The sequence below is a fragment of the Acetobacter estunensis genome (genome assembly GCF_019083805.1).
In the GTDB taxonomy this organism is placed as follows: domain Bacteria; phylum Pseudomonadota; class Alphaproteobacteria; order Acetobacterales; family Acetobacteraceae; genus Acetobacter; species Acetobacter estunensis_A.
Genome location: NZ_JAHRDV010000011.1, coordinates 57672 through 98894, shown reverse-complemented (window position 1 = coordinate 98894; position 41223 = coordinate 57672). Strand labels below are relative to the sequence as shown.

Here is a 41223-nt window from a genome sequence, read left to right as displayed (position 1 = left end):
CGAACGAGCGCTACTGGGCGTCGGTTTATACCGGTGCGCCAAGTGGCACATCCGGCGCGGCTTCGACCCTGTATGCAGGTCTGCCCCGTGTCTACCATTTCACTTTGTCGGCTGAGTTCTGAGGCGTGAAAGGCTGGCAGCGCCTATGCCAGCCTATCGTTTTTCATGGAAAGCGAATGCCTGAAAAGGATCAGTCAGAGCCGGGCTGATTGCGGATTGCATACAGGGCGACAGCTTCCGTGCACAGGGCTGGCAACAGCAGGGCGGCGATAGGTGTTCCAATGAGAACGCCTGCGCCCCCATGAAGGCTCAGGCACGACCATAACAATGTCGGTTGCCGTCGTCCCGCTCCACTGGCCACGATGAAGAGCAGCAGTCCGGCTGCGATAAGCAGGGCGGGCAGATAATCGTGTAGGAGTGCCCAGGAGGGATCGGTCTGTGTGGGTGAGCGTCCCACCTCCGACACGGCATTACCGATGTCATTGCCGGTTGTCAGCCAGAGAGCCAGACCGAAAAGCAGGCGAAAGGGAAGAAAGAGAGCTTCAAGCGTGCTGCGAAAAAGCAACAAAAAGCCCGAGATCAGTCCCGGGATGAGGAGCGTGGCCATCATGCAGGCGCATGAGAAGGCCACGATGATCCGCTGAATCAGCGCACGACTCAGATCATGCCGAAGCGTGGTCGCTGGTGGAATGGATCAGTCCTTCCACCATTTGATGGGTTGCTGACCGTTTTCATCGGTGGGCATGTCATCATGGATGCCAGCGCTTTCGCTCCGGGCGGAACTTTTGCGGATCTGCTTGCGCAGCGCACGAATTTCCTCGGCAGCCTGCTGGACCGTGGCGCGTTCCCGAGCGAGTTCAGCCGTACGGTCGGCCAGTTCTTGATCGCGAACCGCCAGCGTCTGCTTGAGTTCTGCCATCAGAACTTCGGCATGTCCCAGACGGGTGGTCAGGGAGCGTTGCGCGACCTCAAGATCGTGGATCTGGCGTTCAGCATCGCTACGGGCACGCCGTTCATTTTCCAGCGCTTTGTTCAGTCGGGCTTCGTCCGCACCCGTGGAGGCTGCGACCGGGCGCGTGGAGGTGCGGGCCAGTTGGTGGTGTTCCACCGGCACATCGCCGTCGCGCACGAAGCGGCGTTTACGCGCAGCGCCTGTATTATCCGTGTTGGAGGACAGCCGCAGGGTGGCGGCAGGTTTGGCGGCTCCTTTTCGCGAACCCATGCGATTGAGGGCGCGGAGCGCTGCCTCTTCTGCGCCTGCATCCGACATGTCGTCGTTATGTGTTTGGGGAAGCCGGTTGGATGTTTTCAGCAATCCGCTATCCACTGTGATGTTTCTTTCAAGTATTCACTCAAAGTCCTGCTCCCGGAGAGACGCAGGATCGAGGGTCCATATCGGACAGTGCGGAAACCCGCTTTTTTCGATTCGGAAGGGGGACGGACGATAGGCGGCTCGGCCCGCGGATTTTGTCCGCACGAGACGTGTCAGACAACTCCGGCACCCCGGTCGTGCTGTGCCAATACCACGACCGGTAAGGGAGTTCAAGCAAGGCTTGACAATTTCTTTTTACAACGGGTTGCGAGTCGGATCGGATTTCTTCGTCTGCTTTATCCTTGATGAAACAATCCACGTCCCGGTTGCCACACGACATCTTCCTGCCCGTTCGCGTTGAGATGACGTGCCAGCACGAAAAAATAGTCGGACAGGCGGTTCAGCAGGGGTACGAGCGCCGGGTTTATCGGAGTGTCCGCAGACAGCGCCACGACAGCGCGCTCGGCCTGTCGCACGGAGGTGCGGGCCATATGGGCCCAAGCTGCAGGAAGGGAACCGCCGGGCAGAACGAAGCTGGTGAGGGGCGACTGAAGCGCTCTCAGGCGTTCGATTTCGACTTCCAGTGTGACGATGACAGTCGGCTCGATCCGTTTCGCGTGAGCGCTGCCTTCGGGCATGCACAGATCGCCGCCCATATCGAAGAGAAGGTTCTGAATGTCCGCCAGACGCTCCGCCAAGGCGGCATCGACGGCCTGCACATGGCAGCGCAGAACGCCAAGAGTGGCGTTCGTCTCGTCCAGCGCGCCGATGGCTTCCACATGAGAGGCGTTCTTGGGCAGACGAGTGCCATCGCCCAGTGACGTCTGGCCCTTGTCGCCCCCTCGTGTGACGACACGATCTATTCTGACGGACATGACGTAAGGGGCTCCAGTTTCGGTCGATGCAGGTTCGTTTCGAAAAGGGGACAGTCCGAGACCTGTTCTGTCAAGCGCCCATCGTCCATCATGTCGTATTCTCAGTGATGACGGGACTGGCGGGCACCGGCATAGCCTGCCGGATGACCGGGATGACGTGTGAGCGCCCGGGCGGCTGTCAGGTGCTGCTGGGCCATCTGTTCCAGTTCCTGAGCGTAGGCTTTTAGTCCTGCATCCGATGTGGTTGCGGCTTCGGTAGCGGCGAAGGTTACGGCGTTTTCGTGTGCTTTGATGGTGGCCGCGAGATAGGCCTGATCGAAGCGGGCGCGCTTCATGCCGCCGAGCGATGTGATGGTCTGCTGGTTGTCCGCATCCGGTGCGGTGGGAAGCGTGACGCCATGAGTCGATGCAATGGTGGCGAGCTTGTCCTGTGCGCCGCTATGCGCGGCAATCAGGCGCTGGGCATAGTTCTTCACCGTGCTTTTCGCGGCTTTGGTGGGCGCAAGTTTCGCCAGTGCGATTTCAGTCAGATTGAGCTGCGCCGCCTGCTGAACGAAGTCCGCATCGGATGCGGCCAGTGGTGCGGGAGCGGCTGGCGGAGGGGGAGGCGGCGGAGGTGTTGTGGGGGCGCAGGCCGCGAGAAGGGCGAGTATCGTGAGGGCGCTGAGGCGATGGGACGGTTTCATGATGGGACTCCTGCTGGAAAAGGTGGGTAGGTGCCATTGCGTAACAACATTCGGCTTTCTTGTCGGTTCCGTGACGGGCGGCTAGACCACGAAGCCTGTTCTCCATGGGGATCGACGCCCATGACCGGGTCATTTGGGGAACGAGGAGAGGATGTAATGGAGCTTGCACGATTCTGGCGCGTGGGCGGTGCCTGGGCAGCGGCGACCGGCGTGGCGATGGGGGCCGTGGCCGCGCATCTGCCGTCCGAGCGCTTCGGTCTGCCCGAGGGCCGCATGATCGTGCAGGAAGCCGTGCAGATGCAGATGTGGCATGCGCTGGCGCTTCTCGCACTGGGAGTGTCGGTGCGCCGTCCCTCCCGGCTGACGGCGCTGGCCGGCTGCGGCCTGTGGTGCGGCATGGTGATTTTCTGTCTGGCTCTCTATGTCACAGCTTTCTCCGGCCATCATCTTGGGTCCGTGGCTCCTACCGGTGGCTTGATGCTGATCGCTTCGTGGGCATTACTTGGCGTGGCGTTTCTACGTCATGACTGAATCGGTAATTCGCAGTGTCTACGTGGCACCTTCCGGATTTGAAGACGTGTTGGGCGCGGAACTGGAACGGCTGGGCACACCACCGGAAAGATGGTGGGGGCGGCTGGCCTTGTGCGCGCGCCCTCCGGTAGCGAGCGTCTGGGCGCTGGATGTGTGGACGGCGCCGGAGGTTCAGGTCATTGCTTCCATCGGGGAGGCCGTGCGCCTGCTGAAAAGTCGCCAGCGGAACTGGTCGGATGTGCCGGTGGAGTTTTTCCGACGGTCCTCGCTCATCAAGGACAAGCTGCCCCCCGTGAAGGCGGCTCCATTGGTCTTTCCACAGAGGCCGCCCACCAGTCCTTTGGGTGGGTGGACATTGCTGGCTCCGGACCGCCTGCTGTTTTCCCAAACCAAAGCCAGTCCTTTTCCGATGGGCGAACCACGTTTCGTGGAAGATCGGGAAGGCCCGCCGTCTCGGGCGTATCTCAAACTCTGGGAGGCCTGCACGCGCATCGGGCGCTGGCCGGTTACGGGGGAGCGCTGTCTGGATATGGGGGCGACGCCGGGTGGCTGGACGTGGGCGATTGCCCAACTGGGCGCGCAGGTGACGGCGGTGGATCGTGCGGTTCTTGCGCCGCAGGTGGCTGCGATGCCGGGCGTCACGTTTCGGCAGGAGAGCGCCTTTGGTCTCGATCCTGCGAAAGAAGACCGTGTGGACTGGTTGTTTTCAGATGTGATCGCTTATCCGGATCGGCTTCTCGCTCTGGCGCGGCGCTGGATCGAGACCGGAAAGACAGCGCGCATTGTCATGAGCGTGAAGTTTCAGGGTGAGACGGATTTTACGATCATGGATGCGTTCGCCGCGATACCGGGTGGACGGTTGGCGCATCTGTTTCACAACAAGCACGAAGTGACGTTCTTCTGGAGCGAAGACGGAACATTCGCCTGACCGCATCTGAGTGTTGCACTCATGGATTGTGACAGGAAGAAGACGACATCACCGGGTTTCCCGCTCCAAGGAGGAATCGTGATGCGTCTGAAAAATCTTTCCCTTGCCGTCCTATGTGCCATCTCCACGGCGCTGCCGTGCTCTTTCGGTCTCGCCCATACGGTGACGGCAACACCACAGGTGGGAGAAGCGCCTGTGCGCCCCGTTGTGGTTCCCTATCCGGCAGCCGAACTGGCGCCCGCCGCCGTAGCCGCGGCGCTGACACGCGCAAAGACGAGCGGCAAGCCAGTGCTGCTGGATTTTGGTGGAAACTGGGCGCCGGATTGCTGGGCGCTTTCGGGCGTGCTGGCCACGCCGGCGGTGGCGGCGTGGGTGGCGCAGAATTATGAGGTGGCGGTTGTGAACGTGTCGCGGTTCATGACCAACATGAGCATCGCGGCAGGATATGGTGTGACGGTTTCGGTCGCCCCTACAGTTCTGATCATCTCACCTTCCGGCAAGCTGTTGAACGGGGACAGCGTGGTGGCTTTGGCTCATGCCCGGCAGATGACGCCGCAGGCCGTGGTCGATCAGTTGGCCACATGGGCAAAACTGGACTGAGTTTTTAAAACAGACTGTGAAAAGAAAAACGGGCCGGGGAGATGTGCTCCCCGGCCCGTTGCCGTGTCGCCTCAGGCGGCCTGAAGCTGAGCCTCGGCAAACTCATAGTTGGCGAGCTTGTCGAGGTAGTTGGTGATGTAGTCCGGGCGACGGTTGCGGAAGTCGAGATAGTAAGCGTGCTCCCACACGTCGAGGCCCAGCAGCGCCTTGCCCTGACCTTCGGCCAGCGGGTTGGAGCCGTTGCCGGTCTTGGTCACGGCCAGCTTGCCATTCGGCGCCAGCACGAGCCATGCCCAGCCGGAACCGAACTGCGAGACGGCGGCCTTCTTGAACTCTTCCTTGAACTTTTCGACGCTGCCCAGATCTTCCTTGATCTTGGCTTCCAGCGCCGGCGGGATCGCGCCGCCGTTGGGGGAGAGATTTTCCCAGAACAGGATATGGTTCCAATGCTGGCCGGCGTTGTTGAACACCGGAGCCTGTGTCGCATCACCTTTTACCGCGAGAATGATCTCGTCGAGCGACTTGCCCTGAAGTTCCGGCTTCGCCTCGACGAAGTTGTTCAGCGCCGTGACATAGGCCTGATGATGCTTGTCGTGATGGAGTTCCAGAGTCTCCTGGCACATGCCACGCGAAGCGAGGGCATTGTAGGAGAAGGGAAGGGCTGGCAATTCGAAAGCCATGATGCTGGTCTCCTTGGATTGCAATCACGAATGGGTGGCGTATGGACGCCGCTCCCAAGTGCTATGTGCCGCCCACCAGACCGTCAAGGGACGGTTGAGTGATCGGAGGCACAGGCACGACATGAAGGGTCCAACGCGATGAACGAACAAAAGGATGCCTCCGGGGGGACGGAGCTGTCCTGTGCAGCGATTGCACGTCTGCGTGATCGGGACCGCTTTTTCTGCGCGATGTTCCTTCCACCCGAAATACGCGAGGTGGCTTTCGTGCTGATTGCGCTGAATGTGGAACTGTCGAAAGCGCTCGTGCTGCCGGTTTCGGGGTCTGTCACCGGCCCGATGGCCGGGCTGATCCGGCTTCAATGGTGGCGCGATGTGGTGCAGGAGCCGGCTCAGGGGCGGGCAGCCCGAATGCCTGTGGCCATGGAACTGGCCGAACTTCTGGAGGGAAGGCGGATCGCGCCGGAGTCCGTGCTGCGTTTGATCGATGCGCGGGAAGCGGAACTGTGCGGTCTGCCTGACTGGGTGACATGGCGTACGGCGATGCTCGATGGAGCCGGCATAATGCAACGCATGGTGGGGGAATTGCTTGGCATTGTGGATGACGCCCTATTGGCCATGATTGTTCATGCGGGTGCCGCATTCGGAACGGGCGCATTGCTGCGTCATCTGCCGGACGTACTGACTGCGGGGCGTATGCCTCTTCCGCAAGAGGCGCTGGAACAGGCGGGCTTGCCACGGGAGGCGGACGGTGCGGCCTTGCTAAAGGGGGGGAGACTGGCTCCCGTTGTGGCGCGTCTGCGTCAGGAGGGGCGGACGCTTCTGCCCTCGCGCGCGGAATGTCGCAAGGCGCGGCTGGCCACGCTCCCGGCAGTTCTGGCCGATCGCGATCTCAGGCGTGGGCCGGTCCCGTCTGGCATGTCACGCGGGCTTGGGGACCGGCTGATGGTGATGAGGCGCGCTTTTTTCAGATAAATCAGCCCCGGCTCCGGGCCTCATGGTGCATGTCGAGCCACGGATGACATGTCTTGATATAGGTCACGACGTTGGCTTTATGTGTGTGCGTCTCCGTGACGCTGTTGGTCATGGACCCTCCATGTACGCGGTATTCCGCCACAGGCTCGGAGACATGCACGCCTTTGAGACCCAGTTCCGCCAGCGTGCACCACAGATCGTAATCCTCCCATCCCATGGCGTCGCGCTTCACGTAATAACCGCCGGCAGCGGACCACGCCCATTTTGCGACCAGCGCCATGGCGTCGATGTAGTTGCCGTTGCGAAGCTGGAGCGGACGGCTGGGGATATCGCCCATCAGATCGTGCGCCGCTCCGAACTGACGCAGAGTGGGATAGGCGTAGGCGGTTAAGGGATCGCAGGCGGCAAGGAGTTTCTCGCAGGCATCGGTGCGGAGGCGGTTATCGGCATCCAGCGAGAGGAAATACGGTGTCTCGCTGGCGGAAACGCCGATATTGCGCGCACCGCCGAGACCCACATTGGCAAGAGGCGCGAGCACGAGAAGCCGGTTGAAGCGGGCTGCGTTCTGCTGGGCCCAGTGGGTGATGAGGGCCACGGAGTCGTCGGTTGAGGCGTCATCGACGACAATCAGGTCGAGTTTTTGCACGCTTTGGCTGCGTACCGATTCGAGCGCGTCGAGAACGACATCGTGATAATTGTGAGATGTGATGATGACGCTCACATCCGCCGCTTTCAGCGCGTCATGTGCGAAGAGCGTCTCATACTCCGGAACTTCCGGCACGCCACGGCCCTGATAGCGACCGCGGGCAATGAGCGTCTCGCTCGCTCTGGCTGTCGCGGCCTCATTGCCGAATGACATGATGATGCTTTCGAACAGAAGAGCTTGCCGCTGAGGACCGAAAGTCCACAGCACCTGATTAAGAGCATTGCGGGCAAGGCTGCGGCGCAAGGACGGATCGGTGACAAGACGGGTCAGGGCGTCTTCCCATTGTGTGGGAGTCTCGGCAAGGAAGCCGGTCACGCCATCGGTGACACAGTCACGATAGGGTGCTGTCGGGGAAACCACGGACGGCACCCCAGCGAGGGCGGCTTCGAGATATTTGATTTCGCTCTTGGCCTCACAAAACACGTTGTCGAGTTCCAAGGGAGCGATGGAAATATCGAAGCGCGCGAATTCTTCGGGCAGACGTTCGAGGGGCACCATATCGCGCCATTCGATCTGATCGGCCACGGGAAGAAGGGCTGGAAATTCGTCCATCAGCAGAACCGGCCGCTTGTTGCCAGTTTCGTGGAAAAGCACGAGACGTACCTCGGGGTGCTTTTGCATCAGGCGCGCCAGAACCTCGGCTACGAGCGCAAAGTCGCGCTGATGGGTGCGGGTGCCGGACGCATAGCCGATGCGAATGAGGCCGTCGCCGGGAACGGAGGCGAGGATGCGCGCGGCCATGCGGCTGCGGCGCAGGCAGGCTGCGTCATAAATATTGGGTAATGTGAACGACTGCCGAGCGATGCGGCGCATTTCGGTCGCCATGAAATCGGTGGTGGCGAAACAGGCGTCGGCCCGCTCCATCGTTGCGCGCATGTTTTGGAAAGTGATGTGGACGATGGATTCGGTCGCGCAGTCCACTGTCCTGATGCCGTCGATGATCGCGATACTGGCGAGTGCCGGGATGAAAACCAGATCATCCGTATCGAAGATGACGGTTGCTCCCTTTTCCTTGCTCAGCCGGATAAGGATGGCCACATGCGGGCTGTATTCCACCCGCCACAGCACGATGACATCGGCCCATTCCACATCGGCCGGTCCTACATCGGCACAGGCCAGCACACGGGTGAAGTGTCCGACAAGCGCACAGGCGGCGGCATTGCGTGTGCAGCGGTACAGGGTGCCGGGAGTGGTGGGTTCTCCGCTGACAAAGAGAACATTGCGCCTGAGAGCGGAAACCGGGAGCGGCGACGCGGGGTTGTGCGTGCCGGCGGCGGCGCTTTCGATTTCCGGAAGGGCGGGAAGTTCCAATGGTGCGGGGACGGTGGGAATATGCGGCGAAAAATTCGGGTGGCGCAGCGTGCGTAAAAGGCCACGAAACAGGCCGGAGCGGGCTTGTATGGCGCTTTGCAGGGCCTGAATCTCCGTCTGTAATGTAGCAAGACGACTGTTTTGTTCCTCGATGAGTGTGCGGGCCTGCTGCATCCATGTGGGATCGACCGTGGTGGGGGCGACCGCCTGGGATTCCTTAGAGGATTCGCTGGATTGCTTGTCGATTTCTGCTTTGGAGGCGACGGCTTGGGACAAGCGTTCCCGTGTTTCCTGCAGCGCCAGCCGGGTTTGGAGGAGATCGTGGCGCGTTGCGTCCAGAGAATCTTTCTGATGCTGGCTTTCCGCTTCAAACGTGCTCTGCCGGACGGCACCGGCCCATGCCGACCCGAGACGGTCGAGGCGTATCCGCAGGCGGGCAAGCTGGGCGGAGGAGGTGCGTGCTTCGAAAAGAGGACTCAGGTCGCACGGGATGGCACCCAGTGCCACGATTCCGGCACCATCGGCATCCGGGAAAAGGCAGTGGGGATGTGTCGCGGCAAGCGCGTTCCACAAGGTGGCTCCGATCTCCGTCTCTGTGCCGTTCAAAAAGAGGAGGGCGTCAGGAGCGAGAGAAGGACGAAGGGTGGTGAGCGTCTCTGCCGCGTGCTTCAGCCGTGTAAGATCGAGCACTGCAATCTCGGGCGGGGTGCCGGTGCGTGCGGGCGCTTCGGAGTCGTTCAGGATCTGCGTGCGGGTGTCGAAAGCCTGCAGGGTCAGAAAGGACTGGATGTAATCGGCAATGGCCGTGGGCACTCCGACAAGGGCGAGAGAATGAGGCCGCGCACTTGTAAGTATGCCGAGAAGAAGCGGCATGTGGGCCGCAGTATCGGGCACCACATCCCTGAGAGCCGGTGGCGCGAAAAAAACGTCCAGTTCCGGGGAGGAGAGCAGGCTGAAGATGGAAACGGGCAGGTCGGACATGTCGCTCATATAGCAGGGGGACGATCTGCCGTGGTTTGTCTGCGCTCGGGACATCGACGGCAAGAGGGAATGGAAAGCTAAAGGTTAACCGAAAGGGCGATAGACAAAGTATTTGTCAAAAAAACGCAGGAAACTGCGATTCGCGATGTATTTTTTTCGAGCCGACAGCCTTGTTTTCTATTGCGTGTGTCGGAGCTTTCAACGTAGAAAGGCCATGGAAAGATGTCTGCCCGTGTGTGATGCTGCGACTGACCATGCTGGGTTACAAAGCAAGGGACTGAATAATGCCTATTATTACCGTTCAGGGCGCGTCCTCGGGTTCACATGTTGTCGTTACCGTTGATGGTGCCGGCAGCGGCACGCTCGCTGGTCTTGTCTCGTCGTTCAGCAATACGCTGGCGAGCGGCATCGCCGGTGGTTCGATCAGCGGGCAGAACCTGACGCCGGGTTCGACCGAGTTTGCGTCCAACACTTCGGGTTATGGCGTCATCACGGCGGCAGGATCCTATCAGGTTTCTGGAGATGTCGGCGCGATCGTGTTCGGCGGTCTGCCGGGCACCAACCAGATTCCCAGCGCGCATGTTCAGATCGATGCCAGCAAGGGCACGGCCTCTTTCGTAAGCGTTGAGGGCGGCACCACGCAGGGTGTGCAGTTCCAGGCCGGTTCGTCCAACGGTGTCTTTGTGGCCGGCACAGGCAACAACAGCTTCCTTGGCGATCAGCTTGCGGGTGGTGGCAACTGGTCGATCTATGCCGGTTCCGGTAACGATACGGTTATTGCGGGCACGGGCAACAGCACGATCAACGCTGGTACGGGCAATAACTACATCAGCATCAGTCAGGGCACGAACGTCGTCAATTCGTACGGCCAGGACACCATCTTCGGTGGCGACTGCAACCCGGATCAGACTGTCAACCTGTACGGTGGCAGCTCTTTCGTTACGGTTGGTGAGGATTCTCAGGTCAGCGATCTGTCCGGTGGCAACAATGCCATCACGGTTGGTGGTGGCTCCACGGTTCGTGGTGGCGCAAACGACTCGATCAACCTGAATGGTGGTAGCTCCACGATCCTTGGTGGGTCTTCGGACACCATTTCGGCCAGTGGCGACGCGCTGATCGCAAACTCCGACATTGCCAATGTGAGCGTTTCCGGCTCCCTCACCTTTATCGGTGGCACGGGCCAGAGCACGATCACGGCGGCTTCCAGCACGATCTTCGGTGCAAGCGGTCTGGATGCTATCGTCAACGCGACGAGCAACAGCACCGAGTCACTGTTCGTGGCCAATGCAGGCAACGAGACGCTCGACGGTTCCAACTCCGTTTACGGCATTCATGCTTTCGGTAACGTTGTGGGCACGTCTGGTACACAGACCTTTATCGGTGGCACAGGCTCCGATACGCTGGTTGCCGGTGTGGGTGATGCCACGATGACCGGTGGCTCGGGTGCCATGAACTACTTTGCATTCCGTGATGGAATTGCGGGTGGCAACTATACCATCACCGACTTCGGTTCCGCTGCTGGCAACATTGTCGGTCTGCTCAACTATACGCAGTCCGATCTGACGAATGCGCTGAACAACGCGACGACGTCCGGCAACAACACCACCATCAAGCTGTCTGACAACACGACCATTACGTTCGACAATGTCACCAGCCTCAACTCGAACGACTTCCAGATCTGGTAAGATCGGCAGTACGTTTCGGAAGAAACCGGGCTTCGGCCCGGTTTTTTTTTTGCCGTAAGATGATTGATGGCCAGCAAACAGGGGAATGGGCACGTCCGTGACAGATCGTCAGCTCGAAGCATTGGAAAAGCGTCTGGAGAATGCCGAGTCGCTTCTGAAAACGTACAAGGCCACTTCCGCCTTGCACGGAATGAGAGCGGATGGGCTGGAATGGGAGGCTGGGCGGCTTCGTCGTACTCTGTTTGGTTTGGATCGCGGGCCAGTAGTGAGGGGACTGCGGACAGCATGGCTGTTGGCGCATGGGGAACTGCCGTCCGGCGTTCCGTTACGGCTGATCGCTCGCAGAGCGCGGGAAATTGCTGAGCGGGACGGCATCCGGATTCTGTGGGGGAAAGTCAGGCAGCGTGTCGGCGGTCGCGTGGCGCGGGAATGGGAAAAGCGTCGGACGGCCCGCTCTTCCACACCCGTATCACCTTCTGTCGAGAACGGAGAAGCGGTCTATCGTCGCTCCGTTTCCTCGGAACGGCTACGTGATTTCACGCCCCGGGTGCTGATCGTTGCGGAGCTTTCCATTCCGCAATGCGCGAAATACCGTGTCTGGCAGCGCAAGGAAGAACTGGAACGCCTTGGCTGGCAGGTAGACGTCATGAACTGGCATGACGTCCAGAGTGTTCTTTCTGGCTTGCAGGTGTGTACGGACGTCATTTTCTACCGCACACCGGCTGTGCCAGACGTCCGCAAGATGATCGACGAAGCAAGGCGGCTTGGTCTTTCCCCTTGGTGGGAAGTTGACGATCTGATCTTTGACGTCGAACTTTACCGGCAGAACAGTAATCTTTTGTCCCTGCCGCCCGCAGAACAGGCCGAATTATTGAAGGGGGCGGCTCTCTACAGAGAGTGTCTGGAACTGTGTGGTCGTGGGATCGCCTCAACCCGGGTTCTCGGTGAGGCCATGAGCCGGATCGGTATCGGTGAAGTGAGTGTTATCGAGAATGCGCTCGATGATCAGACATTGGCCGCTGCCGAGACGGCGCTGACCGGGCTGACCCAAAAAGATCAGAAGACGACGGACGATATCGTTATTGTCTATGGTTCGGGCACGCGAACCCATGACGGAGATTTTCTCTGTTGCGCCGAGGGTCTGGCAGCGGCCATGGAAGCCGAGCCACGCCTGCGATTGCGGATTGTGGGCGAACTGACAGTGCCGCCTGTGTTGCTGCGCTTTGGCAGTCGCGTCGAAACCTTGGAAGGGCGCGATTATCCCACCTACATGGCCATGCTGGCGGCTGCCGATCTGACGGTCACACCGCTGGAACTCACGATTTTCAACGACGCAAAAAGCAACATCAAGTTTCTGGAAGCCTCCATCCTGTGCGTTCCCTCTGTCTGTTCACCCTGCGATGCGTTTCGGGGTGTGATTGTGGAAGGACAGAACGGCTTTCTCGCTGAAGGCGCGGAGGCCTGGCGGGATGCTGTGCTGGCACTGGCGCGCGATCCAGTGTTGCGTCGGGATGTTGGCGAATCCGCACGTCGCGACGTCCTTGCACGTTATCGTCCGGACGTTATCGCCCGCGAACAGGTCGCTCGTTATTTCCCTTTGCCTGCCCCACAAGCGCGCCAAGGTTTGCGGGTTCTGTCGGTAAACGTGTTTTTCGAACCACGTTCTTTTGGCGGTGCGACGCTGGTGGCCGAAGAAATGGCAGCTCGGCTTTCTGCCATGGGATGCGATGTCGGCGTGTTCACTTCCGGTCCTTCTTTTCCAGAGCGCGCTGGTGCTCCCATACGGCATGAAATACGTGACATGCCCGTTATGGCTTTCCCGCTGCCCATGGACGTGGATCCTGTTGGCGCATTGGATAATCCGCGCTGCAGCGCCCAGTTCGCGGCATGGTTGGATGCCTTTCGACCGGATGTCGTGCACTTCCATTCCGTGCAGGGGCTGGGTGTCGGGATCTTGCAGGTCTGTGCGGAGAGGGGAATTCCGCATGTGATAACACTGCATGATGCGTGGTGGCTGTGTGAGCGTCAGTTCATGGTGAAAGCCGATGGACGCTATTGTTTCCAGCGGCATATCGATCTGATGGCGTGTCAGAGATGTGTGCCCGGAGCGCATCATCTCCAACTGCGTCAGGATATGATGCAGGGGGCGTTGCACAGAGCGCAGCTTCTTCTGTCTCCAAGTGCCTCACATCGCGCGTTGTATCTGGAAAATGGCATAGAGCCAGAACGCATACAGGTGAATCGCAACGGCTTCTCATGGCCTGTGAAGGCACGGACCCCACGAAAGGCTGGGCAGCTTCTCCGTTTCGGCTTTGTCAGTGGAACGGCGGAGGTCAAGGGGTTCTCACTGGTTCGCAAGGCGTTCGAGGCACTTGAAAGAAACGACTGGGAACTGGTGCTTATCGACAACACGCTCAATCTCGGATTTTCCTCGGTCAACGTGTCGGGATGGAGAGTGAAGGGGAAGGTTGTGATCCGTCCGGCCTATACGGACGAAACACGGGATGATTTCTTCAATGCGATCGATGTCCTGCTGTTTCCGTCTCAATGGATGGAGAGTTATGGCCTGACCGTGCGTGAAGCTCTTTCGCGGAATGTATGGGTGATTGCCACGGCGCCAGGTGGGCAGGCGGAGGATATCGAGGACGGCGTGAACGGGACGCTTATTCCTCTGGACGGTCGCTTTGAGAGTTTGCAGACAGCTATTGAAGGTGTTCTGACTAACAAGGAGCGGTTTTCCTCCTATGTGAACCCGCATAGGGAGGAATTGCCGACTTTTGAAAGTCAGGCTGCGGAACTCAAAGCCTATCTGGAATCGGTTATACGGAAGTAGGAGACCTGCACGGTCTTTACCTGACTTTAGAGAAGGGCGCGTTAGGCATGGCAGCATGCTTGATCTCGCCGAATTCGCTAATGATCCTTCTGTCGCTCGTTCCGTTCTGACCGAACGTCTGGGCAGAGCCTCTGGTCCCTCGGAGCGTGCCCAGATCCATTACCGGTTATGGGAGATGTGTCAGGTGTGCGGAGAGCCGGCCGCGGCCCTGCGTCATCTTGATGAAGCCATGCACCTTGACCCGATGCAGAGGCCGGATTCTGTCTCTTCCGATGCACGCCGCCGCATTGTGGTCATGAATGCTCCCGGCACATTTCAGGCGAATGCGCCACTTGCGTTTCTTCTTGATGGTGCCACCCAGATTTTCACGCTGTGGGTATCGGGAGCCCCTGCTGCACGGGGAGTTCTCGTTGCAGCCGTCAGGGCAGTGCAGGCCGAATGCGCGTTTATTGCCATTGCGGAGGACGAACGGCAGGCACAGGCCATCGCGGAAGCGGAGATCATCGCGCACGAGGCTGGATTGCCTGTTCTCAACGGGAATGATCGTATTATGCTGGTGGGGCGTGCACGCGTTCCGCAACTTCTGGCTGGTATTGCAGATGTTCTGGTGCCGCAATGTACGGTGATACGATCCTTTGATGACAAGATACCGTCTTTTCCTGTTCTGATAAGACCACTTGCCTCGCATGCTGGAGATGGACTGGCACGCATCGATACGAAGGCGGAACTGGAGACTTATATTCGTTCAGTGTCTCCGGGCACATCTTTCTATGTCACGCAATTCGTCGATTTTATCAGTTCCGATAGTTTGTACCGCAAATATCGAGTCGTTTTTGTTGAAGGGAAACCTTTTCCGGTTCATTTGGCCATCCATGATCACTGGGCGATCTGGTATTACAACGCGAAGATGGAAAATTTCCCTCAGAGACGTGCCGAAGAAGCCCGTTTCATGACGGATATGGCGGGCTATTTTCCTTCTGGTGTTTTGGAAGGGCTAAAGGCGATCGCTCGTGCCGTGCAACTTGATTATTTCGGGCTGGACTTTGGTGTGTTGCCGGATGGAACATTGGTTGTGTTTGAAGTCGAGACCGGCATGATCGTACATGATCGGGATCCGGCGGATATCTATCCTTATAAAAGTGCTGCCATTGCCCGTATTCGGCATGCTGTTGAAGCCATGATCGACCAGAAGTCCCATGCGCCTTCATGACAGGCGGTAGAAAATCAGTTCGTATGAATAATGATATCTGCGACCGAGCGATGATGGCACCGAGGTGCGCGTGGGAAAGAGGCTGATGCCATCAGGCATAACGGAGAGAGGTGGCTCCATCCCTGTTTCGGAATGTTTCCACGTGTTCGAAAGACGTGGTACTTCGGCTGCATTGAAGAACTTTTTCCACCTGTTTAAGCTGTTTCTCTCACGGTATGGATTTTTTTTCTGGTTTCTTCAGGTGTGGCACGTTAGAAGCCGCGATATTGGCCGACCTATTGTCGACAGTCGCCGTCCATAGTAATCGGTCCAGCCCACATTTCAGGAGTTGAGAGATCCATGAGTAAGGCTTTCATTGCGGCGGTCATCCAGGATTCTATTGATTGCACCGGGGTGGCTGCTAACAAGGCCGCTGCGGATCTGATGGACGCGATCGTGAAGGAACTGAAGCGCGAAGGTGGTTTCACTCTGCCGTCGTTCGGTACGTTCACGGTCCGCAAGACCAAGGCACGCAAGGCTCTCAATCCTCGCACAGGCGAGCCCGTAAAGGTGAAGGCTGGCAAGACCGTCCGGTTCAAGGCCAGTCCCAATCTGAAGAAGGCTGTCTGAAAGTCATCTACTGATGCGGCGGGCTTTTGCCCGCTGCATCGAATGGCTGGGGTGGGAGGGATCGAACCTCCGCATGGCGGAATCAAAATCCGCTGCCTTACCGCTTGGCTACACCCCAATCGCGGCCAGTCGCCTGTCCCGCTTTCTACTGTGACACGACCGGCTCGTAAAGAGGGTCAGAGCCCTCTATCCGTTGTTCTCGGTGAAATCGGCATCCGGTTCTTCCTGCAAGGGAGGAAGCGTGTCACCATCTTCTGATGGATGGGCAGATTGAAGCTCTTCGGTCGGCTCATGGTCCACGCCATTGAACAGTCCCATGCGCTCGGCCCGGTCCAGCCCCTGCTCCAAGGCGGCCATGGTGGTGCCGAGATCTTCGCTCTCGTCTTTTTCCCAAGCGCGCAGCGTATGTGTCCAGAGCGCCACGACACCCTGCACGCGAAGCAGTCCACTTACGCCACCTGTGGAAATACCCGCCGCGCCCGCAATCCATTTCATGCTGTCCATGGTGGCGGCACCCAGAAGCAGCAGAAGCGGGGGATCGAACGGCAGCCCCCGTAGTACAGCCAGAAGGCCGGCACGATATTGCTGAAAAACGTCGATCCGTCGCATGAGCAGATCGAAAAGCGTTTCACGTGGTGTGCCGAGCGAGCCGTCATCGATGAGGGCCGACTGGTCCGCCATGCGGCCAAGCAACAGAAGAATGGATGCCTTGAAGGGATAACGGCGGCGAACCTCCCCCATCTCCAGTCCGGCATGCCGGGCGATCTCGGGCATGGTGAGAGAAGCCCATCCCTTGCTGGCGGCCAACGCCATGGCGGCGTCAAGCAGGGCTGAATCGAACTGGTCGTTGTCTTCCGAGGTCATGCGGGGGAGGCTCATGGTTGTTCGATGGATCAGGACGCGAGTTCGCGTGACCGGAGGACGTTGGCCTCCAGAGCCTCGCGCAGGATGCGGGGGCAGTTGTCTGGCGCGTCAAGCACAGCGAGGGCAGCGGCCGTGGTGCCGCCGGGGCTTGTGACACGCCGACGCAATTCGGCGGCGTCTTCGGGGCTGCGCTCAAGTAATTCGCCCGATCCCGAAACCGTCTTGCGGGCCAGCAAACGGGCCGTGTCTGGAGCGAGTCCCATGCTCACGGCTGTCTTTTCCAGAAGCTCCGCGAGAAGAAAGACATAGGCCGGTCCGCTACCGGAGACGGCAGTCACGATATCGATCTGTTCTTCCGGATGAACCCATGCGGTTGCACCGACAGCGGAGAGGAGTCGGTCGCAGAGTGTTTTCTGCGCAGGTGTTACGGCATCTCCGGCGAACAGTCCTGTAGCACCGCGTCCGATGGCAGAGGGTGTATTGGGCATGGCGCGCACGACGGCGGGGTGCGCCGTTGGTGCGTTCGTTGTCAGGAAAGTAGCGATCGTGCTGGTGGACAGACCGGCCATGACCGAGACGATCACGGCATTTGTCACGATGTCTGGACGCAGGCGTGACAGTTCTTCCAGAACGGGCCGTGCTTTTTGAGGTTTTACAGCGAGAATGACGGCCGTAGGGTGAAAATCCGCAGGAATATCCGTCAGGTTGCGCACGACATGATGCGTCGAAGACAAGTCTTCCCGATGCCGGTCGATGACAACGGAAGGCTCCAGCCCATGTGCGATCCAGGCGTTGAGGAGAGCCCCTCCCATCTGGCCGCAGCCGACAAGGAGAAGGGACGGAAGGGGCTCACTCATCAGGCTTCTCCGGCGCAGTCCAGCATGGCGGCTTCAAGTGCTTCTGCTGGAGGCTTGCCGCCCCAGAGAACGAACTGGAATGCCGGGTAGAAACGTTCGCACTCGGTCAGAGCGATGTCGATCATGTCCTCAAGACTTTCCATCGATGCACCGGGTGCGCCGCGCAGGAGGACAGCGTGACGGAACATCGGCGTGCCGCTGTCCACGTCCAGTGCGAAGTGACCGATCCACAGCCGCTCATTGGCCAGGGCGAGCAGTTCGAACAGAGCCTTGCGTTGTGGTTCGGGCACCTTGAGGTCGAAGGTGCAGGTGAAATGCATGGCGCTGAGTTCCGCCGACCAGGCAAAATACAGCCCGTAGTCGCACCATTTCCCCGGGGCCTCAGCGGCCATTTCGGATGAATTGCGGCGATCGAACGCCCATTCATAGCTGCACACGATCTGTTCCATCAGATCGAGCGGGTTGGAGTTGGGAGTGGCGGTTGTCATCGTCAGAGCTGGCATGCTTGCCTCCCAAACCGGAAAACCATCGCAGATAGGGCCGATGGTTTCGTCCACGAATCAGTGGGAAAGCGGTTGCTGCTCCCCACTTCCGCAAACCTATGGACACCCGGCAAATACGGCAAGACAAGGGCGGCGTGTTTTTGTCTGTCCCGCGGTGTCAATTCAGTTGGGAAACGCGCTGCTGTCGCCACTCCAGCCGGTGGCTTCCCCGGAGTCCGGCGTTGCTTTTCCCATGGCATGTGCTGGCGCTGTCTGCGCTTCTTCCAGATCCGCCACCCGGCGTTCCAGTGCTCCGATGCGCTGTTCGGCATCCTCGCTGGCGGCGCGCGCATTGGCGGCCAGTTCGCGGATAACTTCGAATTCCTCGCGGCGCACAACCTGCAACTGACCGAGCACCTCGTCTACGCGGGAGCGCACGAGCGTGTTGATCTCTTCCTTCACGCCTGCGAAAGCGGAGAAGGCGCCGCCGGCAACGCCGGCGAGATCATCGAAGAAACGCGGGCGGTCGGACATTCCGGTGCTCCTGAGTGAAATAGGCGATCGTGGGAAGGCAGGCTTTCCCGTGCTGGGAGCGGTTTATACCCTTGCCATCGGGCATAAGCCAAGGGCGACGGGTTGTGCGAGGGGAGATGCGCGAAGACATCGGAGGCCTGAGTGGCCTCCTGACGCCCTTTCCTCTGTCAGTTGTTGCTCTCGGTCGCCCGATCAACCGAACGGCCGAGTTTCTCGACGGGGCCTTTGGGTGGATCGAGCGTGTCCTGCACCTTTTCACCGAAGGTCCGCTTGTGCGGCTTGCAGGCGGTCAGACTGGTGCAGGCGATCGTTGCGACCAGTAGGGCCACAAGTGAGGAACGTAGGCGCATATGGGTTCTCCGTAATGAATGAGGCCAACAACGACCCATGACGGTGGGAGTTGCGGAGTTGTCGTGGCGTTCCGTGCAGAAACTGGCGCCGTTTTGTACAGAGACGCCTATTTTCCTGTGTGATCATTTCTTCATCGCACCGGGATTGCGGTGCGTTTCAGCCTGTCCGTCACGTTGTGCGTGAGGAGAGGGCGACGTGCGCGGTTGTGGCGGGGTGGAGGGCCATCGGGCGTGATCGTGGTCGCGTCCGGCAGAGCGGCGGGTTTCTCCGTAGCCCTGTTGAGGACGTTTTTCGAGATACCCTCATTTCAATATCGGAATTCGATGTCCAACCGCATTCTTTTTATTCTCAAGTCCCGCGAAGGTAACTGGGGGTACGGCTCGAAAGAGTCCGGCCTGTCCAATTCGGTCCGCTTCGTGGTGGATATGCTCGCTGCGCGTGGCATTGTCGCGAAAGCTGTCGAGGTGAACGACAACAATGACATCGACCGCGAAGTTACGGCCTGGTGGCCATCGCATGTCGTGATCGAGGCATTCTGGGTCGTGCCCGAGAAGTTCGATGTGCTGCGTCCACTGCATCCGGACGTGCAGTGGATTGTACGCGATCATTCGAAAACACCTTTTCTAGCCAACGAAGGAATCGCATTCGGTTGGACTGTCGATTATCTGAGGCGTGGCATCGAAGTGATGTGCAACTCGCCTCGCGCCGTGGCGGATATGGCCACTGTGGCTATGTCGTGCGGTCAGTCGCCGACCAATGTGACCTATGGCCCGAATGTCTATCCGGTGCCGCCCATGGAGAACATGGTGCCGCATGCCCGTAAGGCAGATGTTGTGAATATCGGCTGCTTCGGTGCGGTTCGGCCTCTCAAGAATCATATGACACAGGCTATAGCGGCTATGGCGTTCGCAGATTCTGTTGGTGTGACATTGAATTTTCATATCAACGCCACACGGACGGAGGGTAAAGGGGAGCCGGTCTTGAAGAATCTGCGGGAGCTGTTCGCGCGCTCACGGCACACGCTGGTCGAACATGGCTGGATGCCTCATGCTGACTTCCTCGATGTTCTGCAGAATATCGATATTCTGATGCAGGTCTCGTTTACGGAGACGTTCAACATTGTGGCGGCGGACGCCATGGCGGCGAGTGTTCCGGTTCTGGTGTCGCGTGAGATTCCGTGGGTTGGCGCCTATGCCCACCGCGATCCTACGGATGCAGCGGACATGGCACAGGGGTTGTTTGGTATCTGGATCGAGAACGAGCGCGAACAGATCACAAGATTGCAGGCCCAGCGCCGTGACATGGAACGCTATGTCGCGTGTTCCGTCAGCACATGGGTGCGCCGTTTTGGTCGTCAACACGATGCTTTCTCCATAATGCCTACTCATGCCTGAGTGGGCGCTCTTTGTTGGAGCAGGAGCACTTGGGGCCACGTTGATCAATGGGGCGTTGGTGGCACTTTTTGCCAGAATACAGCGCAGGCGTGAGGAGAAAATCTGGGAGCAGGGGGAATGAGGAGATTACGTGCCTGCTTTCCGATGCTGTGCTGCCTGACAGCTTGCACCACGCTTCCCGAACGCGGACGGCAAGCTGTGCTGGGTCATTCCCGAGCGGAGCTTGTTGCTTGTGCGGGCGTGCCGGATCAGGAGGAGAGTCGTGATGGGCAGGAGGTGTTGGTCTGGAAAATCGAACGAGCTTCTTCGGGCGCCCTGACGCTGCCGGCGCCACTGGATATCTCGTTGAGCTTCAATAAAACGGCGGCCTGTCATGTGGTGGCCACTGTGCGGGAGGGGCTGGTGAGACAGTTTGTCTACACGGGTCCGGCCCAGACATGGGAGGGCAAGGACGCAGCCTGCGCGCCTATTATTCGGAGTTGTATTCCGTAACCGAATATCGAAGTGAGAGAACTGGAGACAGCCCCGGCCCATGCTGCGACACGGGACGGGGCTGTGCCCGAACACGACCTGATCGGATCGATCCTATCGCTCACGATAGTTCTAGGGCCGGAAGTTTGACGACAGATTGACAACATTCCGGCGGGGATGTGTCACGGGATCGTGAGCATACGGGAGAGGCTCCCGTTTACCAGACGGACCAATCGAGAAGTTCCCAGTGCTTGTAGCCAAGTTCCCAAGCGGCCCGCTGATCTTTCTCTCTGAAAGGGCAGGACGTTTCTTCCTGCCCTACTTCCGCCGCTTCGCGTCCCTGCTGGTAACAGCGCGCGAGTATGGGATCGGTCGGTGCGGGCGTGTGAAGGGCATCTTCTTCTGTGGGAGTGTCGGGAAAACCCAGAGAAAACCAGCTTTTCCGTTTCATGCTGTCCTCAATTCTTCGGACGAAGGGATAGCATGAGCCAAAAAAGAAACAATGATTTAAAAAAGATCACACCCGTCTCAGGAGCCGGTTGAATCGGCGACACGGCAGGGCCGGTTATGCGAATCATAAACATGATTTATTTTTGTGTGTTTTATAACATTATGATTTTAAAGAAATAAATATATTTTTAAGTGGCACTAAGTGCCATCTCTCACGATTACGTGAACTCGGAATCAATTGAGATGGTGCGGACTCATCTATATCCACGTGAATACAGATGGCGTGGAAATGGCGGGCGGCATGGGCCGGTCTCTCCTTTTTCTCCACGTCCGGTAATGACGGAGTCAGCTCATGACCATCTCTCAGGAACCACCGTTCAAGTCTCGCTACGAAAACTTCATCGGCGGCGAATGGAAGGCACCGGTGAAGGGTGCCTATATGAAAGACATCTCGCCTGTGGACGGCCGCACGCTGTGTGAAGTGCCGCAGTCCACCGCCGAAGACGTGGAGCTTGCGCTCGACGCTGCCCACAAGGTGTTCAAGAGCTGGGCGCACACGCCCATCGCCGAACGCTCGAATATTCTGCTCAAGATCGCTGACCGCATGGAGGCCAATCTCGACCTCCTCGCCCGGGCGGAAACATGGGACAACGGCAAGCCGATCCGCGAGACGCTGAACGCTGACATTCCGCTGGCCGTCGATCATTTCCGTTACTTCGCCGGTTGCATCCGTGCTCAGGAAGGCACCATCACCGAGATCAACGGTGAGACCATGGCGTATCATTTCCATGAGCCGCTTGGTGTGGTCGGGCAGATCATCCCGTGGAATTTCCCGCTGCTGATGGCGTCATGGAAGCTGGCTCCGGCTCTGGCCGCCGGCAACTGCATCGTCATGAAGCCCGCCGAGACGACGCCCGCCAGCATTCTGGTGCTGATGGAACTGATCGGTGATCTGCTGCCGCCCGGCACGCTCAACATCGTCAACGGTCTCGGCCGTGACGTGGGTGCGGCGCTCTCCACCAGCCCGCGCATCGCCAAGGTGGCCTTCACCGGCTCCACACCGACCGGCAAGATGATCTATCACGCGGCTGCCGAGAACCTGATCCCGGCCACGCTGGAACTGGGCGGCAAGTCCCCCAACATCTTCTTCGCCGACGTGATGGATCACGACGACGATTATCTCGACAAGGTGCTGGAAGGCTTCACGCTGTTCGCCCTCAATCAGGGTCAGATCTGTTCATGCCCAAGCCGCGCGCTGGTGCAGGAATCGATCTATGAGAAGTTCATGGAGCGTGTCCTTCCGCGCGTGAAAGCCATCAAGCAGGGCAACCCGCTCGATCCGCAGACGATGATGGGCGCGCAGAACTCGCTCATGCAGCAGAACAAGATTCTGGAATACATCGACATCGGCAAGAATCAGGATCACGCCCAGCTTCTGTCCGGTGGCGCCCGTCCCGATCTTGGGAATGCGTTCAAGGACGGTTTCTACGTGCAGCCGACCGTCTTCCGCGGCGACCGCAACATGCGTATCTTCCGTGAGGAGATTTTCGGTCCGGTTCTGACGGTCACCACCTTCAAGGACGAAGCGGAAGCGCTGGCTCTGGCCAACGATACCGAGTTTGGTCTGGGATCGGGCGTGTGGTCGCGTAACGGCAACACCTGCTTCCGCACGGCTCAGGGGCTGGAAGCCGGTCGCGTATGGGTGAACTGCTACCATGTCTACCCGGCTGGCGCGGCCTTCGGCGGCTACAAGAAGTCGGGCATCGGCCGTGAAACTCACAAGATGGTGCTTGAGCATTATCAGCAGACCAAGAACATGCTGGTAAGCTACAGCGAAAAGAAGCTTGGATTCTTCTGAGCCACATCAGGGCGGGGTGCATGCACCCCGCCCGTTCTGACACGACGTTTCTTACGAAGGACTGAAGACATCGCCATGCCTGCAAGAACCGAAATCCTGATTGTTGGCGGCGGCGTCGCAGGCCTTGCTCTCGCCACCCGGCTTGGCAAGGCCTTCGGGCGACAGGGTCAGGCGCGTATCACGCTGATCGACAAAAGCTTCTCTCATGTCTGGAAGCCGATGCTGCATTGCTTTGCGGCCGGCACCGCCCAGAATGAGAATGACCGCATCAGCTTCATGGCACAGGCAAGCCGTCATGGTTTCGAGTTCTGGCCGGGTGAAGTGGTGGGGCTCGATCGTGACAAGCGCGAGGTCATGCTCGGTCCCGTCCGATCTTCGGAAGGCGAGGTCGTTCTGGAAGGTCGCACCGTAAATTACGATGCGTTGGTCCTGTCCATCGGCAGTTGCGCCAACGATTTCGGCACCCCCGGCGTGGCCGAGAACTGCCTCTTTATCGACAATCTGGTCGAAGCTAACGGATTCAACGAGAAGTTCCGCCTCGAACTGCTGCGCGCCTTCGCCGATGACAGCGAACTCGACATCGCCATTGTCGGCGGCGGGGCGACCGGCACGCAGTTGGCCGCCGAACTGCACAAGGCGCTTGAGCTTGTGGGGCTGCATTCCTTCAGCCAGAAGCCGCCCACCCTCAAGATCACGTTGCTGGAAGCGGGTCCGCGCATCCTGCCGGCCTTCCCCGAAGCTGTGTCGGCAGCGGCACAGAAGGAACTGGAACGGATCGGCGTGGAAGTGAAAACCTCCGCGATGGTCTCGGGGGCCGACGAACGGGGTTTCAGCCTGAAGGACGGCAGCCATATTCCCGCCAAACTGCGTGTATGGGCGGCAGGTGTGAAGGCACCGACCGTCACGCGCGGGTTCGGCGGTCTGTCGCTCAGTCGGTCCGGTCAGATCATCGTCAAGCCGAACCTTCAGTCGGTGGACGATCCGCACATCTTCGCTATGGGAGATTGCTCATTCATTCAGGACGGCCCGCTGCCGCCGACAGCGCAGGTGGCGCGTCAGCAGGCGCATCATCTTGCTGCCCAACTCCCGGCATGGGTGCGTGGCGGTGGAGAGATCCCGCCCTGTGTGTTCCGCAACAAGGGCGCGATCGTAGCGCTCGGTGATTACAATGGCTGGGGCACGTTGCCCGGCGGCACCGTCTTCGGCGGCGGTTTCCTGCGTGGACTATCGGCACGACTTGGGCATCTGATGCTTTATCGTCAGCATCAGGTGGAATTGTTTGGTGTTGTACGCGGGCTTCTGTCCTGTCTGGCCGATGGCCTCGATACCATCGTGCGTCCGTCTCCATCAGTGCGATTGGACTGAATGAACGGTGTCCCGCTTGCCTTATGTTAGGTGAGCGGGACTATTTATTTTCAGGTATTTATACCCTTTTCTGTATCAGTCTGTGTGCTGAGGTTGAAAACACGCTGCTTGCAAATTCAGGACGCGTCGCAGCAGTGGGACAAGGCCGGCTCGTCCTTTTACCCGAATCCATTCGTCAACTGCCGTGCGAAAGGCCGCAATGGCGGAGCGTGCCGTCACACGGGCAGCGAGTGTGCCGTCCGTGGTGGGCGGGAGGCGACGTTCCAGTGCTTCCGCGAGACTGTCTTCCCACTTGGCGTATTTCTGGAGGCTGACGGAGAGCAGCGCCGGCGTACGTTCGATCAGGCAGACGAATGCGAAGGCTTCTTTCTTGGTGGGCGCCATGTGCGGCACAACGGCTTCCAGCGCGACGGACACCATCTCCTGAAGTGAGAAATGGAGCGGACAGGAATTGACCGTTTCGGTCAGTACGTCCGTCATCTGCCACGTCCAGGCTGTGACGAGATCGGCCTTGGTGGGAAAGTGCCGGAACAGCGTGCGACGTGAAATACCAGCCGCCGCCGCGATCTCGTCTACCGTCGTCTCATCGAAACCCTTCTCGGACAGCAGACGCATGGCTGCCTCGATCAGTGCCTTACGGGTCTGTTCGCGCTTCGCCTCGCGCCGGGTGGGCGGAGCGGTTTCAGACGCGGAGCGGGGGCGCTGGGAGAGTGCGGAAGCAGAGGAAATGGGCATCAGCCAGACAGGGATCTTGTGACAGGGGAAGCGAAGGAATCAAGCTGCATGGCTTGTCGTCCTCATGCAAGCAAATGAAAGTCTTTTGTAGAAACGTGTGTGTGACCGCGCAATGCCACACGCTCTATGTTTTACGATGACGACAGGATCAGAAGGCGGTGTGGGTGCGCCTTACGGTCGCGGAACGCATGTGCTAACCTGAGGTTCCTTATGCGCTGACCGTGTCACGTGGCCCGATTGCGCGCCACCTGACCGTGAGATGACGGAAGAGCCTTGACCGAGAACCCTGACCTGACCGCGCCGCCCTCTGACCTTTCCGTTCCGGTCGCCATCGAGGAGGAAATGCGCTCCTCCTACCTCGCCTATGCGATGTCGGTGATCGTCAGCCGCGCCCTGCCGGACGTGCGTGACGGTCTCAAGCCGGTGCATCGTCGTATTCTTTATGCCATGCGTGAGAGCGGGTTCACGGCGGATAAGCCCTATCGCAAATCGGCCCGCGCAGTCGGTGACGTGATGGGTAAATATCACCCGCACGGTGACTCTTCGATCTACGACGCCATGGTGCGCATGGCGCAGAGCTGGTCGATGCGCGTCAAGCTGATCGACGGGCAGGGTAATTTCGGTTCTGTGGACGGCGATAGCCCCGCCGCCATGCGTTACACCGAGGCGCGTCTGGCCAAGGCGGCGTCGTTCCTTCTGGACGACATAGACCGCGATACGGTGGATTTCCAGCCCAATTACGACGAGAGTGAGCAGGAGCCGACGGTTCTTCCGGCTTCGTTCCCCAATCTTCTGGTCAATGGCGCCACCGGTATCGCGGTGGGTATGGCGACCAATATCCCCACGCATAATCCGGGGGAGGTCATCGACGCCACGCTGGCGATGATCGCCAATCCCGACATCACCCTTGAAGAGGTGATGGAGATCATGCCGGGGCCGGACTTCCCCACGGGCGGCACGATCCTTGGGCGCTCGGGCATCCGCAGTGCGTTTGCCACCGGGCGCGGGTCTGTGCTGGTGCGCGCGAAAGCCGAGATCGAGGAGGTCCGCAAGGACCGTCGTGCCATCGTCATTACCGAGATTCCCTATCAGGTGAACAAGGCAACGCTTCAGGAGAAGATTGCCGAGCTGGTGCGCGACAAGAACAGCGACCGGCATATCGAGGGGATCGCGGATATCCGTGACGAGTCCGATCGCTCGGGCATGCGTGTAGTGATCGAACTCAAGCGCGATGCGACGCCGGAAGTGGTGTTGAACCAGCTCTACCGCTTCACACAGCTTCAGACCTCGTTCGGTGTGAATATGCTGGCGCTCAATGGCGGTCAGCCTAAGCTGATGGGATTGATGGAGGTTCTTTCGGCCTTCATTGCGTTCCGTGAGGAAGTGATCCTGCGTCGCGCCCGTTTCGATCTGGGCAAGGCGCGTGACCGCGGCCACATTCTCGTCGGTCTCGTGATTGCGGTGGCCAATATCGATGAGGTGATCCGCATCATCCGTGCGGCACCCGACGCCGCGACGGCGCGTGAGGAATTGATGGCTGCGCAGTGGGAGGCCGCCGAGGTCGCGCCGCTGCTGGCTTTGATCCATGACGAAGGCAATGTCGTTGTCGATGGCAAGGTGCGCCTCACGGAAGCGCAGGCGCGCGGCATTCTGGAACTGCGTCTCCAGCGCCTGACCGGTCTGGAGCGCGAGAAGATCCAGAACGAACTGAACGAGGTGGCGCAGAAGATCAACGAGCTTCTGGAGATCATCGGCAGCCGTCCCCGCCGCATGGAAGTGATGCGTGACGAATTGCTGGCGGCCCGCGCGGAGGTCGCCACACCGCGCATGACGGACATTGCTGACTATGCCGGTGATCAGGACGACGAAAGCCTGATTGAGCCGGGGCTTATGGTCGTGACCATCACGCGTGATGGCTTTATCAAACGCACACCGCTGGAGGTGTTCCGCGCCCAGAACCGCGGCGGCCGTGGTCGCACGGCGGCGGGGCGTCGTGGTGACGACGTGGTAGTGCGCTCCTTCAATGCGCACACGCATCAATGGGTGCTGTTCTTCTCTTCGGGCGGCAAGGCTTACCGTGAAAAGGTATGGCGTCTGCCGGAAGCCAGCCCGACCGCGAAGGGGCGCGCGCTCGTCAACCTGCTGCCCGATCTGGGTTCGGACGAGATCACGGCGGTGCTGCCGCTGCCGCAGGATGAGGAATTGTGGGACTCCCTGCATCTTGTTTTCGCAACTGCCAGCGGCGGTGTGCGGCGTAACCGTCTGAGCGATTTCCAGAACATCCGGTCTTCCGGCCTTATCGCCATGAAACTGGACGAAGGTGATCGGTTGATCGGTGTCGCGACGTGCCGTGAAGGACAGGATGTGTTCCTTGCCACCCGCAAGGCGCGTTGCATCCGTTTCCAGATCACGGACGACACGTTGCGGGTGTTCGCGGGCCGTGGTTCGACCGGTGTGCGTGGTATCCGTCTGGCAGAGGGCGATCAGGTGGTGAGCCTGTGCGTGCTCAACCATGTTGAGGCCACGGTGGAGGAGCGCACGCTCTATCTGCGTGCGGCCAACGCCAAGCGTCGGGCCGAAAATGCAGCAGATGAGGCGGATGCCGAGGAAGCCGGCGTCGAGGCCGAAGAGGTCGTTCTCGATGAGGGTTCCGCGCTTACACCCGAGCGCTTTGCGGAACTGGAAGCGGCCGAAGAAATCCTGCTCACCGTGAGCGATGGCGGCTTTGGTCGCCGGTCTTCCGCCTATGACTATCGCGTGAGCGGGCGCGGTGGTCAGGGTATCTCCAACATGACGTTCTCGGGCAGCAAGCGGGGGTCTGCCGTGGTGGCGACGCTTCCGGTGCTGGCGGGAACGGATGTGATGCTGGTGACCGATGCCGGACGTTTGATTCGCGTTCCGGTCGATCAGGTGCGCGTCATGTCGCGTCAGGCCAGCGGTGTCACGCTGCTGCGTCTGAACGAGACGGAGGCTGTGACCAGCGTGTTCCCTGTTCTGGAGGACGACTCGTCCGATGAGGAAGAGGCTGGTCCGGACGGGGAAAGCGGGGGCGATGAAAGCTGAGATCACCCGACGGATCGGGTTCTATCCGGGCACGTTCGATCCGGTGACGTTCGGTCACATGGACATCATCGAGCGTGCAGCCCGACTGGTGGATCGTCTGGTGATCGGGGTGGCGGTGAACGCGGGCAAAAGTCCGCTTCTCCCGGTTGCGGCGCGCGTGGCGTCCCTGTGTGAGGAAGTGCCGGGGCTGGAGGCTCGGACGGGGGCGGAGATTGAGGTGATCTCGTTCAACGAGCTTCTGGTGGATGCGGTGCGACGCACGGGGGCTACGATCATCGTGCGTGGTCTGCGTCTGTTGGTGGACTTCGACTATGAGGCGCAGATGCAAGGCGCCAATCGCAAGCTGGCTCCCGAGATCGAGACGATTTTCCTGATGGCGTCCGAGCGCACGCAGTTCGTCTCGTCGCGCATGGTGCGCGAGATTGCCTCCTATGGCGGCGATATTTCGGAGTTTACGCCGCCGGGCGCGGCGCGACGTGTGGTGACGGCACTAGAGCGCGCCTAGAAGCGGTCTTTGCGGTTTGTGGCGAGGTAGCCTAAGCCTTGCGTTCGGAACGGTGTCCGTGGACGGATGCCGGATTTTCAGAACGTGATTGGACAGGCAGATGGCCGATATCGACAAGAACGACCTCCTGAACATGGATCTGGCAAAAGGCCGCGTGGTGATCCAGCTTCGCCCGGACATCGCACCGCTGGCCTCCGAGCGCTTGCGCTCCCTGTCGGCTGAAGGCTTCTATGACAACACGCCGTTTCATCGCGTGATCGAGGGCTTCATGGCGCAGGGCGGCGATCCGACCGGCACCGGCACGGGCGGCAGCAAACTTCCCGATCTGAAGGCCGAGTTCACCAAGGCGGCGAAGTTCGAGCGTGGCACTGTTGGCATGGCGCGCACGATGAACCCCGACAGCGCGAACAGCCAGTTCTTCATCATGTTCGAGCCCGCTCCCCATCTGGACGGTCAGTACACCATTGTCGGTCAGGTGATCGAAGGCATGGAACTGATCGATGGTATCAAGCGCGGCTCGGGCATGAGCGGAATGGTGACCGATCCGGACCGTATCGTGAAAATGCGCCCGGCTTCCGTCGAAGACTGACCATTTTTGCAAGGCGACTGTTGACAGAGTTGGCGGTCGCCTTTACCCGGGGCGCGTGGCGAGCCGGTAGCTCAGTCGGTAGAGCATTCGACTTTTAATCGAATGGTCGTGGGTTCGAATCCCACCCGGCTCACCATCATTCCTGATGAAAATCTTTCCCCTCGGTGGGGTTCCCCTGCAAAATTAGATGATTCTTAAGCGTCCGGATTTACCTCTCGGAACTGCGAGCGGCTGTCTCTGATTCGTCCCTTATCAGATGGGAGAGGAGGTCGCCGCGATGCAACCAGTCACGCGGTTTCGGGGAACGGATGGCGGAAGAAGAGGAAACGGAAGGCGCTGTGGCGCCTCCGCCCAAAAAGAAAAAGAAGCTGGTGCTGATCGCAGGCGCTGCGGTGGCCGTGGCTCTTCTGGGTGGGGGTGGCTGGTATTATCGCCAGCACTCGGCCGCCAAGCCGGAAAAAACGCCGCCTCAGGCAGTGGTCCAGCAGGAGCCTTTTCTCGTCGATATTCCGACGGTCATCTCGAATTTGGACAGCTCCACGGGGCGGCCGGTTTTCGTGAAGATTTCCGCCAAGCTACAGGTGCGTGGCACGACCCACGATGCTGTCGATGCCCATATGCCCGAGATCCAGAACGTCTTTCAGACCTATCTGCATGAGAGCACCCAGAGCGATTTGGGTGGCAACGGCATCTATCGCCTTCGTGAAGCCCTTCTGGCGCGTCTTGTCGTGCAACTGGCTCCTATTGAAGTACGAGATCTTCTGTTCACGGAATTCCTGATCCAATGAGCGATAGGCAGGACGCAGTGAATTCATCCATCCCACGTCCGGCTCCCACGGCGTCCCTGAACGATCGGACGCCGTTTCCGGACGGCGCTGCGGGCGGCATGGACGGCGAAGATGATCGTCTTCTGGATCAGGCTGAGATCGACAGCCTGATGGGGCATGCCTATGTGCCCGATGAGGCCGAGGGCAAGGCCAGCGGGCTGGAGCGTATCATCGGCTCCGGTGTGGTGACGTATGAGCGGTTTCCCATGTTGGAAATCGTCTTCGACCGACTCATGCGTATTGTTTCCACGTCGTTGCGCAGCTTCACGAACGACAACGTGGATGTGACGCTCGATGGCATCAGTTCCATGCGGTTCGGAGACTATCTGAACTCGGTACCCCCTTCCTGCGTCTTCGCGGTTTTCAAGGCCGAAGAGTGGGAAAATTACGGACTGATGGTGATCGATTCCGCGCTGACCTATTCAATGGTCGATGTCCTTCTTGGTGGTGCGCGGAACCCTCGCACACTCAATGTGGAAGGGCGGGCGCACACGACCATTGAGCGCGCTCTGATCGAGAAGATGGTGCGGCTGGTTCTCGCGGATCTGACCACCGGCTTCGATCCGATCTGTGCAGTCAATTTCCATTTCGAGCGACTGGAAATCAGTTCACGTTTCGCCACGATCTGCCGTTCCTCCAATGCGGTTTTTCTGGCGCGCATGAGGGTGGAGATGGATGATCGCGGCGGCCATATCGATGTGCTGCTGCCCTATGCCACGCTCGAACCCGTGCGGGATCTTCTGGTTCAGCAGTTTATGGGGGAGAAATTCGGACGCGATTCGATATGGGAGACGAATCTGACCGAACATCTTCAGGACACCGATGTGGTTGTCGAGGTCGTACTCGCTGAACAGAAGATGTCGTTTCTGTCGGTATCGGATCTCAAGCCGGGAATGGTTCTGCCGTTCGAACAGGAAGTCGGGCAACCGGTAATGCTGCGGTGCGGTTCCGTGCCGCTTTTCAGTGGCAAGCTTGGGCGCAAGAAGGAACAGATGGCGGTGCGTGTCGAGGAGGATTTCTTGACAGCGCGTGAGAGCTTCGATTCCCCTGATACGCTATATAGCTGAGTATTGGAGATAAATTCATGACCACATTCCAGTATTCAATAGAAATACTCCTCTGTGCACTTCTCTTGATGGGCATTGTGTATAGCATCCATTTGGGGCGTGCTCTTGCTGTTCTGCGCCGTGATCGCCGTGAACTGGCCGATCTGGTGGCGCGGTTGGATGAAAGCGGGCGACGGGCGGAAGATGGGGTGGAGAAACTCCAGACGGCGGCGGATGTGAGTGGCCGAAGCCTCGGCCGCATGATCGATCAGTCGAAAATGTTGAAGCATGAGCTTGAGGCGCTCTCTGAGCGAGCGGATGCCATGGCTGAGCGTCTGGAAGGCTTGTTGCGGCAAGGTAATCGCTCAATGCCGGAGAAACAGACACCCTTCGCTGCCGTCGTTGGGGACAAGGCGGTGAGTGACGAAATGCCCGCGGAGGTAGAAGAAGTGCGCAATCCGCTCGCATCTCTTCCCGCCAGTCCGCCGAACGGGGGAAGCCGCCCCTATGAAACGCGCGCGCGTCAGAAAACGGCAGCGGAACAGGATTTGATCCGCGCACTGCGTATGAGCTGAGGACTATGCCGAAACTGCCGTTTTCCCGTCTTTTCCAGCTTTCCTCCTGTCTCATGGGCGGCCTGCTGACACTCAAGATCTATCTTCTGAGCAGTTCATTGCTGTTCGCGAACACGCCGGAAATGACGGCAAAACAGGCGGCCAAGGTATCATCGACAGCAACGGGAACTCCGCAGGCGGCGAATGTTCCGGTTCAGACAGCGGACAGTTCAACGCCTGCCACCCAGCCGCCAGCAGAGCCCAAAGCCGGCAATGGGAAGGTAGCGGCTACATCACCTTCTCCTTGTGGGGATAAGCCTTGTATCGGACAGGAAAACCGGCCTGACCTCGATGTGGATCATCGTTCGGATTCCGCGCGCAATGAAATACTGACTGATCTTGCTGGACGCACGAAAGAACTCGATCAGGAATCCCAGCGTCTGACCGATCTGAAAAAAGCAATCGATGCGTCACAGGCGATCCTTGATGCCCGGATGCAAAAATATACGCAGGAACAGACATCCCGGGCGGGAGAAACCAAACGTCTCCAGCAACTTGGGGATGCGGATCTCGACAGGCTGGTGAAGATTTATGAGGCCATGGTGCCACGCGACGCAGCTTCCATTTTCAATGTGCTCGATCCGCGTGTGCTTGTTCCCGTCATGGGGCGCATGAATCCGCGCAAGGCTTCGGCAATTCTCGCCAGCATGTCTCCCGAGCGTGCGACCATGACGACCCAGTTGCTCGCGGGACTTCCCCGCAAGCCGGTTGTAGCGCGTGTGGAAACAAATGGTTAAATCCAATAGGCCGTCCGACGGGCCGGGAAGTGCCTGGTAATGGGGCCGGTGTGAATAAATGATGGCGCAGGGCCGGAATTGGGGTGTGTGGGTGCGAACAGGTTTTTCTCTGACGTTATGTCTTGCAACATGTCTGAGTGTTCCTGGCGTGGCCTTTGCCGAAGGCGTGGGGTCTCAGGCTAATCCCGTAAAAACGGGAGGCGATGTTCCGTCTTCGATCGTCGCGAAAAGCATGACTGCCCCTGCTGTAACGTCTCGCGCCCACAAGATAAGTCCGCGTAGTCATGTGACGGGTGAAAAAAAGACCTCCGCGGCTCCTGAGGTGACATCGAATGCGCAGGTAAAAGGCGTCAACGCGTTGCCGTCGGAATGGCAGGCCCAGCGAATCGGTCAGCAGCCAGACAGCCAGGATGTCGTGACAACGCCTGTGCCGGCTGCACCGGACAAGACGGTTGCAGCACCAACCGCAGGTGCGTCGCCTGCGGGTTCTTCCGCTTCCGATCAAAGGAGCGATTCCACCGGGCAGGCTGCCGTGGAACGGATATTTCTCCCATTCGGAGATACCACCGCAGTGGCGGGATTTTGGAGTGGCAACGATTTCCTTCTTGTCGCGGATCGTGCGGTGCCCATGGATGCCAGCGCTCTGAAGGATACAGGCCCATTCTCGCATGCCAGCGTGCAGACGATGGGGAACACCACGGTGGTTTCGATTCATTTCGATCAGACCCGTGCACTGGGTTTGCACAAGCAGACGGGTGGATGGATTCTGTCGCTTGTGCACCCGCAGGATGAAGGAGCACATCGTTCGTCCATTCTCCCAGAACAGCGCGATGGTGGCCTGCTTTACCCTCTGCCAGGTGCGGGGCGGGTGATCGAGATCGCGGATCCGGCGTCGGGCGCGCGTCTGCTGGTGGCCCCTTCATCGACGGAGGTACCCGGTTCCGTGCTGACCCGGCATCATGTTGGCTATGAACTCCGACCTTCTCTGCAGGGACTGGTTTTTGCTGTCGAATCCGACCAGGTCGAAGTGCGTAACGGTGATGGCGGCCCCTTTCTCGATATTCTTGGGAAAAACGGGATTCCCTTGGCCGGTGGGGCATCGGGTCGTGTGGCGGATGATCGGGTTGACTGGGCGTGGTTGGGGTTGAGGGCGCTGCCTTCTCCCATGCTGCGAGAGGATTATCGTCGTCTGTGGACACGGGCGGCCATGCTGCCCCCGCCCCAACGTGACGAGGCGCGGCTGGCGGCGGCACGTGCAGCCTTTGCCATGGGAGATGCGCCCGGAGCACGGGCCATTCTGGCGACTGCCATTCAGGACCGCCCCGATCTTGCTTCGCTGCCCAATGTTGCCTTCCTTCAGGCGGCGTCCGAACTTCTGGCGGGGAATACGGCGGGTGCGGGTGCGCTGGAAAGCCCGGAAGCGGGAGCGGATGGCGTGTTGTGGCGCGGCCTCTACATGGCGCGCAGTGGCGGCAATCCGAAACGCGCTGCGTCCCTACTGGCTGAGGGATACCTGCAACTTCGGGATTACCCTGAGCCTTTGCGCCAGAAACTTGCGCCGGAGATCGCGCACTACATCGCGCAGTATGGGTCTGATGAGGATCGAACGGTTCTGACGCAACAGGACACCCCACCTCTGGATGACCTGACGCAGGCTCTTCTGACGTTACGTAATGGCGATCAGGAGAAAGCCTTGGGCATGTTCAGCCATCTGGCTGCGTCCAAGGATCCTGTTGTGTCGGAACGGGGTAATGAAGAGGCCATTGCTCTGAAGCTGGCCATGAAACGGATTCGTCCGGCTGAGGCCGCCACGGCCTATGATCGGCTGCTCTTTGCGGCCCGTCAGGCCGGTCGCGAAAAAGACGTGCGACACGGCTTGATCGATGCGCTCATGCAGGCAGGAGAATGGCCTCGTGCGCTTGTGGCGCTCGACAAGTCCGTGGAACTTTTCCCCGAAGAACGGGTCAGTCTTACACCGAAGGTGGAAGAGATACTCATTCATCTAGCCGAAAGCAGTGCGGATGAACACAGCGGTGCGGATACGATCGACACTGTGGCGATGATCCAGAGCCACGTGGATCAGATTCCCGACGGTCCCGCCAAGGGCCGGATTCTTGCCGGTCTGGGGCAGAAACTGATGGCAATCGGTCTGCCGGGAAAAGCGGCTACGGCGTTTGAACGGGCGCTTCCGCTGGCGCCCGATGAAACACATCGGGCTGCATGGGGTGGGGAACTTGCGCAGGCCGATATAGCGGCTCAGCGTCTGGGACAGGCGCGGCGTGCTCTGGATGAAACGGCCGATACGTCTGTGGATGGGGATGTCGCGTCAAAACGCCGGGTCATTGCAGCGGGGCTGCTCTTGCGGGAGGGAAACCGCGATCAGGCTCTGCTGATGCTGGCTCAGGATGAGAGTGATGCCTCGCTGGATTTGCGTGGACGCATCCTTGAGGAACAGCGGAAATGGCCGGACGCTGTGCTTGTCGTCGGGCGTCTGGCCACTCATGCACTGCCTGAGACGGGTGCGCTGTCTCTCTCGCAGCAGGAACTGGCTTTGCGTCTGGCGACGGATGCGGCGCGGGCGAATGACTGGGGGACATTGGACCGGCTGCGTGAATGGGTGGGAAGTCGCAAGATGACACCGGAGCGTCAGCGGGTGTTCAATCTGCTCGTAACATCACCGGAAGAGGATCTCCGCCGACGGGCGGAAGCGCCGTGAGTGGCGAAATGGTTCCTATGTCGAAATGGTGTTGCAAAGAAAGAGAGCAAGGCCAAGTCAAACGCGCTGACGTAAAAATGTAACTGGCGTGTCGCACGAATTTTCTTGCAACACGTAAGAGGAAGCCCTATCAACCGCGCTTCTTGGCCCAAGGGGGCGATTTCGCCCAACAGGCTGTCTACTGGTTTGGGGGTACGTCATGAACGCACTTGCTCAACTGGGGATGGTCTCGGAACTCCCGAGCAATAACCAGATTTCTGCCATCGCTGAGTCCTGTGAGGACGAGCGGAAGGATTATTTCGTCGAACGGGACGGCGAAAAGTTTGCTGGCACTCATCTTCTGATCGATCTGTGGGAAGCGACCAATCTGGACGATCCCAAGCGGATTGATGAAACGCTGTGCGAGGCCGCTGTGGCTGCGGGCGCCACGATTCTGCACAGTCATTTCCACCATTTCTCCCCCAATGGCGGCGTGTCCGGTGTGGTGGTTTTGGCGGAGAGCCATATCTCCATCCACACATGGCCTGAGCGTGACTTCGCAGCCGTTGACATCTTCATGTGTGGCGAGTGCGATCCGCACCTGTCCATTCCTGTGATGCAGCGTCTGTTTCAGGCAAAGCGCGTGCTGGTGGACGAGCAGCGCCGTGGACGTGTGGCGGCCTGAGCGTCGTCACGTCCCGAGAGACCATCCGAAAATCACGATATGTCTTCTTGCCCGATTGAAAGATCGGATGGGGAGGCGTGTCGTTTCCTATGTGGAGAGACCGCTATGGCCGAGCAATGGCTGAACGAAGGACTGTACGACAGCTGGGGACAGCGTTTCCGGGTGCGTAAGGAACTCGCGCACGTCAAAAGTCCTTTTCAGGACATTGTGGTGTTTGAAAGCGACTCCCACGGACGGGTGCTCATGCTTGATGGCGTGGTGCAGATCACGGAAGCGGACGAGTTCGTTTATCAGGAAATGCTGACGCATGTTCCGCTGTTCACACACCCCGATCCCAAGCGTGTGTTGATTATCGGCGCGGGCGATGGTGGCGTGCTGCGTCGGGTGCTGGAGCACAAGGCGGTCGAGAAGGCCGTCATGGTAGAAATCGATGGTGCTGTCATCGAACTTTCCAAGAAGCATTTGCCGATGATCGCGGGCGAGGCGTGGAATGATACGCGCGCGGATGTGATCGTGGGTGATGGCATTGCCTATGTAGCGGAAGCTCCGGATGCGTCGTTCGATGTCATCATCGTGGACAGCACCGATCCGATCGGTGTGGGCGAGGTTCTGTTTACCGACAGTTTCTATGAGCATTGTGCGCGTATTCTCGGGCCTGAGGGCCTGATCGTTAACCAGTGTGGCGTGCCCTTCATGCAGGCGGATGAACTGCGTGAGACGAGCCTGCGCCGTGCGAAGTTCTTTCCTCATGTCTCCGCTTATGTCGCGGCTGTGCCCACCTATGTCGGAGGTTTCATGACGCTGGGCATCGCAGCGAAAGGAAGCGATCCGACACAGCAGGATACCGTTCATGTGCGCAATCGTGCGCAATCATCCGGCATTCTTGGAAAGACGCTGTACTGGACGCCGGAAATTCACACGGGATCGTTCAATCTTCCGCCCTATATTTCCAAGCATCTGCCTCAGAAAGACTGATTCGCTTTTGAAGAGAGGCGCTGTCAGGTGATTTCATACAGCGCTGCTTTGAACATGAGTGTTCAGGGCAGCGCTTTTTCGTGTCTGACCTTGACGGTTTTGCCATAGGGGCCGCCCCAGCGCTTCATGCCGTCGTGCAGGGCGTGCAGCATGAAGCGAAGTCGGGTCAGGCGTGCATCGCCCACAAGCACGAAGGCCACGAGGGAGAAAGACGCCCGGCTCAGGAAATAGCGTTTCCAGCACATGGGAATATAGGATCGTTGCGCAAGGAGCAGGCAGTTGCGCGTGAAGTAGTAATTCCGGATCGGCGCATGCATGGTGATGGAGCGTCCGAAAAGCCGTGCGCGCCGGTCTCCGATCCTGTGGCTGATGGCGTGCGATAGCGAGAGAACGCAGCGATAGCCAGCACTTGCGGCGCGTAAGCACCATTCCAGATCGACCAGATCTATGAAGAGATCCTCTTCCATCATGCCGACATCTTTTAACGTGGTCATGGGAATGAACGAGCCTGAGGCGATGACGAAATCCGTTTCCGCGAAACGTCCCGTATCACCGGACAGATCGAGACGGCGGATCTGTCCGTCCATCGTGCGGAAAGCGGCAGCGGGCCGTCCGGTGTAATAGTCACGGTAGGGCAGGCCGATGGCCGCAAGACGGAGCCCTTCCTTTTGCAGATGGTAGGCGTCGTCGAGAAGTGCGGCGATGATGCCGGGGGGGGTGACCGTGTCCTGATCGAGCAGGAACACGAAATCCGCATCGGCCTGCAGCCGGATGCCATGGTTCTGGGCGGAGGCAATGCCCTCATTGGAACCAAGAGCCACCAGCGTGACATCGTGACGGTCTATTTCATGGCGCAGCTCCGCAATGTTGGCGGAGCCATTATCCACAACTGTCACGGAGCAAGACTCGTCTTTAAGAGCATCCAGAGACGCTCGTAGAAGGTCCATGTCGGGATTGTAGGTGATGACGATGCAGGCTACCCGCCCCGACGGAGTGGCCGCTTCACATGAATTGGGAAGACTCCCGTTCAGTATCATGGCCCCTTGGCGGCGGCCGGATGATCTTCGGACGCGGGAGGGCAGGGCGTCCCCTTGTCGGCTGCGATTTCGGATGTCTGGCAGTTTGTATGGGACACATTGGCGACCTGTCGCAGACCGGACAGGAACGACGTTCCCATATAGACGACCAGCGCCAACGATATGAAGACGAGCATGCCGATGGTGAGAAGTTTCACAGCCGGGTGCTGGTCGAGTTCCCGGTCAACGGGGGGCATGGCCACGGGGTCGGTTTTCGGCGCCCTGAAATTGGGTTTCTTCACAGGTCCAGCATCCCTTGAGTGGTGGTCGGGCGGCCCTCGATTCGGGCCTCGCGCGTGGCATCCGCGAACACCAGCGCTACATCCTGTCCAGATTTCAGCCCGGCGGCGCGAGTGATCGGTTCACCGTTATGATCACGGACGAGAACATAACCACGTTCCAGAACGGCACGTGGTGAGACGGATTCTAGCAGACTGCTCAATCCGGAGATGCGCGTCCGGCGTTCACGGCACAAGGCTTCGAGCGGTGCGGGGGAGAGACGAACGCGTCCGAGCCGGGCCTCGGCTGCCTTGCTGGAAGCGAGAGCCGCGGCATCCAACGCGGCTGTGCGAAGCGCAAGTCGGGCGCGGGCCGTGTCGATCAGCGATTTCGGCGGCGGCATGTGCCGCTCGGCCTGCATCAGGGCGGCACGGCGACGCTCCACTAGTGCGGGAAGAGCGAGTTCCAGCCGGTGCGCGCGATCATCAAGCCGCATCCGTGCTGTTGCCAGCAGGGAAGGAAGATCGGGGAGCGCGGCGGCGGCTCGGTCGAGGCGCAGTCGGGCGTTCTGGGTGATACGGGTCAGGGCGCTGCCCATGCGGGCGACGCGGTGCGTGAGATCAGCCAGCAGCTCGTCGCGCACGGGCACGGCCATTTCGGCGGCGGCAGTAGGCGTGGGCGCGCGAACGTCCGAGACGAAGTCGATCAGCGTCGTGTCCGTCTCATGTCCCACGGCGGAAATGACGGGGATGCGACAGGCGGCGACAGCGCGCAGCACGGCTTCGTCATTGAAGGCCATCAGGTCTTCCAGAGAGCCACCGCCGCGCGCAACGATCAATACGTCGGGACGCGGCAGCTTGGCCCCCGGCCCCGGATGACCGACTTCGGCAAAACCCTCGATGGCTCCGGCAATCTGGGCGGCGGCCCCTTCACCCTGCACGGCCACGGGCCAGATCAGCAGCGTGCGGGGAAAGCGGCGCGCGATGGTGGTGCGGATGTCGTGCAGCACCGCGCCCTGAAGCGAGGTGACGATACCAATCACACGCGGCAGACGCGGAATGGGCCGCTTGCGCTTGGCGTCGAACAGTCCTTCCTGCGCGAGTTTTTGGCGCAGACGTTCGATACGGGCGAGCAGCGCGCCTTCACCCGCATATTCCATCTTCTCGACAATGAGCTGGTAGCTCGACCGTTCGCCATAAGCCGAGACGCGGCCCGTTGCGATGATCTCCAGCCCGTTTTCCGGCACCAGCCCAAGCCGTGAGACGGAGCCGCGCCAGACCACGCCCGAGAGCTTGCCGCGCTCGTCCTTGAGCGAGAAGTAGAGATGCCCCGAACTGTAGCGTTTGAACTCGGTGATCTCGCCACGCACCCGCACGCGCCCGAAGGTGCTTTCCAGCGTCTGCCGGATGGCGCCCGAAATCTCGGAGACCGAGTATTCCGGCACGTTACCGAAAGGGGATGTCGCGGGGTGATCGTCCATGGCGCGACCCTATGCTATAGGCGCGTCACCCTCAACCGGGATAAGGCCCGCATTGACCGTGCATGTGGGATGTCCGGCGTCGGAGAAGGAAGGCACGATGAAGGTTCTGTTGGTTGGATCAGGCGGTCGCGAGCATGCGCTGGCGACGGCGCTGGCGGCATCGCCAGCCCTGACGAAGCTGTTCATCGCGCCGGGCAATCCGGGCACGGCAGCGTGCGGCACGAATGTCGCGATTGCGGCAGGCGATGTGGTTGCGCTGGCGGCCTTTGCGCAGCGCGAGAGCATCGACCTTGTCGTCCCCGGTCCCGAAGCGCCGCTGGTGGCGGGGCTTGCTGATGCGTGCGTGAAAGTTGGCATTGCCTGCGCCGGTCCGACGCAGGCGGCAGCCCAGCTTGAAGGCAGCAAGAGCTTTACCAAGGAAGTGTGCGATGCCGCCGGCATTCCCACGGCGAAGTGGGAACGCTTTACCGATGCCGCGCATGCCATCGCTTTCGTGCGGCGTCGTGGTGGGCCGATCGTGGTCAAGGCCGACGGACTGGCGGCGGGCAAGGGCGTAGTCGTGGCCCAGACGGCTGAGGAAGCCGAGGGCGCCATCATTGATATGATGACGTCCGACAAGCTGGGTGACGCTGGCAAATCGGTGGTGATCGAAGAGTGTCTCGTGGGTGAGGAGGTCTCGCTCTTTGCTTTCTGTTCCGGTGAGACGGCGGTGCTGATCGGGGCTGCGCAGGACCATAAGCGCATCGGGGATGGGGACACGGGGCCGAACACCGGCGGCATGGGCGCGGTTTCGCCGCCTGCGGGATTTGACCGCGCGGCTCAGGAAAAGGCGCTGGATGTGCTTGTGCGCCCCATGCTGGCGGAGATGGCGCGGCGTGGCACGCCGTTTCGTGGAGTGATCTTCGCGGGACTGATGCTCACGAATGAGGGACCGAAGCTGATCGAATACAATGTGCGCTTTGGTGACCCGGAGGCGCAGGCGTTGTTGATCCGCCTGACCACCGATCTGCTTCCGGCGCTGGATGCACTGGCGAAGGATCGGCTCGCTGATGTGCAGATCGGGTTCTCTGAGGAGGCTTCGGCTGCCGTGGTCATGGCAGCCAAGGGCTATCCGGGGGATTACGTAAAGGGCGGTTGCATCGAAGGGCTGGATGCGGCCGAGGCTATTCCCGGCGTGCGCGTGTTTCAGGCGGGAACAGCTCTGAATCGCGAAGGGCAGCTTGTGGCATCGGGTGGTCGCGTCCTGACGGTCTGCGCCACGGCCCCCACGATGAAAGAAGCGGTTGAGACGGCCTATCGCGGTGTGGCCGCCATTCGCTGGGATGACGCGGTGTGGCGGCGCGATATCGGGGCGCGTGCTCTTTCCGCGGAACATTGAAATAAGGTGAACACTCCTGCTCACAAGAGCGTGATGTGGGAAACCATGGGGAAG

At 59.7% G+C, this 41223-nt stretch carries 39 protein-coding genes and 2 tRNA genes; 24 read left to right on the top strand and 17 right to left on the bottom strand.

Annotated elements, in window-relative coordinates:
- Positions 1-190 precede the first annotated feature (190 nt).
- The 4 genes from KUA11_RS13005 to KUA11_RS12990 all read right to left on the bottom strand — a co-directional run bounded on the left by KUA11_RS13005 (position 191) and on the right by KUA11_RS12990 (position 2873).
- Positions 191-631: a hypothetical protein gene (locus KUA11_RS13005; RefSeq protein ID WP_368041021.1), complete on the bottom strand. Its 441-nt coding sequence runs from the start codon at positions 629-631 to the stop codon at positions 191-193.
- 63 nt (positions 632-694) lie between these two features.
- Entirely contained in the window at positions 695-1270 is a 576-nt protein-coding gene (locus KUA11_RS13000) for a hypothetical protein (RefSeq protein WP_217410995.1), read from the bottom strand.
- A 338-nt stretch (positions 1271-1608) separates the two neighbouring features.
- Positions 1609-2187, bottom strand: a complete 579-nt coding sequence (locus tag KUA11_RS12995) for a cob(I)yrinic acid a,c-diamide adenosyltransferase (protein WP_217410993.1) — start codon at positions 2185-2187, stop codon at positions 1609-1611.
- Positions 2188-2288: 101 nt separating this feature from the next.
- Complete coding sequence (locus KUA11_RS12990; RefSeq protein WP_217410991.1) at positions 2289-2873, bottom strand: DUF4142 domain-containing protein; 585 nt, start codon at positions 2871-2873, stop codon at positions 2289-2291.
- Between the two features lie 120 nt (positions 2874-2993).
- Here KUA11_RS12990 and KUA11_RS12985 point away from each other — a divergent pair, with 120 nt between their 5' ends.
- From KUA11_RS12985 to KUA11_RS12975, 3 genes are all read left to right on the top strand, one after another.
- Entirely contained in the window at positions 2994-3404 is a 411-nt protein-coding gene (locus KUA11_RS12985) for a DUF423 domain-containing protein (RefSeq protein WP_254454922.1), read from the top strand.
- Positions 3397-4332: an SAM-dependent methyltransferase gene (locus KUA11_RS12980; protein ID WP_217410989.1), complete on the top strand. Its 936-nt coding sequence runs from the start codon at positions 3397-3399 to the stop codon at positions 4330-4332. The genes KUA11_RS12985 and KUA11_RS12980 overlap by 8 nt, the downstream gene beginning before the upstream one ends.
- Positions 4333-4413: 81 nt before the next feature.
- Entirely contained in the window at positions 4414-4932 is a 519-nt protein-coding gene (locus KUA11_RS12975; RefSeq protein ID WP_217411006.1) for a TlpA family protein disulfide reductase, read from the top strand.
- A 71-nt stretch (positions 4933-5003) separates the two neighbouring features.
- On the opposite strand, the gene KUA11_RS12970 is transcribed toward KUA11_RS12975, so the two are convergent.
- On the bottom strand, positions 5004-5612 hold the full coding sequence (locus tag KUA11_RS12970) for a superoxide dismutase (protein WP_217410987.1): 609 nt from the start codon (positions 5610-5612) through the stop codon (positions 5004-5006).
- 138 nt (positions 5613-5750) lie between these two features.
- On the opposite strand from KUA11_RS12970, the gene KUA11_RS12965 reads away from it, so the two are divergent.
- Positions 5751-6584, top strand: a complete 834-nt coding sequence (locus KUA11_RS12965; protein ID WP_217410985.1) for a phytoene/squalene synthase family protein — start codon at positions 5751-5753, stop codon at positions 6582-6584.
- Position 6585: 1 nt separating this feature from the next.
- On the opposite strand, the gene KUA11_RS12960 is transcribed toward KUA11_RS12965, so the two are convergent.
- Positions 6586-9591, bottom strand: coding sequence for a glycosyltransferase (locus KUA11_RS12960; RefSeq protein WP_217410983.1), 3006 nt, complete (start codon positions 9589-9591; stop codon positions 6586-6588).
- A gap of 275 nt (positions 9592-9866) precedes the next feature.
- On the opposite strand from KUA11_RS12960, the gene KUA11_RS12955 reads away from it, so the two are divergent.
- The 4 genes from KUA11_RS12955 to KUA11_RS12940 all read left to right on the top strand — a co-directional run bounded on the left by KUA11_RS12955 (position 9867) and on the right by KUA11_RS12940 (position 15919).
- Positions 9867-11267: a beta strand repeat-containing protein gene (locus KUA11_RS12955; RefSeq protein ID WP_217410981.1), complete on the top strand. Its 1401-nt coding sequence runs from the start codon at positions 9867-9869 to the stop codon at positions 11265-11267.
- A gap of 97 nt (positions 11268-11364) precedes the next feature.
- Complete coding sequence (locus KUA11_RS12950) at positions 11365-14100, top strand: glycosyltransferase (RefSeq protein WP_368041020.1); 2736 nt, start codon at positions 11365-11367, stop codon at positions 14098-14100.
- Positions 14101-14395: 295 nt separating this feature from the next.
- Positions 14396-15310, top strand: coding sequence for an ATP-grasp domain-containing protein (locus KUA11_RS12945; protein ID WP_217410977.1), 915 nt, complete (start codon positions 14396-14398; stop codon positions 15308-15310).
- A gap of 339 nt (positions 15311-15649) precedes the next feature.
- Positions 15650-15919 (top strand): HU family DNA-binding protein, encoded by a 270-nt coding sequence (locus KUA11_RS12940; RefSeq protein ID WP_166312661.1) that lies wholly within the window; start codon positions 15650-15652, stop codon positions 15917-15919.
- A gap of 43 nt (positions 15920-15962) precedes the next feature.
- On the opposite strand, the gene KUA11_RS12935 is transcribed toward KUA11_RS12940, so the two are convergent.
- The 6 genes from KUA11_RS12935 to KUA11_RS12910 form a co-directional block, all read right to left on the bottom strand.
- A tRNA-Gln gene (locus KUA11_RS12935) sits at positions 15963-16037 on the bottom strand.
- Positions 16038-16105: 68 nt separating this feature from the next.
- Positions 16106-16783: a TetR family transcriptional regulator gene (locus KUA11_RS12930; protein ID WP_217410975.1), complete on the bottom strand. Its 678-nt coding sequence runs from the start codon at positions 16781-16783 to the stop codon at positions 16106-16108.
- Between the two features lie 29 nt (positions 16784-16812).
- Positions 16813-17640 (bottom strand): pyrroline-5-carboxylate reductase, encoded by an 828-nt coding sequence (gene proC / locus KUA11_RS12925; RefSeq protein ID WP_217410969.1) that lies wholly within the window; start codon positions 17638-17640, stop codon positions 16813-16815.
- A complete protein-coding gene (locus tag KUA11_RS12920; protein WP_166312664.1) occupies positions 17640-18143 on the bottom strand; it encodes a type III secretion system chaperone family protein in 504 nt (167 codons plus the stop codon). Before KUA11_RS12920 ends, proC begins: the two co-directional genes overlap by 1 nt.
- 162 nt (positions 18144-18305) lie before the next feature.
- Positions 18306-18656 carry an accessory factor UbiK family protein gene (locus KUA11_RS12915; protein WP_217410961.1) on the bottom strand — a complete coding sequence of 117 codons (351 nt, stop codon included), beginning with the start codon at positions 18654-18656 and terminating at the stop codon, positions 18306-18308.
- 167 nt (positions 18657-18823) lie between these two features.
- On the bottom strand, positions 18824-19006 hold the full coding sequence (locus KUA11_RS12910) for a hypothetical protein (RefSeq protein WP_217410950.1): 183 nt from the start codon (positions 19004-19006) through the stop codon (positions 18824-18826).
- Between the two features lie 324 nt (positions 19007-19330).
- On the opposite strand from KUA11_RS12910, the gene KUA11_RS12905 reads away from it, so the two are divergent.
- Together KUA11_RS12905 and KUA11_RS12900 are read left to right on the top strand one after the other, a co-directional pair.
- Positions 19331-20401 carry a glycosyltransferase family protein gene (locus KUA11_RS12905; protein WP_217410948.1) on the top strand — a complete coding sequence of 357 codons (1071 nt, stop codon included), beginning with the start codon at positions 19331-19333 and terminating at the stop codon, positions 20399-20401.
- Between the two features lie 117 nt (positions 20402-20518).
- Positions 20519-20893 carry a hypothetical protein gene (locus tag KUA11_RS12900; RefSeq protein ID WP_217410946.1) on the top strand — a complete coding sequence of 125 codons (375 nt, stop codon included), beginning with the start codon at positions 20519-20521 and terminating at the stop codon, positions 20891-20893.
- A gap of 196 nt (positions 20894-21089) precedes the next feature.
- On the opposite strand, the gene KUA11_RS12895 is transcribed toward KUA11_RS12900, so the two are convergent.
- A complete protein-coding gene (locus KUA11_RS12895; RefSeq protein ID WP_217410940.1) occupies positions 21090-21323 on the bottom strand; it encodes a ribosome modulation factor in 234 nt (77 codons plus the stop codon).
- A gap of 351 nt (positions 21324-21674) precedes the next feature.
- Between KUA11_RS12895 and KUA11_RS12890 the strand changes: the two genes are divergently transcribed.
- Entirely contained in the window at positions 21675-23180 is a 1506-nt protein-coding gene (locus KUA11_RS12890) for an aldehyde dehydrogenase family protein (RefSeq protein WP_217410938.1), read from the top strand.
- Positions 23181-23255: 75 nt separating this feature from the next.
- Positions 23256-24545: an NAD(P)/FAD-dependent oxidoreductase gene (locus tag KUA11_RS12885; protein WP_166312671.1), complete on the top strand. Its 1290-nt coding sequence runs from the start codon at positions 23256-23258 to the stop codon at positions 24543-24545.
- Positions 24546-24620: 75 nt separating this feature from the next.
- Here KUA11_RS12885 and KUA11_RS12880 read toward each other — a convergent pair whose 3' ends face one another.
- Entirely contained in the window at positions 24621-25280 is a 660-nt protein-coding gene (locus tag KUA11_RS12880) for a TetR family transcriptional regulator (RefSeq protein ID WP_217410931.1), read from the bottom strand.
- A 273-nt stretch (positions 25281-25553) separates the two neighbouring features.
- Here KUA11_RS12880 and gyrA point away from each other — a divergent pair, with 273 nt between their 5' ends.
- From gyrA to speE, 11 genes are all read left to right on the top strand, one after another.
- Complete coding sequence (gyrA, locus tag KUA11_RS12875; RefSeq protein ID WP_217410930.1) at positions 25554-28343, top strand: DNA gyrase subunit A; 2790 nt, start codon at positions 25554-25556, stop codon at positions 28341-28343.
- The gene (gene coaD / locus KUA11_RS12870; protein ID WP_217410923.1) at positions 28333-28848 is read left to right on the top strand and encodes a pantetheine-phosphate adenylyltransferase; all 516 of its coding nucleotides are present in this window, start codon (positions 28333-28335) and stop codon (positions 28846-28848) included. The genes gyrA and coaD overlap by 11 nt, the downstream gene beginning before the upstream one ends.
- A gap of 100 nt (positions 28849-28948) precedes the next feature.
- Positions 28949-29437, top strand: coding sequence for a peptidylprolyl isomerase (locus tag KUA11_RS12865; RefSeq protein ID WP_217410921.1), 489 nt, complete (start codon positions 28949-28951; stop codon positions 29435-29437).
- Between the two features lie 60 nt (positions 29438-29497).
- Positions 29498-29573: transfer RNA gene (locus KUA11_RS12860), tRNA-Lys, on the top strand.
- A gap of 172 nt (positions 29574-29745) precedes the next feature.
- Positions 29746-30225: a flagellar basal body-associated FliL family protein gene (locus tag KUA11_RS12855; protein ID WP_217410920.1), complete on the top strand. Its 480-nt coding sequence runs from the start codon at positions 29746-29748 to the stop codon at positions 30223-30225.
- Positions 30222-31331 carry a flagellar motor switch protein FliM gene (fliM, locus tag KUA11_RS12850; protein WP_217410911.1) on the top strand — a complete coding sequence of 370 codons (1110 nt, stop codon included), beginning with the start codon at positions 30222-30224 and terminating at the stop codon, positions 31329-31331. Before KUA11_RS12855 ends, fliM begins: the two co-directional genes overlap by 4 nt.
- A 17-nt stretch (positions 31332-31348) precedes the next feature.
- Positions 31349-31885: a DUF6468 domain-containing protein gene (locus KUA11_RS12845; RefSeq protein ID WP_217410909.1), complete on the top strand. Its 537-nt coding sequence runs from the start codon at positions 31349-31351 to the stop codon at positions 31883-31885.
- A gap of 5 nt (positions 31886-31890) precedes the next feature.
- Entirely contained in the window at positions 31891-32661 is a 771-nt protein-coding gene (locus KUA11_RS12840) for a MotE family protein (RefSeq protein ID WP_217410907.1), read from the top strand.
- A gap of 232 nt (positions 32662-32893) precedes the next feature.
- Positions 32894-35377 (top strand): tetratricopeptide repeat protein, encoded by a 2484-nt coding sequence (locus KUA11_RS12835; RefSeq protein ID WP_217410905.1) that lies wholly within the window; start codon positions 32894-32896, stop codon positions 35375-35377.
- Between the two features lie 199 nt (positions 35378-35576).
- Positions 35577-36041 carry an adenosylmethionine decarboxylase gene (gene speD / locus KUA11_RS12830; RefSeq protein ID WP_217410899.1) on the top strand — a complete coding sequence of 155 codons (465 nt, stop codon included), beginning with the start codon at positions 35577-35579 and terminating at the stop codon, positions 36039-36041.
- Positions 36042-36146: 105 nt separating this feature from the next.
- The gene (gene speE, locus KUA11_RS12825; protein WP_217410893.1) at positions 36147-37016 is read left to right on the top strand and encodes a polyamine aminopropyltransferase; all 870 of its coding nucleotides are present in this window, start codon (positions 36147-36149) and stop codon (positions 37014-37016) included.
- 62 nt (positions 37017-37078) lie between these two features.
- On the opposite strand, the gene KUA11_RS12820 is transcribed toward speE, so the two are convergent.
- Genes KUA11_RS12820 through xseA form a run of 3 tightly spaced genes read right to left on the bottom strand, consistent with a single transcriptional unit; the run spans position 37079 to position 39791 of the window.
- Positions 37079-38053, bottom strand: a complete 975-nt coding sequence (locus KUA11_RS12820) for a glycosyltransferase family 2 protein (protein ID WP_217410891.1) — start codon at positions 38051-38053, stop codon at positions 37079-37081.
- On the bottom strand, positions 38050-38334 hold the full coding sequence (locus tag KUA11_RS12815) for a hypothetical protein (RefSeq protein ID WP_217410890.1): 285 nt from the start codon (positions 38332-38334) through the stop codon (positions 38050-38052). Before KUA11_RS12815 ends, KUA11_RS12820 begins: the two co-directional genes overlap by 4 nt.
- On the bottom strand, positions 38331-39791 hold the full coding sequence (gene xseA, locus KUA11_RS12810) for an exodeoxyribonuclease VII large subunit (protein ID WP_217410888.1): 1461 nt from the start codon (positions 39789-39791) through the stop codon (positions 38331-38333). The genes KUA11_RS12815 and xseA overlap by 4 nt, the downstream gene beginning before the upstream one ends.
- Before the next feature lie 97 nt (positions 39792-39888).
- On the opposite strand from xseA, the gene purD reads away from it, so the two are divergent.
- On the top strand, positions 39889-41169 hold the full coding sequence (purD, locus tag KUA11_RS12805; RefSeq protein ID WP_217410874.1) for a phosphoribosylamine--glycine ligase: 1281 nt from the start codon (positions 39889-39891) through the stop codon (positions 41167-41169).
- Positions 41170-41223: the final 54 nt, after the last annotated feature.

Bases quoted from the DNA above. Each gene is read 5' to 3' on its own strand.
- KUA11_RS12995 (WP_217410993.1), bottom strand. From the start codon at position 2,187: ATGTCCGTCAGAATAGATCGTGTCGTCACACGAGGGGGCGACAAGGGC.
- KUA11_RS12980 (WP_217410989.1), top strand. From the start codon at position 3,397: ATGACTGAATCGGTAATTCGCAGTGTCTACGTGGCACCTTCCGGATTT.
- KUA11_RS12960 (WP_217410983.1), bottom strand. From the start codon at position 9,591: ATGAGCGACATGTCCGACCTGCCCGTTTCCATCTTCAGCCTGCTCTCC.
- speD (WP_217410899.1), top strand. From the start codon at position 35,577: ATGAACGCACTTGCTCAACTGGGGATGGTCTCGGAACTCCCGAGCAAT.
- KUA11_RS12975 (WP_217411006.1), top strand. From the start codon at position 4,414: ATGCGTCTGAAAAATCTTTCCCTTGCCGTCCTATGTGCCATCTCCACG.
- KUA11_RS12915 (WP_217410961.1), bottom strand. From the start codon at position 18,656: ATGTCCGACCGCCCGCGTTTCTTCGATGATCTCGCCGGCGTTGCCGGC.
- KUA11_RS12855 (WP_217410920.1), top strand. From the start codon at position 29,746: ATGGCGGAAGAAGAGGAAACGGAAGGCGCTGTGGCGCCTCCGCCCAAA.
- KUA11_RS12890 (WP_217410938.1), top strand. From the start codon at position 21,675: ATGACCATCTCTCAGGAACCACCGTTCAAGTCTCGCTACGAAAACTTC.
- KUA11_RS12945 (WP_217410977.1), top strand. From the start codon at position 14,396: ATGAATGCTCCCGGCACATTTCAGGCGAATGCGCCACTTGCGTTTCTT.
- KUA11_RS12955 (WP_217410981.1), top strand. From the start codon at position 9,867: ATGCCTATTATTACCGTTCAGGGCGCGTCCTCGGGTTCACATGTTGTC.
- KUA11_RS12845 (WP_217410909.1), top strand. From the start codon at position 31,349: ATGACCACATTCCAGTATTCAATAGAAATACTCCTCTGTGCACTTCTC.
- KUA11_RS12885 (WP_166312671.1), top strand. From the start codon at position 23,256: ATGCCTGCAAGAACCGAAATCCTGATTGTTGGCGGCGGCGTCGCAGGC.
- KUA11_RS12910 (WP_217410950.1), bottom strand. From the start codon at position 19,006: ATGCGCCTACGTTCCTCACTTGTGGCCCTACTGGTCGCAACGATCGCC.
- KUA11_RS12965 (WP_217410985.1), top strand. From the start codon at position 5,751: ATGAACGAACAAAAGGATGCCTCCGGGGGGACGGAGCTGTCCTGTGCA.
- KUA11_RS12930 (WP_217410975.1), bottom strand. From the start codon at position 16,783: ATGACCTCGGAAGACAACGACCAGTTCGATTCAGCCCTGCTTGACGCC.
- KUA11_RS13000 (WP_217410995.1), bottom strand. From the start codon at position 1,270: ATGTCGGATGCAGGCGCAGAAGAGGCAGCGCTCCGCGCCCTCAATCGC.
- KUA11_RS12985 (WP_254454922.1), top strand. From the start codon at position 2,994: ATGACCGGGTCATTTGGGGAACGAGGAGAGGATGTAATGGAGCTTGCA.
- xseA (WP_217410888.1), bottom strand. From the start codon at position 39,791: ATGGACGATCACCCCGCGACATCCCCTTTCGGTAACGTGCCGGAATAC.
- KUA11_RS12990 (WP_217410991.1), bottom strand. From the start codon at position 2,873: ATGAAACCGTCCCATCGCCTCAGCGCCCTCACGATACTCGCCCTTCTC.
- KUA11_RS12880 (WP_217410931.1), bottom strand. From the start codon at position 25,280: ATGCCCATTTCCTCTGCTTCCGCACTCTCCCAGCGCCCCCGCTCCGCG.
- KUA11_RS12835 (WP_217410905.1), top strand. From the start codon at position 32,894: ATGACTGCCCCTGCTGTAACGTCTCGCGCCCACAAGATAAGTCCGCGT.
- coaD (WP_217410923.1), top strand. From the start codon at position 28,333: ATGAAAGCTGAGATCACCCGACGGATCGGGTTCTATCCGGGCACGTTC.
- KUA11_RS12820 (WP_217410891.1), bottom strand. From the start codon at position 38,053: ATGATACTGAACGGGAGTCTTCCCAATTCATGTGAAGCGGCCACTCCG.
- KUA11_RS12970 (WP_217410987.1), bottom strand. From the start codon at position 5,612: ATGGCTTTCGAATTGCCAGCCCTTCCCTTCTCCTACAATGCCCTCGCT.
- KUA11_RS12865 (WP_217410921.1), top strand. From the start codon at position 28,949: ATGGCCGATATCGACAAGAACGACCTCCTGAACATGGATCTGGCAAAA.
- KUA11_RS12920 (WP_166312664.1), bottom strand. From the start codon at position 18,143: ATGCCAGCTCTGACGATGACAACCGCCACTCCCAACTCCAACCCGCTC.
- fliM (WP_217410911.1), top strand. From the start codon at position 30,222: ATGAGCGATAGGCAGGACGCAGTGAATTCATCCATCCCACGTCCGGCT.
- purD (WP_217410874.1), top strand. From the start codon at position 39,889: ATGAAGGTTCTGTTGGTTGGATCAGGCGGTCGCGAGCATGCGCTGGCG.
- KUA11_RS12840 (WP_217410907.1), top strand. From the start codon at position 31,891: ATGCCGAAACTGCCGTTTTCCCGTCTTTTCCAGCTTTCCTCCTGTCTC.
- KUA11_RS12895 (WP_217410940.1), bottom strand. From the start codon at position 21,323: ATGAAACGGAAAAGCTGGTTTTCTCTGGGTTTTCCCGACACTCCCACA.
- KUA11_RS12940 (WP_166312661.1), top strand. From the start codon at position 15,650: ATGAGTAAGGCTTTCATTGCGGCGGTCATCCAGGATTCTATTGATTGC.
- KUA11_RS12905 (WP_217410948.1), top strand. From the start codon at position 19,331: ATGTCCAACCGCATTCTTTTTATTCTCAAGTCCCGCGAAGGTAACTGG.
- KUA11_RS12900 (WP_217410946.1), top strand. From the start codon at position 20,519: ATGAGGAGATTACGTGCCTGCTTTCCGATGCTGTGCTGCCTGACAGCT.
- proC (WP_217410969.1), bottom strand. From the start codon at position 17,640: ATGAGTGAGCCCCTTCCGTCCCTTCTCCTTGTCGGCTGCGGCCAGATG.
- speE (WP_217410893.1), top strand. From the start codon at position 36,147: ATGGCCGAGCAATGGCTGAACGAAGGACTGTACGACAGCTGGGGACAG.